The 55,856-nt window shown below is 47.9% G+C and carries 61 protein-coding genes and 1 tRNA gene (2 of these 62 cut by a window edge); 42 read left to right on the forward strand and 20 right to left on the reverse strand.

Annotation, left to right across the window (positions count from 1 at the left end):
* Positions 1 to 378, forward strand: partial view of a 2,3-bisphosphoglycerate-dependent phosphoglycerate mutase gene (locus tag IT527_RS01280; protein ID WP_292965408.1) — the 3' portion only. The gene continues 354 nt to the left of window position 1, outside the view; only the last 378 of its 732 coding nucleotides appear in the window; the start codon falls outside the window, past its left edge; its stop codon occupies positions 376 to 378.
* A gap of 44 nt (positions 379 to 422) precedes the next feature.
* Here the strand turns inward: IT527_RS01280 and IT527_RS01285 are convergent, their stop codons facing one another.
* The 6 genes from IT527_RS01285 to IT527_RS01310 all read right to left on the reverse strand — a co-directional run bounded on the left by IT527_RS01285 (position 423) and on the right by IT527_RS01310 (position 5,150).
* Positions 423 to 1,109, reverse strand: a complete 687-nt coding sequence (locus IT527_RS01285) for a DUF6781 family protein (protein WP_292965411.1) — start codon at positions 1,107 to 1,109, stop codon at positions 423 to 425.
* Positions 1,110 to 1,155: 46 nt separating this feature from the next.
* On the reverse strand, positions 1,156 to 2,469 hold the full coding sequence (serS, locus tag IT527_RS01290; RefSeq protein WP_292965414.1) for a serine--tRNA ligase: 1,314 nt from the start codon (positions 2,467 to 2,469) through the stop codon (positions 1,156 to 1,158).
* Positions 2,470 to 2,635: 166 nt separating this feature from the next.
* Positions 2,636 to 3,160, reverse strand: a complete 525-nt coding sequence (locus tag IT527_RS01295; RefSeq protein WP_292965417.1) for an adenine phosphoribosyltransferase — start codon at positions 3,158 to 3,160, stop codon at positions 2,636 to 2,638.
* 65 nt (positions 3,161 to 3,225) lie between these two features.
* The gene (locus IT527_RS01300) at positions 3,226 to 3,708 is read right to left on the reverse strand and encodes a YbhB/YbcL family Raf kinase inhibitor-like protein (RefSeq protein WP_292965419.1); all 483 of its coding nucleotides are present in this window, start codon (positions 3,706 to 3,708) and stop codon (positions 3,226 to 3,228) included.
* Positions 3,709 to 3,860: 152 nt separating this feature from the next.
* The gene (locus tag IT527_RS01305) at positions 3,861 to 4,472 is read right to left on the reverse strand and encodes a hypothetical protein (protein ID WP_292965422.1); all 612 of its coding nucleotides are present in this window, start codon (positions 4,470 to 4,472) and stop codon (positions 3,861 to 3,863) included.
* Between the two features lie 228 nt (positions 4,473 to 4,700).
* Positions 4,701 to 5,150 carry an NUDIX hydrolase gene (locus IT527_RS01310; RefSeq protein WP_292965425.1) on the reverse strand — a complete coding sequence of 150 codons (450 nt, stop codon included), beginning with the start codon at positions 5,148 to 5,150 and terminating at the stop codon, positions 4,701 to 4,703.
* A 147-nt stretch (positions 5,151 to 5,297) separates the two neighbouring features.
* Between IT527_RS01310 and IT527_RS01315 the strand changes: the two genes are divergently transcribed.
* Positions 5,298 to 6,023 (forward strand): glycosyltransferase, encoded by a 726-nt coding sequence (locus IT527_RS01315; RefSeq protein WP_292965428.1) that lies wholly within the window; start codon positions 5,298 to 5,300, stop codon positions 6,021 to 6,023.
* A gap of 31 nt (positions 6,024 to 6,054) precedes the next feature.
* On the opposite strand, the gene IT527_RS01320 is transcribed toward IT527_RS01315, so the two are convergent.
* Positions 6,055 to 6,327, reverse strand: a complete 273-nt coding sequence (locus IT527_RS01320) for a Rho-binding antiterminator (protein ID WP_292965431.1) — start codon at positions 6,325 to 6,327, stop codon at positions 6,055 to 6,057.
* Between the two features lie 444 nt (positions 6,328 to 6,771).
* On the opposite strand from IT527_RS01320, the gene IT527_RS01325 reads away from it, so the two are divergent.
* Entirely contained in the window at positions 6,772 to 7,686 is a 915-nt protein-coding gene (locus IT527_RS01325; RefSeq protein WP_292965434.1) for a nidogen-like domain-containing protein, read from the forward strand.
* Between the two features lie 537 nt (positions 7,687 to 8,223).
* On the opposite strand, the gene IT527_RS01330 is transcribed toward IT527_RS01325, so the two are convergent.
* Positions 8,224 to 8,958 (reverse strand): response regulator transcription factor, encoded by a 735-nt coding sequence (locus IT527_RS01330; RefSeq protein ID WP_292965437.1) that lies wholly within the window; start codon positions 8,956 to 8,958, stop codon positions 8,224 to 8,226.
* A 32-nt stretch (positions 8,959 to 8,990) separates the two neighbouring features.
* Positions 8,991 to 10,895: an ATP-binding protein gene (locus IT527_RS01335; RefSeq protein WP_292965440.1), complete on the reverse strand. Its 1,905-nt coding sequence runs from the start codon at positions 10,893 to 10,895 to the stop codon at positions 8,991 to 8,993.
* Positions 10,896 to 11,059: 164 nt separating this feature from the next.
* Here IT527_RS01335 and IT527_RS01340 point away from each other — a divergent pair, with 164 nt between their 5' ends.
* Entirely contained in the window at positions 11,060 to 13,903 is a 2,844-nt protein-coding gene (locus tag IT527_RS01340; RefSeq protein ID WP_292965443.1) for an autotransporter domain-containing protein, read from the forward strand.
* Positions 13,904 to 14,059: 156 nt separating this feature from the next.
* Here IT527_RS01340 and murU read toward each other — a convergent pair whose 3' ends face one another.
* Positions 14,060 to 14,785 carry an N-acetylmuramate alpha-1-phosphate uridylyltransferase MurU gene (gene murU, locus IT527_RS01345; RefSeq protein ID WP_292965446.1) on the reverse strand — a complete coding sequence of 242 codons (726 nt, stop codon included), beginning with the start codon at positions 14,783 to 14,785 and terminating at the stop codon, positions 14,060 to 14,062.
* A gap of 25 nt (positions 14,786 to 14,810) precedes the next feature.
* Positions 14,811 to 15,809 carry a phosphotransferase gene (locus tag IT527_RS01350; RefSeq protein WP_292965449.1) on the reverse strand — a complete coding sequence of 333 codons (999 nt, stop codon included), beginning with the start codon at positions 15,807 to 15,809 and terminating at the stop codon, positions 14,811 to 14,813.
* Positions 15,810 to 15,972: 163 nt separating this feature from the next.
* Here IT527_RS01350 and IT527_RS01355 point away from each other — a divergent pair, with 163 nt between their 5' ends.
* On the forward strand, positions 15,973 to 16,269 hold the full coding sequence (locus IT527_RS01355) for an accessory factor UbiK family protein (protein ID WP_292965452.1): 297 nt from the start codon (positions 15,973 to 15,975) through the stop codon (positions 16,267 to 16,269).
* 76 nt (positions 16,270 to 16,345) lie between these two features.
* Positions 16,346 to 17,848 carry a YifB family Mg chelatase-like AAA ATPase gene (locus IT527_RS01360; RefSeq protein WP_292965455.1) on the forward strand — a complete coding sequence of 501 codons (1,503 nt, stop codon included), beginning with the start codon at positions 16,346 to 16,348 and terminating at the stop codon, positions 17,846 to 17,848.
* 7 nt (positions 17,849 to 17,855) lie between these two features.
* Here the strand turns inward: IT527_RS01360 and dnaB are convergent, their stop codons facing one another.
* The 5 genes from dnaB to rpsF form a co-directional block, all read right to left on the reverse strand.
* A complete protein-coding gene (gene dnaB, locus IT527_RS01365) occupies positions 17,856 to 19,253 on the reverse strand; it encodes a replicative DNA helicase (RefSeq protein ID WP_292965458.1) in 1,398 nt (465 codons plus the stop codon).
* A 107-nt stretch (positions 19,254 to 19,360) separates the two neighbouring features.
* Positions 19,361 to 19,816: a 50S ribosomal protein L9 gene (gene rplI / locus IT527_RS01370; protein ID WP_292965461.1), complete on the reverse strand. Its 456-nt coding sequence runs from the start codon at positions 19,814 to 19,816 to the stop codon at positions 19,361 to 19,363.
* A gap of 18 nt (positions 19,817 to 19,834) precedes the next feature.
* Positions 19,835 to 20,077 carry a 30S ribosomal protein S18 gene (gene rpsR, locus IT527_RS01375; RefSeq protein ID WP_292965665.1) on the reverse strand — a complete coding sequence of 81 codons (243 nt, stop codon included), beginning with the start codon at positions 20,075 to 20,077 and terminating at the stop codon, positions 19,835 to 19,837.
* Between the two features lie 79 nt (positions 20,078 to 20,156).
* Positions 20,157 to 20,453: a primosomal replication protein N gene (priB, locus tag IT527_RS01380; RefSeq protein WP_292965464.1), complete on the reverse strand. Its 297-nt coding sequence runs from the start codon at positions 20,451 to 20,453 to the stop codon at positions 20,157 to 20,159.
* Positions 20,454 to 20,464: 11 nt separating this feature from the next.
* The gene (rpsF, locus tag IT527_RS01385; RefSeq protein WP_292965466.1) at positions 20,465 to 20,905 is read right to left on the reverse strand and encodes a 30S ribosomal protein S6; all 441 of its coding nucleotides are present in this window, start codon (positions 20,903 to 20,905) and stop codon (positions 20,465 to 20,467) included.
* Positions 20,906 to 21,278: 373 nt separating this feature from the next.
* On the opposite strand from rpsF, the gene IT527_RS01390 reads away from it, so the two are divergent.
* From IT527_RS01390 to queC, 24 genes are all read left to right on the forward strand, one after another.
* Positions 21,279 to 21,656 carry an ATP synthase subunit I gene (locus IT527_RS01390; RefSeq protein WP_292965468.1) on the forward strand — a complete coding sequence of 126 codons (378 nt, stop codon included), beginning with the start codon at positions 21,279 to 21,281 and terminating at the stop codon, positions 21,654 to 21,656.
* A 35-nt stretch (positions 21,657 to 21,691) separates the two neighbouring features.
* Complete coding sequence (atpB, locus tag IT527_RS01395; protein ID WP_292965470.1) at positions 21,692 to 22,501, forward strand: F0F1 ATP synthase subunit A; 810 nt, start codon at positions 21,692 to 21,694, stop codon at positions 22,499 to 22,501.
* 41 nt (positions 22,502 to 22,542) lie between these two features.
* Positions 22,543 to 22,815 carry a F0F1 ATP synthase subunit C gene (gene atpE, locus IT527_RS01400; protein WP_011110846.1) on the forward strand — a complete coding sequence of 91 codons (273 nt, stop codon included), beginning with the start codon at positions 22,543 to 22,545 and terminating at the stop codon, positions 22,813 to 22,815.
* Between the two features lie 42 nt (positions 22,816 to 22,857).
* The gene (locus tag IT527_RS01405; RefSeq protein WP_292965479.1) at positions 22,858 to 23,331 is read left to right on the forward strand and encodes a F0F1 ATP synthase subunit B; all 474 of its coding nucleotides are present in this window, start codon (positions 22,858 to 22,860) and stop codon (positions 23,329 to 23,331) included.
* The gene (locus IT527_RS01410; protein ID WP_292965482.1) at positions 23,332 to 23,868 is read left to right on the forward strand and encodes a F0F1 ATP synthase subunit delta; all 537 of its coding nucleotides are present in this window, start codon (positions 23,332 to 23,334) and stop codon (positions 23,866 to 23,868) included. It begins immediately after the preceding gene.
* A gap of 12 nt (positions 23,869 to 23,880) precedes the next feature.
* Complete coding sequence (atpA, locus tag IT527_RS01415) at positions 23,881 to 25,422, forward strand: F0F1 ATP synthase subunit alpha (protein WP_292965485.1); 1,542 nt, start codon at positions 23,881 to 23,883, stop codon at positions 25,420 to 25,422.
* A 3-nt stretch (positions 25,423 to 25,425) separates the two neighbouring features.
* Positions 25,426 to 26,313: a F0F1 ATP synthase subunit gamma gene (gene atpG / locus IT527_RS01420; RefSeq protein WP_292965488.1), complete on the forward strand. Its 888-nt coding sequence runs from the start codon at positions 25,426 to 25,428 to the stop codon at positions 26,311 to 26,313.
* 30 nt (positions 26,314 to 26,343) lie between these two features.
* Positions 26,344 to 27,726, forward strand: a complete 1,383-nt coding sequence (atpD, locus tag IT527_RS01425) for a F0F1 ATP synthase subunit beta (protein WP_292965491.1) — start codon at positions 26,344 to 26,346, stop codon at positions 27,724 to 27,726.
* A 28-nt stretch (positions 27,727 to 27,754) separates the two neighbouring features.
* Positions 27,755 to 28,177, forward strand: coding sequence for a F0F1 ATP synthase subunit epsilon (locus tag IT527_RS01430; RefSeq protein WP_292965494.1), 423 nt, complete (start codon positions 27,755 to 27,757; stop codon positions 28,175 to 28,177).
* 197 nt (positions 28,178 to 28,374) lie between these two features.
* Positions 28,375 to 29,751: a bifunctional UDP-N-acetylglucosamine diphosphorylase/glucosamine-1-phosphate N-acetyltransferase GlmU gene (gene glmU / locus IT527_RS01435; RefSeq protein WP_292965668.1), complete on the forward strand. Its 1,377-nt coding sequence runs from the start codon at positions 28,375 to 28,377 to the stop codon at positions 29,749 to 29,751.
* Between the two features lie 39 nt (positions 29,752 to 29,790).
* Entirely contained in the window at positions 29,791 to 31,638 is a 1,848-nt protein-coding gene (glmS, locus tag IT527_RS01440; RefSeq protein ID WP_292965497.1) for a glutamine--fructose-6-phosphate transaminase (isomerizing), read from the forward strand.
* 136 nt (positions 31,639 to 31,774) lie between these two features.
* A complete protein-coding gene (locus IT527_RS01445) occupies positions 31,775 to 32,500 on the forward strand; it encodes a YebC/PmpR family DNA-binding transcriptional regulator (protein WP_292965500.1) in 726 nt (241 codons plus the stop codon).
* A 2-nt stretch (positions 32,501 to 32,502) separates the two neighbouring features.
* Entirely contained in the window at positions 32,503 to 33,039 is a 537-nt protein-coding gene (gene ruvC / locus IT527_RS01450) for a crossover junction endodeoxyribonuclease RuvC (RefSeq protein ID WP_292965503.1), read from the forward strand.
* Positions 33,036 to 33,620 (forward strand): Holliday junction branch migration protein RuvA, encoded by a 585-nt coding sequence (gene ruvA / locus IT527_RS01455; RefSeq protein ID WP_292965506.1) that lies wholly within the window; start codon positions 33,036 to 33,038, stop codon positions 33,618 to 33,620. The genes ruvC and ruvA overlap by 4 nt, the downstream gene beginning before the upstream one ends.
* 21 nt (positions 33,621 to 33,641) lie before the next feature.
* Positions 33,642 to 34,682, forward strand: coding sequence for a Holliday junction branch migration DNA helicase RuvB (gene ruvB, locus IT527_RS01460; RefSeq protein WP_292965509.1), 1,041 nt, complete (start codon positions 33,642 to 33,644; stop codon positions 34,680 to 34,682).
* Between the two features lie 65 nt (positions 34,683 to 34,747).
* The gene (gene ybgC, locus IT527_RS01465; protein ID WP_292965511.1) at positions 34,748 to 35,158 is read left to right on the forward strand and encodes a tol-pal system-associated acyl-CoA thioesterase; all 411 of its coding nucleotides are present in this window, start codon (positions 34,748 to 34,750) and stop codon (positions 35,156 to 35,158) included.
* The gene (gene tolQ, locus IT527_RS01470) at positions 35,155 to 35,859 is read left to right on the forward strand and encodes a protein TolQ (RefSeq protein ID WP_292965513.1); all 705 of its coding nucleotides are present in this window, start codon (positions 35,155 to 35,157) and stop codon (positions 35,857 to 35,859) included. The genes ybgC and tolQ overlap by 4 nt, the downstream gene beginning before the upstream one ends.
* Entirely contained in the window at positions 35,856 to 36,272 is a 417-nt protein-coding gene (gene tolR, locus IT527_RS01475; protein WP_292965515.1) for a protein TolR, read from the forward strand. Before tolQ ends, tolR begins: the two co-directional genes overlap by 4 nt.
* Positions 36,273 to 36,293: 21 nt before the next feature.
* Positions 36,294 to 37,223 (forward strand): cell envelope integrity protein TolA, encoded by a 930-nt coding sequence (gene tolA / locus IT527_RS01480; RefSeq protein ID WP_292965517.1) that lies wholly within the window; start codon positions 36,294 to 36,296, stop codon positions 37,221 to 37,223.
* 41 nt (positions 37,224 to 37,264) lie between these two features.
* On the forward strand, positions 37,265 to 38,539 hold the full coding sequence (gene tolB / locus IT527_RS01485) for a Tol-Pal system beta propeller repeat protein TolB (protein WP_292965519.1): 1,275 nt from the start codon (positions 37,265 to 37,267) through the stop codon (positions 38,537 to 38,539).
* A 54-nt stretch (positions 38,540 to 38,593) separates the two neighbouring features.
* Positions 38,594 to 39,109, forward strand: a complete 516-nt coding sequence (gene pal, locus IT527_RS01490; RefSeq protein WP_292965520.1) for a peptidoglycan-associated lipoprotein Pal — start codon at positions 38,594 to 38,596, stop codon at positions 39,107 to 39,109.
* Positions 39,109 to 39,936: a tol-pal system protein YbgF gene (gene ybgF, locus IT527_RS01495; RefSeq protein ID WP_292965521.1), complete on the forward strand. Its 828-nt coding sequence runs from the start codon at positions 39,109 to 39,111 to the stop codon at positions 39,934 to 39,936. The genes pal and ybgF overlap by 1 nt, the downstream gene beginning before the upstream one ends.
* A 120-nt stretch (positions 39,937 to 40,056) precedes the next feature.
* Complete coding sequence (gene queE / locus IT527_RS01500; RefSeq protein WP_292965523.1) at positions 40,057 to 40,692, forward strand: 7-carboxy-7-deazaguanine synthase QueE; 636 nt, start codon at positions 40,057 to 40,059, stop codon at positions 40,690 to 40,692.
* A 21-nt stretch (positions 40,693 to 40,713) separates the two neighbouring features.
* Positions 40,714 to 41,400, forward strand: a complete 687-nt coding sequence (queC, locus tag IT527_RS01505; RefSeq protein WP_292965525.1) for a 7-cyano-7-deazaguanine synthase QueC — start codon at positions 40,714 to 40,716, stop codon at positions 41,398 to 41,400.
* An 18-nt stretch (positions 41,401 to 41,418) separates the two neighbouring features.
* On the opposite strand, the gene IT527_RS01510 is transcribed toward queC, so the two are convergent.
* Positions 41,419 to 41,772, reverse strand: coding sequence for a dihydroneopterin aldolase (locus IT527_RS01510; RefSeq protein ID WP_292965527.1), 354 nt, complete (start codon positions 41,770 to 41,772; stop codon positions 41,419 to 41,421).
* Between the two features lie 420 nt (positions 41,773 to 42,192).
* Entirely contained in the window at positions 42,193 to 42,972 is a 780-nt protein-coding gene (locus tag IT527_RS01515; RefSeq protein WP_292965530.1) for a hypothetical protein, read from the reverse strand.
* A 621-nt stretch (positions 42,973 to 43,593) separates the two neighbouring features.
* Between IT527_RS01515 and plsY the strand changes: the two genes are divergently transcribed.
* Positions 43,594 to 44,196: a glycerol-3-phosphate 1-O-acyltransferase PlsY gene (gene plsY, locus IT527_RS01520; protein WP_292965533.1), complete on the forward strand. Its 603-nt coding sequence runs from the start codon at positions 43,594 to 43,596 to the stop codon at positions 44,194 to 44,196.
* A gap of 6 nt (positions 44,197 to 44,202) precedes the next feature.
* On the opposite strand, the gene tsaD is transcribed toward plsY, so the two are convergent.
* Complete coding sequence (gene tsaD / locus IT527_RS01525) at positions 44,203 to 45,222, reverse strand: tRNA (adenosine(37)-N6)-threonylcarbamoyltransferase complex transferase subunit TsaD (RefSeq protein WP_292965536.1); 1,020 nt, start codon at positions 45,220 to 45,222, stop codon at positions 44,203 to 44,205.
* A gap of 250 nt (positions 45,223 to 45,472) precedes the next feature.
* Between tsaD and rpsU the strand changes: the two genes are divergently transcribed.
* The 6 genes from rpsU to IT527_RS01555 all read left to right on the forward strand — a co-directional run bounded on the left by rpsU (position 45,473) and on the right by IT527_RS01555 (position 51,115).
* On the forward strand, positions 45,473 to 45,685 hold the full coding sequence (gene rpsU, locus IT527_RS01530) for a 30S ribosomal protein S21 (protein ID WP_011110871.1): 213 nt from the start codon (positions 45,473 to 45,475) through the stop codon (positions 45,683 to 45,685).
* 38 nt (positions 45,686 to 45,723) lie between these two features.
* A complete protein-coding gene (locus IT527_RS01535; protein WP_292965550.1) occupies positions 45,724 to 46,170 on the forward strand; it encodes a GatB/YqeY domain-containing protein in 447 nt (148 codons plus the stop codon).
* 101 nt (positions 46,171 to 46,271) lie between these two features.
* Positions 46,272 to 48,077 (forward strand): DNA primase, encoded by a 1,806-nt coding sequence (dnaG, locus tag IT527_RS01540; protein ID WP_292965553.1) that lies wholly within the window; start codon positions 46,272 to 46,274, stop codon positions 48,075 to 48,077.
* Positions 48,078 to 48,257: 180 nt separating this feature from the next.
* Complete coding sequence (gene rpoD / locus IT527_RS01545; protein WP_292965556.1) at positions 48,258 to 50,507, forward strand: RNA polymerase sigma factor RpoD; 2,250 nt, start codon at positions 48,258 to 48,260, stop codon at positions 50,505 to 50,507.
* Positions 50,508 to 50,568: 61 nt separating this feature from the next.
* Positions 50,569 to 50,645, forward strand: a tRNA-Ile gene (locus IT527_RS01550).
* A gap of 266 nt (positions 50,646 to 50,911) precedes the next feature.
* Positions 50,912 to 51,115, forward strand: coding sequence for a heavy metal-associated domain-containing protein (locus tag IT527_RS01555; RefSeq protein ID WP_292965559.1), 204 nt, complete (start codon positions 50,912 to 50,914; stop codon positions 51,113 to 51,115).
* A gap of 256 nt (positions 51,116 to 51,371) precedes the next feature.
* On the opposite strand, the gene IT527_RS01560 is transcribed toward IT527_RS01555, so the two are convergent.
* Positions 51,372 to 52,007, reverse strand: coding sequence for a c-type cytochrome (locus IT527_RS01560; protein ID WP_292965562.1), 636 nt, complete (start codon positions 52,005 to 52,007; stop codon positions 51,372 to 51,374).
* Between the two features lie 119 nt (positions 52,008 to 52,126).
* Here IT527_RS01560 and IT527_RS01565 point away from each other — a divergent pair, with 119 nt between their 5' ends.
* The 5 genes from IT527_RS01565 to hemW all read left to right on the forward strand — a co-directional run.
* Positions 52,127 to 52,735: a hypothetical protein gene (locus IT527_RS01565; RefSeq protein ID WP_292965563.1), complete on the forward strand. Its 609-nt coding sequence runs from the start codon at positions 52,127 to 52,129 to the stop codon at positions 52,733 to 52,735.
* A gap of 86 nt (positions 52,736 to 52,821) precedes the next feature.
* Positions 52,822 to 53,622, forward strand: coding sequence for a type I methionyl aminopeptidase (gene map, locus IT527_RS01570; RefSeq protein ID WP_292965671.1), 801 nt, complete (start codon positions 52,822 to 52,824; stop codon positions 53,620 to 53,622).
* 69 nt (positions 53,623 to 53,691) lie between these two features.
* Entirely contained in the window at positions 53,692 to 54,432 is a 741-nt protein-coding gene (rph, locus tag IT527_RS01575; RefSeq protein ID WP_292965566.1) for a ribonuclease PH, read from the forward strand.
* Positions 54,422 to 55,054, forward strand: coding sequence for an RdgB/HAM1 family non-canonical purine NTP pyrophosphatase (gene rdgB / locus IT527_RS01580; RefSeq protein ID WP_292965569.1), 633 nt, complete (start codon positions 54,422 to 54,424; stop codon positions 55,052 to 55,054). The genes rph and rdgB overlap by 11 nt, the downstream gene beginning before the upstream one ends.
* 42 nt (positions 55,055 to 55,096) lie before the next feature.
* Positions 55,097 to 55,856: the 5' portion of a radical SAM family heme chaperone HemW gene (hemW, locus tag IT527_RS01585; RefSeq protein ID WP_292965571.1), read on the forward strand. The gene runs 464 nt beyond the window's last position; only the first 760 of its 1,224 coding nucleotides appear in the window; it begins with the start codon at positions 55,097 to 55,099; its stop codon lies off the right edge, out of view.

Consider the following 55,856-nt stretch of genomic DNA (forward strand, 5'->3'; position numbering starts at 1 on the left):
ACCCAGATAGGGTTCGATACCGTTCCTCCTTTGCTGACACTGGACGATCCACGGGCACCCGTGAACCAGCCGCGCTACAGAGCGGTTGATCGTGCGCAACTTCCGCTGGCGGAAAGCATGCAACAGGCACTGGAGCGGGTAAAGCCTTTCTGGGAGGAAACCGTTGTGCCGGAGATAATGCAGGGGAAACGTTTACTGATTGTTTCGCACCAGGGGCTTCTGAAACTGCTGGTTATGCAACTGGAAGGACTGACAGGCGCACAGGTGATGCGCCTGTCGATTGCAACTGCCCGCCCGCTCTGTTATGAGCTGGATAACGCACTCAAACCGGTAAAGCGTTACTATTTGTCGGAACAGAACGGCGCTCAAGATCTTTAACTCAGCCGATTCAGCTCAAACCGCGGCCCAAACCGGGAAGTAGGTTACTTGTTATCCCGGTTGGTTTGATGGGTAATGCCGGATAAAACCCCGGTAGAAATCTTGTACAGAAGATCTGCCGTTGTTTGTGTGAGCTTTATTCCCGCCTCAAATTGCGCACGTCCGGTCGATGCCATCTGATGCGCAAAAACAGCCAGCGTATCTTTAAGTTGCGTACCGACTGCGGTACCGTTGTGTTGCGCATGCACCAGTAAGTCCTTCAGCGTTTCTGCAATTAAACCCTGTGTGGCCGTGGCTGCATGTTTTAACGTATCCAGAAATACGCCTTCCAGGTCTTTGAGGTCTGCCTGAGTTTTGGTCAATTCACTGTCAGAAAACTGCTTTGCCTTGCTTGCCGCCTCTTCCAAAGCCAGTTTGGAGGCACCGGCCAGTTGCGCAAAAGCGGTATCCAGTCCGCTGACTGCCTGGCTGATTTGGGATTGTGCTGCCTGAGATTGCTCGCCGGCTTGAGTCATTTTCTGCTGAGCTCCTTCTTGTGCACCTTTCACAACTGCGGTGGCGATCTGTTTCAGGGATTCAATATCCAGACCGTTGGAATGTATTGCCTTGAGTGTGAGACTCCTGACAGCACTCTCAACATCACCGCCATGCGTGATTGCTTCCCTGACATCTGCAGTAAGCTGGGCGACATCTTTTTCCGGTTGGGGGGCACCCTGATTATTGTTTTGCATCAGAAATCTCCTTTACGAATGGTTAATACTGGCAAATACAGTGTGATTATAGGCTGATCCGTTCAATACCACCCATATAAGCCCGTAAAATTTCCGGGATGGTGACACTGCCATCTTCATTCTGATAGTTCTCCAGAACGGCTACCAGTGTTCGTCCAACAGCCAGCCCGGAGCCATTGAGCGTATGCAGCAGTTCCGGCTTATCCTGTCCCTTGCGGAAACGTGCCTGCATGCGCCGTGCCTGGAATGCTTCACAGTTGCTGCACGAAGAAATTTCCCGGTAGGTCTGCTGTGCGGGCAGCCATACTTCGATATCGTAAGTCCTGGCGGCTGAGAATCCCATATCACCGGTGCACAGCAGCATGACGCGATAGGGCAGTTCGAGCTTCCGGAGAATTTTCTCGGCATGACCTACCAGCGACTCCAGTGCTTCGTAAGATTTTTCCGGATGGGTGATCTGCACCAGCTCGACTTTATCGAACTGGTGCTGGCGGATCAATCCGCGCGTATCCCGGCCGTAACTTCCGGCTTCAGAGCGGAAACAGGGGGTGTGGGCGACAAACTGAAGCGGGAGGGTTTCAAGTGGAACAATCGTATTCCGGACAATATTAGTCAGCGGGACTTCAGCAGTCGGAATGAGATGCAGCGCTGCAGGGCTGGCTTTGTCCGGATTATCCGGTGATTCCTGAGCGCTGGTCTGGACAGCAAAAAGATCCTGTTCAAATTTTGGTAACTGCCCGGTTCCGCGCAAACTGTCGGCATTGACCAGATAAGGTACATAAACCTCGCTGTAGCCATTTTCCCGGGTATGCGTATCGAGCATGAATTGTGCAAGAGCGCGATGCAGCTGTGCCACCCCCCCTTTCAGCAGACTGAAGCGTGCACCACTCAGCTTTGCTGCTGTTTCAAAATCAATCAGTTTGAGGTGTTCCCCAATGCTGGCGTGATCTTTGACAGGAAAATCAAATATTTTGGGCGTTCCCCAGCGTCGTATTTCCTGGTTATCGTTTGCATCCCTGCCGGTGGGAACACCGTCATGCGGCAGATTGGGCACTTCCAGCAATAACTGCTGCAATCTGGTTTGAATGGTTTCGAGCTGGTTTTCTGCCTGCTTGAGCGCATCTCCCATGCTGGCCACTTCAGCCATGATGGTGCTGACATCTTCGCCCTGCTGTTTGGCGATACCAATTTGTTTTGAGGCAGAATTGCGTTTTGCCTGTAGTGTCTGAGTCAACGTTTGAACGGATTTTCGCTGGCTTTCCAGATGTTCAAAATCCGCCAGGGGAAATTCATAACCGCGCCGGGCAAGGCGGGTAATCGTGTTTTGCAGGTCACTACGTAACTGTTGGATATCTAGCATGAAAACGGGCTCCACGGCAGCCGGCAGGCCGGATTGATATATAAATACGCTGTTAAGAAAAACTGTTTCAGGAATGCCGCCAGCAGAGAGGGCGGTTAAAGCAGCGTTGCAGATATTAGCACTGCAGCGGTTTTTTATGACTGGAAATAGCGGTCAGCAGCGTTGCCTAATCTTCAAAACTGCAGAGCGAGAACAACTGATAGCCCTGCTGCCGCAGCCGCCTGCTTCCTCCTGCATTGGGCAGATCGATCACAACGCAACATTCAACCACGCTTCCCCCTGTTTCCCGGATCAGTCTGATGGCGGCTTCCATTGTTCCGCCGGTTGCCATCAGGTCATCAATGAGCAGTACACGATCCTCTTTGTCAATCGCATCCACGTGAATCTCGACCTTGTCGAAACCATATTCCAGCTGATAATCGCAACCGATGGTTTCGGCGGGTAATTTACCCTGTTTGCGGATAGGGACGAATCCGGCACCCAGCGCGTAGGCGACAGGTGCGCCAATAATGAAGCCGCGTGATTCAATTCCGGCAACCTTGCTGATTTTTTCTTTCTGGTAACGCTGGACAATTTCCTCAATTGTAGTGCGCAGCCCAACCGGATCCTTCAAAAGGGTGGTGATATCCCGGAACATAATGCCTTTGCGGGGGTAATGCGGGATGGTGCGGATACGTGATTTGATCGACATATATATGGAAAATGGCAGGCTAAACTGGGGCAGGAGTCATTTTAACCATGATTCCTGTTGCAGGTTCAGGCATTGTCAGGGCGGCGATACAAACCAATCAGCTCAGTCCGGGCAATAATATGTTCTTGCATGGCTTTTTCCAGAACAGCTTTGGTTGGCCTGTTTAAGTCGGGTAACAGGGTATCCAGGGCATACAGTTTGTGAAAATAACGATGTATCCCGATCGGTGGACAGGGTCCGCCGTAGCCGGTTCTGCCCCAGTCATTTATTCCTTCAAGTGTGCCTGCCGGTAATTCTCCGGTAATGACATTTTCAGGCAGCTTGCTGACATTTGGTGGGATGTTGTAAAGAATCCAGTGTACCCACGTCATTTTGGGTGCTTGCGGATCGGGCGCATCCGGATCATCAACAATCAGGACCAGGCTCTTTGTATTTTCGGGTAATCCGGTCCAGAAAAGTGCAGGTGACAAATCCTCATCGTCACAGGTGTGACGAATCGGAATCCAGCCCTGATGGGGAAAAGACGGGGATGTTAAATGCAGAGCCATTTTTTCTCTCTGGTTACACCTGCAGGATAGGGTTACCGGCATGTTTTACGTGTGCCGTGAATAACTGCTTTAGGGAATTTCAGGTGTGTGAAGCATGCGGCGTTGTTCAGAAAATATGGCCTGCATGCTTCAATGCAGCCGATCTGTTGGGATTAGGCGTTTGCCGCTTTTTTCGAGCGTACAAAAATGTAGCCGCCAACACCTGCCACAACAGCAAGCAGAATAATCTCTAACGTACCGAAACTGGATCCGTGATCGTGATCACCACCGCCACCAACATGAAGCGGTACTGTTACAGCAGTTTTAGCCTTGCCGGCACTGTCTTCGGTTTCAAGGTGAATGTTGTACTGACCAAGATGTTCGAGGTTGGCTGCAACAACAATAATGCCGGATGTGTACTTTTCAGCAGGCATATACAGCACTTCATGTGCACCATGCTCGCTGTTCTCATGACCATCCATCAACACTCTCACTGCAATGGGAACCTCACGCGTTTCTGCGTTTGAGAGCTCAATAGTCATATTGATCTTGCCGGCATTGGGGATATGGTTGCAGTATGAATGCATGGGAGGAATGTTGCCTTCAGGCACTTCATAAACGCTAACCTCTACAGGGAAATCCCCATTTTCAATTTTGCATCCCCCGGCGTCATGATGTCCTTCATGCGCAAGCATGAGCTGAGCCGATGCGGGAGCTGATCCTAAAAACATTGATAATGCGAGGCATAGCCCTGCAATGTTGCTATTTCGAAGCGCCTTGTTCATATTTTCTCCACGTTATAATTTCAAGCCTTAATTCTATTCAAATCAAATAATATTTAGCCAGTTGTTTGACTTTGACCTGATCCACTCAGGCCAACGGCCATATAGCGACCGTGCAAATTGCCGCTGGATTGTATAACAAAAAACAGGGCAGGCAGTATAACGATGTATTTTTGTGACAGGATTTGCTGCCCCTGTTTTCACCGGCCCTGCTGATCTGAAAACTGTTTTTTAACCGTAATACTGCAGGATCTCCAGCGGGTAGTTTTTTCCGGCAAGGTAATCTTCAATACATTGCATTACCAGATGTGTACGATGCATGGCCTGCCTTTCCCGGATTTCATCAATACTGAGCCAGCCTGCCCGCACGATACCGGTATCGAGTTTTCTTGCCGGATCAAAGCCGGTAATTTTCCCGGAGAAGGTGAAACGCAGGTAAGTGATACCATTCGAGGCGCAGGTCCAGTGGTAAATGCCGGTCAACACTTCAGGCCGGAAAGAGTGACCGGTTTCTTCCAGCACTTCACGGCTGCATGCCTGAAGAATAGATTCACCTGCTTCCAGATGGCCGGCCGGCTGGTTGAGTTTTATCTCGGTTCCTCTTGGAATTTCTTCTACCAGCAGATATTTGCCATCCTGTTCAATTACGGCGGCAACAGTAACATTCGGTTTCCAGGTCATACGCTCAGATATGTAAAAATAGCCAGTTTTAAAGTCGGCGGAGGCTGTGGAAATGTCCGCAAGCCGTCCGCTTTTGCTGATTTCGGGGTTTTATAGTGCGCCCGACAGAGTGGGGCGGTTCAGTATTTCATCATTAAAGTAAATTTTATGCATATATCTTTCATCATTCCGGCTTTTAATGAAGCGCAACTGATTGAGCCGTGTTTACGTTCGATTGCCGATGCAGTGGCAGTCAATCAATCATATGGTTACACCCATGAGGTCATCGTGGTCGATAACAACTCGACGGATAACACCGCGCAGCTTGCGGCGCAGTCAGGGGCAAGAGTTGTGTTTGAGCCGGTTAATCATATCGCGCGTGCCAGAACAGCAGGTGCAAATGCTGCCGAAGGGGAATGGCTGGTATTCATGGACGCGGATTGCCTGATGAATGCCGGGCTGGTCACTGATATTTTTGAGCTGATCAAACAGGGAAAACATATTGGTGCAGGCAGTACACTCCGCATGCCGGGTCAGCCCTGGTGGGCAGAGATACTGCTGCGAATATGGACGCTGCTGTCAGTGCTGCTTGGCTGGGCTGCCGGGGCGCTGATCGTCTGTAATACAACCGCATTCAGGGAAGTGGAGGGATTTGATCTGACCCTGTATGCTGCGGAAGAAATCGAATTGAGCCGGAAGCTCAAGCAATATGGCCGTAAACGTAAACTCAAATTTACCATTTTGAGCACCCATCCACTCGAAACTTCCTCCAGAAAAACCCGGCTTTACAGCGGATGGGAGATTTTTGGGCAGTTTGTTCGCCTGGCTTTGTCCCCTCTGGGTTCGTTGCGTAATAAAAAGAAACTGCCGATGTGGTACGACGGCAGGCGCTGATGGCGGCTATCCCGGGAATTTTCAGAATTTTCTAGGACTCGCAGGACCCGGAAAAATCCACTTCGCTAAAGCGTGCATTCGGAGTTAACACCAGCAGTTTATCCAGTGCAATCAGCTCAACCTGTTGCGGCCCGGAGCCGGTTTCCAGCAGCAGGAATTCACGCTTTTCAGGGTCCGTCAGGACATCCTTCGTTTTTCCTTCTATAACGGATTGATCTTTCAGAATTAACCTGACCTGGTAGCCATACATGCAGGCTACTTCAATGTAATCGTGTAAATCGCAGGGAATCAGGGAATGGGCCATATTTGATGTCCGCAAATAAAAAACATGCTCCATTTTAACTGCATCCGCCAATCTGGCGGAGAGGTTTGATCAGTGCAGGCAGTTTGTCGGAATTTCTTACATTCCCTGTTATTGATCTGTTCACCATTGAAACTGCAGACAATTTCTCCCGTTTTCTGGTTTTTTTATGAGAAAAACACGTAATTTCACCCGAAAAATCGCAAAAAATTGCTTAAAGCGCACCAGAAACTGTCGGCAATTTTGACATGACATAACAGGGTATTGTCAGGGTGTCATAAATTATAATTATTATTCAGTGTGTTGTTATTGATGGCATGGAAATTGCTTGGATAATATTGGGCGCTGAGCTGCTTTCTGTTGGTTGAGGTACTCAGTGTTGCCTCTTTTTGTCCTGCCAGAGTAAATTTGATTTCTAACTGGCACAGTAATCATAGGAATAATTACATGAAAGTAAGTCTTGGTTTAATTACAACTTCAATGCTGATCGGATTACCAATGCTGGCACAGGCAGAGGTATTTACAATTCCCAAGAGCTCTCTCATACCTTCCACTACACTGTGGACAGATGACATCGGCATTTCCATAGGTAATGCACTTGTAATGACGGATGGTGGTAATGCTGCAAATGTGGGTGGCTCCAGAAATGATGATGGTTTTAGCGGACCGATCAGTTTTGAATCAGATTTCAGCGGTTTGACACTTTTTGGCACGACATACCATCAATTTTATGCCAATAACAATGGAAACATCAGTTTTGGCAATGGTATATCTGCATATACTCCGACAGGTCTGCAGGGAGCAACACAACCGGTAATATCGGCATTTTTTGCTGACGTGGATACACGCCATCCCGCCAGTGGAGTGATGTCCTTCCAGACGCGCACTACGACTGCTGGCAGTGAAGTTATTATTACCTGGCCAGGTGTGGGCTACTATAATCAGCAGGCCAGTCCGTTAAATACATTCCAGCTTGTTATACGCGAAGATGATTACGTAGTGCCTGATGGAGAGGGTCAGATTGGGTTCTTCTGGACTGCTATGGGATGGGAAGTGGGTGGTGCCAGTGGTGGAAATGGAGGTGTATGTTCAGGTACTGGTGGTATTGAAACAGATTGTGTTCCGGCTGCCGTAGGTTTTGGTGATGGGCATAGTAATGGCTATGTACTTGAGGGTTCTACTCTGAACGGGATTGCCGGCGTATTAGAGAATCACCGTTTATGGGTAAATCTTAGTGATGGTGGTGTTCCGGTCATTGACCCGGGTACAGGTGCAGTTCCGGAGCCGGGTACTTTAGCACTCCTGAGTATTGGCCTTGCAGGCTTGGGTATTAAGCGCCGCTGCAAAGCAAAAATGGCCTGATTATTATTAGCATTCGACAGATCAGTTGTCCCGATATCCTGAACAATAATCGAGAACCGGTGACGGCTCAGGGTTTTGGGACAGGCTGAGTTTCAATCGTGCTGCAGTATCAAGTGAAATTTCAACTTGAATTTCACTTGATGAATCCGGTTCACATACCCTGATTTCATTTATACGGCGGATTCCGCAGTTCGATACCTTGAATCGCGCCCGGTGTCACGTTTCTTCAATCCTTCTTTTTCTGGAACGGTCAAGCATACCGGCTGCTTGTGGTGACTGTTCGTTGTCACTCTGCCTCTTTTCCGGTAGCGGGCTTTGACACTCCGCTTCTTGCATCAATAATCGTGCTCTACGGGGTATCCCGATACGTTGAACAGCCGCTTTATTCGCCGAGACCCACAGCTGTACCCGCTGGCCTGGGCAGTCCCTTTCACTGCCGCAAGCTCCGTGTGGGACGGCCAGGCCCTAAACGGAAGTCAGCGCTTTGAGAAAGCTGACGTTCAGAATGTACTCCCGCTGCAGGTAAAGTATGTTGAGTCACTGGAGGATTACAGAGTCACATAGCTTGTAGCCAACCTTGTGCAGTGCCTTGATATATGGGGAGGCAGCTCCCGCAGCTGCAAGTTTCTTGCGTAACCGGGCGATACGCATTTCAATGGTGGCTGATGACGGTGGTTCGCCACCTGTGCCAATGATCTCGGCCAATTGCCAGCGCTCCAGCGTCTGGCCCGGGGCGCGCGCAAAGGCAGACAATAACTGCGAGTCGGCCGCCGTTAATTCCGCACTTCCACCTGGCCCGTTGAGCTGAAGTCGTCCAACATTCAGCTGCAGGTCGTGATTATGGGAAATGGGGCTGTACTTTAACCGTTTGGCCAATGAGGTGATACCAGCCATTAGTTCGTTGGGGTGCACGGGTTTGGTCAGATAAAGGTCGGCACCGCTTTCATAGCCAAGTACCTTGTCACCTATTTGCGAACGAGCTGTGGTGATTACGATCCCCGCATCTGGATGTGTGTCACGCAGGCGGCGGGTGAGGCTTAAACCATCCTCATCCGGCAGGTTCAAATCAATCACATAGACATCGGGAACGAAACCGCCTGTCATGTCATTGATTTCCTCGGCCATCGGAACGCTCCTGACATAATGCCCTTTCTGTTGCAGAAAGGCTGAAGTGGCTTCCCGCAAGTCATCGTTATCTTCGACCAGCAGTATCTTGAAGGCGAAATCTTGCATGGGCGCGGCTTTGGAAAGGTAATGGGGTGAGATCGGCATCGTGTTCCTGCGACAGTTCAATATAACGAGAACTAACCAGCTTCAGGTTTCAGTGGAAGCCAGATAGTAAAAATTACCGCTTCTTCCTGTGGCGCATATTTAATCCTTCCTTGCATTAACTCCAGTAAGCCCCTGACCAGAAACAAGCCCAGGCCTGATCCCGGCAAGCGGCGGGCATGGGCGCTGCGGTAATACTTTTCGAATAACTGGTTTGCATCCGGCAGACCGGCTGTGCCAGCCATGTTGGTGACCCTCCAGCAAATTCCGGCAGCGCTGCTGGTTGCTGGCGATTGCAGTGACACGACGACCCGACTGTGCGGCGGGCTGTACTTGCAGGCGTTATCCAATAAATTGCTCAGAACAATGGTGAGCATCTGGGCATCGGTATGCAGCAGTGGCATATTTTCCGACGCTTCGATATCCACCTTGTTCGGCTCGCGGCACGCCTGTATACATGATTGTGTCAGTTCCAGGAGGTCGATCGGTTGCACGACAGGTTGCAGTCGCTGATCGCCAAGCTGACTTGTATGCACACAGCGCTCGATGACCTGGTTCATGTCGGTGATCGCTCGTTCCAGATTGTCTCGCTTGCGGGGCAGAAGACCAGCCTCCAGCCACATCCGCAGACTGGCGAGCGGGTTTTTTATTTCGTGCACCAGCATGGTGAACAACTTGCCCTGATCTTCCCGCTGGAGCCTTTCTATCTCTGCCTGCTTCCGGGTGAGCAGCAGTTCCATTGCGGTTTGCCGTTGCATGTGTTTTAAGGCGCTGGCTCGGAATTGCAGGATGATAAACATGATCCCCCCATCCATCACGATATGCGCCAACTGCCCCACCATGACAATTGCACTTCCTGGCAGCAGGTTAAAGTGGATAGCCGAAGGTAGCGCATTAAGTGAACAGTAAATGAGAAGGTAAACCAGCAGGAATTGCCAGGGTATTGCAGGATGTGCTTCGCTGTTAGCAGAGGAAATAATGCCCCCCAATAGCAGAATCGCGACAATGGGGATAAATAAGTTGGCAATGTGCAATGATTCTCGCGTCATTCCCGCCAATTGCATGAGAGGCAGCAGCCACAGAAAAACGGCAATCCCGGATAAACTCGTTAAGCACAGGCGATGCACCTGGTATTCCCGCAACAGGATGGACATAAACCACGCGGTGGCACCGATGGTCCATGGTACTGAACATGACGCGATTGCCGTCAGGAGTCCCGGCGGCAGCCAGGAGCCAATCATGCACCGGGCGAATCCCAAAATGAAGAATGCCCACAGGGCGGCCACAGCTTGCTTGAACACGAAAGCGCCTATCACGATTTCTCGTGTCTGCCACCATTGCGCCAATGCCCAAAGCGCAAAAATGATTGATAGTGCAAACAGGAAACCCAACGGCCATTCCTGCTGGTAGATGTGCTGCTGCGCCTGCCTGTAAGGCAGCACGGTAAGCTGTACCGTACGTGTGCTCGTTGTTTCCAGCTTCAGGTAAATTTCCCGCTCATAGGGAAGGGCTGGAATCTGGAAGGTGAACGCCAGGGAGACAAGCGCATCATCTGTCGGCGGGATCGCATCTCCTGAATGCAGCTCCAGGCCGGCAGCCGGGTCATAGAGCGTCAGACGGTCCAGATACGCGGGGCGCACCTGCACAATCCAGGGATTCGTGGCGCCAGCTTCTGCCGCTTTCAAACGCAGCCGGATCCAGATCGGCTCCGGGCCAAACCCAAAGCTTTTCCAGCCCGAGAAAAGTTGCCAGCTTTGTTGCTGCCGGACATCCTCGAAGCTGGCCCGGCCACTCCTGTCCATCCACGAGGCCTCTTCCAGGATCAGCCCCTCGTCCGCCGGCGAAGCGAGGAGGCTGCGTGCGCAACCCGGCGTCATCAATAGCGTTGCAATTATCAGTACCACCCAGTGACGACGCAGGAAGAAAAATGATATTTGCATGAAGAGGAGCGCCTTGTATCTTGTTCAACTTATATTACACCTGCTTTGCGGTGCTTCGTGTTGGAATTGGTTAGCTATGCAAATATGAAAAATTTATAGTCACGCATGTTGTGGCCGGCAATGCCATTTGCATTGCCCCTGTACTGGAAAAAAGGATAAAAGACATGAAGCGTACTTTCTCTTTAGTATGGTTTCCGGCGTGTGAGGGTTTTGTTGTTGCCTCCAAAAATGCGAAGGACAGGGGTAAAAAGGAAAAAACAGCCCGGACGCTATACATTTCAGCAAGCCTTGCGCTGAGCGCCACGCTAATGCCAGTGCTGGCTCTGGCGGATGTCTCGAACTGGGCAACTTGGACGTTGCCAAATACCTATCCTTATACCACCTCACGAGTCGGCTCTGATCCCAACTACCAGGATAGTGGCTATGCGGCTGGGGCTGTGGGTTCTGTAATCAACCCGCAGGGTGGCACTGTAAATCTGACACTGTCCGGTGAGGTAAATAGCAATTCTCAGAAAGCCTACAATGGCTATTATGGGTTTTCATATGTTGAAGGAGGGGTTTCAAGCTCGACGGCATTTATAACAGCCACTTCGCCTACCTCGCCAGTTGGTGCCGACTACCTGGTGCAGACCGGCTACACCACATCGCAATATAAAGCGCACACTCTGGCTTTTAGTCAAAGCGTTTCCAATGCCGTGATGGCGTTGAGTTCGCTGGGCAGTCCCCCAGTTGCAAGCACGCTAACCTTCAGTCAGCCTTTTGTCATATTAAGTGGTAACGGCAATGTAACCTCTGGCGGCCACTCACTTTTTTCCAGCGGGGGAGATGCCTCCAGTGGGTACACGCTCACCGGTTGGGAAGGTAGCGGCGTCATTCAGTTTCTGGGGACTTATTCAAGTATCAGTTGGAACGTTTCTGCACCTGAGTATTACAGTTTCTATAACTTCGCCTTAACTACTGCGTCCAATCTTTCGGCCAGCGATCCATCGATAACGCCTTACATTTTCCCCAGCGGCACGCTTCCGCCCATTTTCTCCACTACGCCGGACATTGTCAGTGGCAATAACGGTCAGACTGGCTACAACACGCTCACAACAGTAAACAGCGGGAATTACAACCTGCGCTTTGATGGCGGCACTCTGGTGGCCGATAGCGGTACCAGCACAAGCCCGACTGCCACGAATGCAAACTTCACGATTGTTTCCGGGGCTAACAAGGCCTTCATCGATCAAAGCGGCCACTATGCGGTATTTGCCGGCACGATCTCCGATGATGTAGCCAATAGTCCCGGCCGCCTGATCATCGAGAACGGTAATGGCTCGATGACAACGGGCAAGATCACGCTGACCAATATCAACAACAGCTATTCGGGCGGCACCGAAGTACGCGCGGGCGCGACCTTGAGCATTGCTGATCCGCGCGTGCTCGGCTCCGGTGGAATCGACCTGATCGGCTCGATCACAATGCCGTCGACGCTGGAAACCACTGCCACCATGACCCTCAGTGCGCCGATTACCGTGTCCGGTGACCCGGTATTCAATGTGGCGCCGGGGACTGTGCTTACGGTCAGCAGTCCGATTGCGGACGGTGCTTCGGCGGGCGATGTGGTGGTCGCTGACGGTGGTACGCTGAACCTGACCGCCGCTAACACCTACACGGGCGCGACCACGATCGATGCCGGTTCGACACTGATGCTAACCGGCAACAGCGCGTCGATTTCCACCTCATCTGCCGTGACGAACAGCGGTACGTTAGATCTGAGAAATGCCGATGCGACGACAGTGACCTTGGGGGGAACCTATACCCAAGGTGCTGCCGGTACGCTGCGGATGGTTGCATCGGCGCCAGGCTCGTTCCAGAAAATGATTGTTGCCGGTAGTGCAACGCTGGGAGGAACGCTGGAAATGACAGCAGCTAACGGTACCTATGCCGTCGGACGCTATACGCTGATTGATGCAGCGGGTGGTCGCTCAGGTACGTTCTCAAACTTCAGCAGCAACCTGGCCAGCGTGACGCCTCTGGGGTTCATGCTTGGCTACGATGTAAATCAGGTTTATCTCTATCTGACGCCGGGTGTCGACGATACGCTGCAACAGATCAATCAGAATGCCAGCGGGCTGCGTTCGCTGATTAATGCCCAAAGTGCTGTGTTGCAAGCGGGACTTACGTATGACTGTACAGTCTTCAACAAAAACAATATTTGCGTAAGTGCAGGCGGACGTTATACCTATTTGGGCGAGGATGCTGCTTCGAATTGGGGCGGTCTGCTGATCATAGGCTATCGTCCGACAAGCAATACCCGTATCGGCGTATTCGCCGATAAATCCATGGACATTAACGGGCCAGCGGGCATCAGGCAAAGCAAAAATATGCCCACCATGGGTCTCTTTGGTAACTGGGCACTCAATCAGGATGGTACTGGCGTGAATGTTCATGCTTCGGCAGTATTTTCATCGAGTGATCTGACAATCACCCGTACTGCGTCGATGACAACAGAGGAGGGGAAAGGAAAAAGTTCATTTGACGGTCAGGCTTACGAGTTACGAGCCAACTACGTTAAGCCGCTGACTAATACCCTGACCGCTATTCCCTATATCGGATTGCGCTATACCCGCCTTAATAACGATGCATATACAGAAACAGCCGGTTCTCAGGTAATTTGGCCGATCAGTTACAGCGAAATGGCTCAACGGACTTTCTCGGCAGTCGCCGGGGCTGATTTCCTGCTCGCTCTGGCTGACAAACTGACTGGCGTTGCGGGTCTTGGTATGCAGCAGAATCTAAGCTACAAAATGGATGCTTATTCCGGCTCATCCGGCATTCCGGGTTTGTCGAGCTTTAGTGTTTCCATGACCGGCAAAACCGCAACACGGGGAACTGCAAATGCGGGCTTGTTTTATAGCGTGAGCCCAACTGAACGTTTGGCTGTGAATGCACTATGGCAACAACTTCCTTCGTATCACAAGGGAGCAATCTCGGTGATGGCGACTTGGACGATGGGGTTCTAAGCCAGGCGAACAGCTAAAATCTCACCCGGATAGTATTTATACGACTTACCACCGTAGCGCCCGAGTCAGGCAATTCCGACTACGAGCAGATGACGCTGAATACCAGTGGCATTGATCGTTAAAATCCGATACAGGTTATACGGATAACATGAGGTGTTACGGCACAAGAGGATATCTGAGCTGATTGTCGAGCTGGTACAGACGTTCCGGGGTACCAATGTCCATCCATATTCCTGCGTAATGCGAGCCGGTGACTTTTCCGGCTGCAATCGCCTGGTGCAGCAGGGGGGCGAGTTTTACGGCTTGATTGGGGGGTACATTTTCAAAAAGTGCCGGGTGATAAACGCCGATACCGCTGAAAGTCAGTTTCCGGCAGCCGGTACTGGCTGATTGGGCTGATTCAGTGAGTTTGCCGGTATTACTGTTCAGGAAAAAATCACCATCCGGGTGATGTGGCGGGTTGTCCACCAGAATCAGGTGAGCCAGTGCTTGCCCGGGGTTCGATTGCATCTGCTGCAGAATGGGTTGCAAGGTGGATAAATCCATATTACAGAAAATGTCGGCATTGATAACGGCGAATGGTTGTGTTCGGCTGGAATCAGTAAGTAACGGCAGTGCGTTGGCAATGCCGCCTGCCGTTTCCAGTACGAGATGTTCTGGTGAGTAATGAATATGGATGCCGTAACGGCTGCCATTCTGCAGCGCAGCTTCAATCATGCCGCCAAGGTAGGCATGATTGATGGTGACATCAGTAAAGCCGGCAGGTGCCAGTTTTTGCAGGTGGTGTTCGATCAGCATCTTGCCACCAGCCTGCAGGAGTGGTTTGGGGCAGGTATCGGTGAGCGGTTTCATGCGTTCTCCTTTGCCGGCTGCCAGAATCATGACCTTGAACATCGTGTATTTTTAGTCAGAAGGTATAGCCGGTTGCAGGTGTTTTGTTTTCCAGCTGATCCAGTAACTGGCTGAGTGGATGCAGCTCATGGTAGCGCTCGCAGGTTTTGCGCAGGTAGTGCATGACGGCAGGCATATCTTGCAGATAAGCGGATTTGTGATCGCGATAGTAAAGCCGGGCAAAGATGCCCAGTACTTTGAGATGACGCTGTACGCCCATCCATTCAAAATCCCGGTAAAAAGCGGAGAAATCGGTTGTTACCGGCAGACCGGCGCGGCGCGCTTTTTCCCAGTAGCGAATCGTCCAGTCCAGCACCTGTGCTTCTTCCCATTGAATGTAGGCATCCTTGAGCAGGGAAACCAGATCATAGGTGATGGGGCCGAGGACAGCATCCTGAAAATCAATGATGCCCGGATTGGGTGACGTTACCATCAGGTTGCGGCTGTGGTAATCGCGATGCACGAATACCTGCGGTTGCGCGAGGTTGTTATCGAGAATCCGGTCAAAAACGGTTTTGAGTACGTTTTTTTGATCATTATCGGGCACAAGACATAAATGGTGCGTCATGTACCAGTCGGGAAAAAGTGCCAGCTCGCGGGACAGCAGTACCCGGTCGTATTCGGGGAATACATCCTTTTCGCTGGTGTACTGGATTTTGATCAGGACATCAATGGCATCCAGGTAAAGCTGACTGGCATTCTCCGATCCGGCAGTCAGTGCCTGCAGATAAGTGGTGGTTCCCAGATCAGACAGCAGCAAAAAACCCTGATTCAGATCTTGTGCAACGATGTCTGGTACATGAACAGATGCCTTTGCAAATACGCTGGCAGCGTGCAGAAAAGGCTGGCAATCTTCCTGCTGCGGGGGGGCATCCATCGCGATCAGCGTTCTCTCGGGGAGTACTACGCGAAAATAACGGCGAAAACTGGCATCGGCTGAAGCCGGTGACAAAGTGAAGGGTTGTTCAGGGTAAATAGTGTGTAGCCAGTGTTCCAGAAGTTGCAGACGATCCATTGAGACTGATTGGTTGAAGGTAAATTAAGGGATGGAAGTGCAGCTTTATACCGCCTGGCAGTTGAGGCGGAGGCTGCTGATTTGTGTTTGCCTGTTGGCTGAAAATGTGAGATTTTATCCCGGAAGCCAATAACAAAACTTTGAAATTTAATGGAGAGAAGAAATGCTGAATAAGAATGTGCTGGATGAAATCGGCAGCAAGGTGAATGAAATTCTGGCCAGCAGTCCGGCCAGAGATGTTGAAAAAAATATGCGTGCCATGTTGTCTGGCGCTTTATCCCGGCTGGATCTGGTGACGCGCGAGGAGTTCGACGTACAGCAGGAGGTGATCAAGCGTACACGTATCAAACTGGCCGAGCTGGAAGAGAAGGTACACAAACTGGAACAGCAGTTACAGCAGCCTGCAGAAATAATTTCATCAAATGAAGCTGGTGGCAGCGGTTGTGGATCACAACAGTAATGGAAATGGCCGGCACCGGTTGTATAAGGTACTGATGAATAATATCGGTATTTTGTTTGTGTGACCTATCCCCCCCATGTCACTGGCCATTTTGTACAGCCGTGCGTTATGTGGCATGGATGCGCCTCTGGTTACCGTTGAGGTTCATCTTTCCAACGGCTTGCCAAAATTTACCATTGTTGGTCTCCCTGAAACGGAAGTCCGGGAGAGTAAGGACAGGGTACATGCCGCTATCCTGAACGGGCGTTTCAAGTTTCCTGCGCGGCGGATTACTGTCAATCTTGCTCCGGCGGATTTGCCCAAGGAAAGCGGGCGTTTCGATTTGCCGATTGCTTTGGGCATACTGGCGGCCAGCGGGCAGATTCCTGCAGATAGGCTGAGCCAGTATGAATGGGCGGGAGAGTTGTCACTCGACGGCAAGCTGCGCCCGATTCGCGGTGCGCTGGCGATGACTTACAATGCTGCCCGTTCCGGCCGAAGTTTTGTTCTGCCTGAGCAGAATGCCGGTGAAGCTGCACTGGTGCAGGATGCCAGGATTTATCCAGCCACATCGCTACTGCAGTTGTGTGCCTGTCTGACGGGTCAGGAAGCATGGGTACCTTATCGCGCAGAACCGGTCACGAATGAGGTAAAAGAGCGTTATCCGGATATGGGAGAGGTCAAAGGCCAGATGCAGGCAAAGCGCGCACTGGAAATTGCAGCAGCAGGTGGTCACAGCGTGCTGCTGATCGGCCCGCCTGGTACCGGAAAATCCATGCTGGCGCGACGTTTGCCAGGAATTCTGCCGCCGATGACGGGTCAGGAAGCACTTGAATCGGCAGCCATTCAATCTTTGGGGAATGGAAAGTTCAATCTCGCTGACTGGAAGCGTCGCCCTTTTCGGGCACCCCATCATACGGCTTCTGCTGTGGCATTAGTTGGCGGGGGTGGTATTCCGCGCCCGGGTGAGATTTCACTGGCGATGCACGGTATTTTGTTTCTCGATGAACTTCCGGAATTTGATCGGCGAGTTCTGGAGGTGCTGCGTGAACCGCTCGAATCCGGCCATATTACTATTTCACGTGCCACACAACGTGCGGATTTTCCTGCCCGATTTCAGCTTGTTGCTGCAATGAATCCCTGCCCCTGCGGCTATCTTGGGCATTATGAGGGGAAATGTCGTTGTACACCGGATCAGGTGGCGCGTTATCGCGGTAAATTATCCGGCCCTCTGCTGGACCGTATCGATATTCAGATCGAAGTTCCTGCCTTGCCGAAAGAAGATTTGCTGCGCCCGGGGTCCGGGGAATCGAGCGCGGTTATCCGGGCAAGGACAGCGGCTGCCCGGCAGCTTCAGCTGAATCGTCAAGATGTTTCCAATGCAGAGCTGGGTGTGCCGGAGATGGAAAAATTTTGTGTGCTGGATATTGAAGGAAAGCGCATGCTGGAGCGAGCCATGACCCATCTCAATATTTCAGCACGGGCGTATCACAGGATACTGAGGCTGGCTCGAACGATTGCGGATTTGTCAGCAAGCGAGGCTGTTCTCGGGAAGCATGTGGCAGAGGCTATTCAGTATCGTCGTATGGGGATAAGTTGATTTTGAATTAATAATAATCACCAGTGCGGGCGCAGTTCTCGAATCGTGTAAATTCCCCCAGAAAAGTGAGATCGACCTTGCCGATCGGCCCGTTACGCTGTTTGCCTATGATAATTTCCGCGATCCCTTTATCCGGAGTATCCGGGTTGTAAACTTCATCACGATAAATAAACAGGATGACATCGGCGTCCTGTTCGATGGCACCAGATTCACGTAAATCGGACATAATCGGGCGTTTATTGGGGCGTTGTTCAAGACCGCGATTTAACTGTGATAAAGCGATAACGGGTACCTGCAATTCTTTTGCCAGCGCTTTCAGCGAGCGTGAGATTTCGGAAATTTCTGCTGCGCGGTTTTCACTATTGGGTGAAGTGGATGACATGAGCTGCAGGTAGTCGATAATAATGAGTCCCAGCCCATTATGCTGCCGGTACAGACGTCGGGCACGGGCACGCAGCTCCAGGGAATTTAATCCTGCGCTTTCATCAATAAAAATAGGGGCATCATTCAATTTTCCCAGCGCATGAGTGAGTCTTGGCCAGTCATCATCAGACAACTGGCCTGTACGCATTTTGTGCTGATCCAGTCGGCCGATAGATCCCAGCATACGCATGGCAAGCTGTGTGCCACCCATTTCCATGCTGAATACAGCCACTGGTTTGTTGGTTTCCAGTGCGACATGCTCTCCAATGTTGAGGGAAAAAGCAGTTTTCCCCATTGAAGGTCGTCCGGCAACGATGATCAGATCTCCAGGCTGGAAACCGGAGGTTTTTTGATCAAGATCACTGAAGCCCGAAGGAATGCCGGTAATATCACTGGGGTTGCTTCGGTTATAGAGCATTTCGATCCGTTCCACTACCTGTTTTAGTAGTGGCTGAATGTCGACAAACCCTTGTTTGCCATGCGCACTCTGTTCTGCGATTTCAAATATTTTGCTTTCTGCTTCATCCAGCAGATCACTTGCTGAGCGGCCTGCCGGGTTATAGGTCGAATCGGTTATTTGTGTGCTGATTTGTGCCAGCTTGCGCATGATTGAACGTTCTCGAACAATTTCCGCATAGCGGCGAATATTGGCCGCGGATGGCGTATTCTGTGCGATAGCACCGATATAGGTTAATCCTCCTGCGTGTGGCAGTTGAGCAGAATTTTCAAGAGATTCAGCAATGGTAATGACATCTGCCGGTTTATTCTGCTCGATAAGCCGGGAGATATGCTGGTAAATAAGCTGGTGATCCTGGCGATAAAAATCACGCTCGATGAGGATGTCTGCCACTTTATCCCATGCCTGGTTATCCAGCATCAGGCCGCCGAGGACGGATTGTTCGGCTTCGATGGAGTGAGGTGGCAACTTATAGATGCTATCTTCAGGAATGTTTTGGGTAAAGCCGGTGGTAGACTGGTTCATGGGAATTGATAAAAACTGAGAGCAGGACCGGGATAGTAACACTTTGATGCGGAAACAAAAAAAGGACCGGAAAACAGTCCTTTCTTTGTATGATTTTCGGGGGAAAATCAGGCGACGGTTTCACCCAGTACTGAAACGGTGATTTGTGCTGATACTTCGCTATGAAGCGCAACTGTCACGGTGTAATCGCCCACCTGCTTGATTTGCCCCTCCGGCATGCGAATCGCGGCTTTATCAACCGAAAAATCCTGCTTACGTAATTCTTCAGCAATATTTGCGTTGGTAACCGAGCCGAAAAGTTTACCGTCAACACCTGATTTTTGAGAAATCTGGATAAGTAAACCTTCCAGTTTGGTGGCCTGTGCACTTGCAGCTGCCAAAATTTCAGCCTGTTTTTTCTCCAGTTCTACACGCTGAGCTTCAAATTCAGCAATGACCCTCTCGGTTGCTCTTCTGGCTTTTCCTTGTGGGATCAGATAGTTACGGGCATAACCAGGTTTGACGTTTACAATGCTGCCGAGTGAACCCAGCTTGGCGATTTTTTCCAACAAAATTATTTGCATGTCGTTTCTCCCGGGTGCTTAGTGCTGATCGGTATAAGGTAATAGTGCGAGGAAGCGTGCCCGCTCGATAGCTACGTTTAATTGGCGCTGATAAAACGAGCGTGTGCCGGTTATCCGGGCTGGAATGATCCGGCCATTTTCGCTAATGAAATCCTTTAGTAAATCAACATCTTTGTAATCGATTTCTTTAATCCCTTCAGCAGTAAACCGGCAGAATTTTTTACGTTTGAAAAGAGGTCGGTTTGCTATCCGGTCTTTCATTCTTTTTTTATCGGCATCCTTGTTTCTTGAGAATCTCATATTGTTTCTCCATTAAAAACGCATGTTTGATATTTTATTTTCAGATGATCCTGACGTCGCACACATGTAAAACAAGCTGATTGCCCAGGCGATGCTTTTTAGCAATAAAACCCGTAATCTCAATGTTCCTGTCAAGACCCGCACATATAACTTTTTCTGCCATTTTGGCCATGGCAATTACTTCAATCGCTAGCTCAATACTGCGTTGAGCACCGGCTTCTTGCTGGTCTGACTGGTGATTCAGCTTGAATTCGACCACCATAATGCCGGCAGGCGTATAACGAGGCGAAATCAGGTCAGTGATGACCCCACCAACAGTTATCTGATTTCTGAACATAAACAGCTGAATCAGGGCTGAGTAGCGCCTGTTTCAGCTGTCTGATTGCCTTCGGCAGTAAAGTCTGCTGATTTTGCTCCGGGTGCGGTGTTTTCGCTATCGTCATCTGAACCGGAATAAGATGGTTTGGACTTGCCTTCCTGCATCATGGGAGAAGGGGTCGTTACCGGTGCATTCATGCGTATAACAAGGTGACGAAGGATGGCGTCATTAAATTTAAAGTTGTGTTCAAGTTCGCTCAGAGTTTCCTGATCACATTCAATATTCATGAGCACGTAGTGTGCCTTATGCAGTTTTTGTATGGGATAGGTTAACTGTCGGCGTCCCCAGTCTTCCAGTCTATGAATTTTTCCGGATTTTCCAGTGATTGTGTTGCTGTAACGTTCAGTCATTGCGGAGACCTGCTCGCTTTGATCCGGGTGGACAATGAATATAATTTCGTAATGCCTCATGGTTTCCTTATGGGTAAAGCCTTCTTGCCACGCCGATATGTGGCAAGTAAGACAAGGGTTAACTGAATATGTCGCCTGATGGCGGCTACAGATAAAACAATGACGGTTTATCAACTTTTTAAAACCGTTTGGCAATTTTACTGAATTGGTGGATAAACTACAAAAAATTAAATTGTTTAATTTTTTCTGGGGGGCTAAAAACAGCTTGTGGGATAAAGTAAAGATGTCAGTTCACTCAACGTCCCGATAACCCGGGCCGTAAAGCAGCAAGTCAAAGATGGTGTCGCCCGTTTGCGTTGACGAAGCCGGGTGATCAGGGTAGAATCGCGCCACTTTTTGTTGGGCGTGCATTATTTGTTACCCGTTAACGTTGATGTTATCGATTAAAAGCAGGCCGTTAAGGGTTGTCATTTTTTGGCAGCTAATGTTTTCATTGCTGGCTGCGATTGTGTGTGGTTTGCATTCGGGAGTGGATGCGGCTATCTCCGGGTTTCTTGGGGCGATCATCAGTGTAATTGCGGGGGGTGCGTACGCAATTTTAATATCAAGGCACAGTGGATATTCGGCGAGTGGGGTTTTACGTACCGCGTTGCGTGCGGAGGCCACAAAGATAGTTGTTATCGTGATGGCGCTTTGGGCTGTGTTTGTGATGTTTAAGGGCCTTCATCCTGTTATGTTTATTGGATCGTTTGTTGTGGCTGTATTGATATCAAGCATGGCGTTGTTCGTGCCTGAGAAAACAGATAAATAAAGCAATTATTCTGATCAAGTTTATAAGGTAAGTAAATGTCTTCAGAAGCTGAGTTAAATCCGACAACATATATACAGCACCATCTGACGAATCACACAATCAGTATTGGCGATGGTTCGTTCTGGGTGTTGCATACCGATACATTGATCACGTCATTGCTGCTTGGAGTGGTCAGTCTGGGTTTGATCTGGATGGTTGTCAGGAAGGCCACTTCCGGGGTCCCCAGCAAGACGCAGGCGTTTGTTGAGTTGTTAATCGAATTTATTGATGATCAGGTAAAGACAACATTTCATGGAGATCGCCACGCGTTTGTGGCGCCTGCAGCTTTAACCATATTTGTCTGGGTTTTCCTGTTAAATGCCATGGATTTTCTGCCTATCGACATTATGGCATGGGTTTATGAGCATGTTTTTGGGCTCCATAACTGGAGGAGTGTACCAACCGCTGATGTCAACACAACCTTTGCGTTGGCATTAGCTATCTGGATACTGACCATCTATTTTGCTATCAAGGTTAAAGGATTTGGGGGATGGGTTACAGAGCTGGTGTGTACTCCATTTGGTAAAAATCCATTGTTATGGCCTTTTAATCTGTTGCTTAATCTGATTGAGTATATTTCGAAGCCGTTATCGCATTCATTGCGGTTGTTTGGAAACATGTATGCGGGTGAAATTATTTTTATGCTGCTGGGGATGTGGGCGGCAACGGGTGTAACCGGTACAATTTTTGGTGCGATACTTGGCGCAGGTTGGGCGATATTTCACATACTGATTGTAATTCTGCAGGCATTTATTTTTATGATGTTGGCAGTGGTTTATCTTTCAATGGCTCACGAGTCGCATTGATCAATAAGATTTTGTTATTAACTTGAACTAGAGGAAAAAATATGGAAAACGCTCAATTTCTTGCAATGATTCAGGCGTATACGGGAATCGGTATCGGACTGATGATTGGTCTGGGTGCTGCGGGCGCTTGTATCGGTGTGGGAGTGATGTGTGGCAGGTTTCTGGAAGGCGCTGCACGTCAGCCTGAAATGATCCCGACTCTGCAGGGCAAGGTATTTTTGCTTCTGGGATTGACCGATGCTTCATTCATTATTGCCGTGGGTTTGGCGATGTTGTTCGCGTTTGGTAATCCACTCTTGGCTGTTATTCAGTAAGTAGTCCGTCAAATTTGTTACCGAGGTGAATAAAGGGCTGTTATGAATATAAATTTCACGTTGGTCTCGCAAGCAATAGCCTTTTCCCTGTTTATATGGTTTACCGCCAGGTTTGTATGGCCGTATCTGCTGCGTGCGATTGAGGAGCGCCAGCAGAAAATAGCAGATGGCTTGGCGGCAGGTGAGCGTGGTAAAAAAGAATTGGAGCTTGCCAGTCAGCGTTCATCGGAAGTGCTGAAAGAAGCTAAGCAACGTGCGAGTGAGATCATTATTCAGGCGGAGAAAAGAGCTTCAGATATTATAGAAGAAGCCAAGCAGAATGCCCGGATTGAAGGAGAAAAGATTATAGCAGGAGCCAAGGCGGAAATTCAGCATGAAACCTTCAGTGCACGTGAGTCTTTACGTCAGCAGGTGGCGGGACTGGCAGTGCAGGGTGCGTCAAAGATTCTCCGTCGGGAAGTAAATGCCAAGGTTCATGCAGATTTGCTGGCATCAATAGAGGCTGAGTTAAAATAAATGGCTGAAGCGATAACAATTGCGCGACCATACGCAGAAGCAGTTTTCAAGCTTGCCAGGGAAAGTGGGTCTCTGTTTTCCTGGTCGGAGACGCTTGATACTGTTAATTCGATCGTTCAGGAACCTCAGATAAAAGGGCTGATTAATAACCCGCAGATTTCAGCAGCTAAGTTATGTGAGATTATTTTGAGCGTGGGTAGCAAAAAGATAAGTGATGATGGCAAACGGTTGGTATCGTTACTAATCGACAATCGGCGGTTGCTCGTGTTGCCACAAATTTGTGATCTGTTTGAGCAATTTAAAGCGCAGCATGAGGGGGTGTTAGAGGCTGAAATAGAATCGGCATTTCCTCTTGACTCTGATCAGGTGGCAAAACTTGTTTCAATTCTTGAGGCAAAATTTCAGCGTAAGGTAAAAGCTGATATCAGCGTTAAGAGTGAACTCATCGGTGGTATCAGAGTAAAAATTGGCGATCAGATAATCGATAGTTCTGTACACGGAAAGCTGGAAGCCATGGCGACGGCACTCAAAAGCTAGGAGTTATAAAAAATGCAGTTAAATCCATCAGAAATCAGTGAATTAATCAAAAACAAGATTGAGGGGCTTTCCGTAACTTCGGAATTTAAAACGCAGGGGACGGTTGTGTCGCTGACAGATGGTATTGTTCGCGTGCATGGTCTTTCTGATGTAATGCAGGGGGAGATGCTCGAGTTTCCAGGTGGTACATTTGGCTTGGCGCTTAACTTGGAGCGTGACTCGGTGGGTGCAGTTATCCTGGGGGCATATGAGCATTTGAAGGAAGGCGATATTGTCAAGTGTACCGGTAGGATTCTGGAGGTTCCGGTAGGTGAGGCGTTATTAGGCCGCGTTGTTAACGCTTTAGGGCAGCCTATAGATGGAAAAGGTCCGATAGCGGCACAGGGAAGAGAGCCTATTGAAAAAATTGCTCCTGGTGTGGTGTGGCGTAAATCTGTAGATCAGCCTATGCAAACCGGTTTGAAGTCAGTTGACTCTATGGTGCCAGTTGGAAGAGGTCAGCGGGAGCTGATAATCGGTGACCGTCAAACAGGTAAAACGGCTGTGGCGATTGATGCAATCATCAATCAGAAGGGTGAGGATGTAATTTGTATTTATGTGGCGATAGGGCAGAAGGCATCATCAATCGCAAACGTTGTAAGAAAATTGGAAGAAGTAGGCGCAATGGCTTACACAATCGTGGTGGTGGCTTCTGCTTCAGAGTCAGCTGCAATGCAATATATTGCACCTTACTCTGGTTGTACCATGGGGGAGTATTTCCGTGATAAAGGTCAGGATGCTTTGATTGTTTATGATGATTTAACCAAGCAGGCGTGGGCGTATCGCCAAATTTCTTTGTTATTACGTCGTCCACCTGGTCGCGAAGCCTATCCAGGAGATGTTTTTTATCTGCATTCGCGTTTATTGGAAAGAGCGGCAAGGGTTAATGCTGATTATGTTGAGAAAGCGACTGGTGGAAAAGTAAAAGGTAAAACAGGTTCTCTTACCGCATTGCCCATTATTGAGACTCAAGCTGGTGACGTGACGGCATTTGTCCCAACCAATGTGATTTCAATTACAGATGGCCAGATATTTCTTGAGTCTGATTTGTTTAATGCGGGGATACGTCCGGCTATCAATGCTGGTATCTCTGTCTCAAGGGTAGGCGGTGCAGCTCAAACTAAAGTAATCAAGAAACTAGGTGGCGGTATTCGTTTGGCTTTAGCCCAATACCGTGAGCTTGCAGCTTTTGCTCAGTTTGCTTCGGATCTTGATGAGGCGACACGTAAACAGCTGGAACGTGGAAAAATGGCAACTGAGTTAATGAAGCAATCTCAGTATGCTACGTTGAAAATTGCTGAGATGGCATTAACGCTGTTTGCCTTGAACAAGGGCTATTTTGATGATGTGGATATAAAGCGTGCTCTGGCTTTTGAAGCAGCGTTAAAGAGCCATGTGCGTAGCCATCATGGCGCAATACTGGAAAAGATTGAAGCAAGTAAAGAGCTTGATGCTGAAACAGAAAAAGTATTAGAAGCAGCTATCCAGGAATTTAAGCAAAACGGGACCTATTAATCCATGGCAAGCGGCAGAGAGATACGTAACAAAATCAAAAGTGTAAAAAATACACAAAAGATTACACGTGCTATGGAGATGGTTGCTGCTTCTAAAATGAGGAAGGCACAGGACCGTATGAAAAAGGCGCGTCCTTATGGAGAGAAGATACGCAATGTTGCAGCGCACATGAGTAATGCAAGTGTTGAGTATCGCCATCCTTTTCTGATAAGCCGTGATTCTGTTAATAAGATAGGTATTATCGTTATTACCTCAGATAAAGGTTTGTGTGGCGGGCTCAATACGAATGTATTACGTAAGGCACTTAATGAAATTCGATCTTGGGAATCTAAAGATCAACAAGTAGAGGCTTGTTGCATAGGAAACAAAGGCCTTGGTTTCATGAGTCGCTTGAGTGGTGTGCAGGTTATTTCTCAAGTTACAGGGTTGGGTGATTCACCCAATATGGAAAGACTGATCGGTGCAGTCAAAATAGTTTTAGACGCGTATACAGAAGGTCAATTAGATAAGGTATATATTTTTTATAACCAGTTTGTTAATACTATGAAACAAACACCGGTTATGGAGCAGCTGCTGCCTTTGACTGACGAGCGTATTAATAGTAAAGAGAATGAAGCTAAATCTGCTCGTGCGCCTTGGGATTATATTTATGAACCGGAAGCAAGGCCTGTTATTGATGACATTATGGTTCGATATATAGAGGCCTTGGTGTATCAGGCGGTTACTGAAAATATGGCATCGGAGCAGTCTGCAAGAATGGTTGCAATGAAAGCGGCATCGGATAATGCAGGCAACTTGATTGATGAGTTGACGCTTATTTATAACAAATCACGTCAGGCAGCGATTACCAAGGAACTGTCGGAAATTGTGGGTGGTGCTGCTGCTGTTTAAGTATTATAAATTCGTATTTAGGGAAAAGTGATGAGCCATCAAGGAAAGATCGTTCAGTGCATTGGTGCTGTAATTGACGTTGAGTTTGCGCCAGAGGAAATACCAAAGGTATATGACGCTTTGGTAATGGAAGGATCAGAATTAACACTTGAAGTACAGCAGCAGCTTGGGGACGGAGTCGTCAGGACTATTGCTCTGGGGTCATCAGATGGTCTGCGGCGCGGGGTGATGGTTACCAATACGCAAAAACAAATCTCGGTTCCGGTTGGTACCAAAACACTTGGACGAATCATGGATGTTCTGGGCAGGCCCATTGATGAAATGGGAGAGATTGGAGCTGATACTTTAATGCCTATCCATAGAGCAGCACCGGCTTTTGATGAGTTATCAGCGTCAACAGAGTTACTGGAAACCGGGATTAAGGTTATTGACTTGATTTGCCCCTTTGCAAAAGGTGGAAAAATCGGTCTTTTCGGTGGTGCGGGTGTCGGTAAAACAGTAAATATGATGGAACTTATCCGTAACATTGCAATTGAGCATAGCGGATATTCAGTATTTGCAGGTGTGGGTGAAAGAACACGTGAAGGTAATGATTTTTATCATGAAATGAAGGATTCTAACGTGTTGGATAAGGTGGCTCTGGTTTATGGTCAGATGAATGAGCCACCGGGCAACCGTTTACGTGTTGCGCTTACCGGGTTGACGATGGCTGAATCTTTTCGTGATGAAGGTAGGGATGTCCTTTTCTTTGTAGATAATATTTATCGTTATACTTTGGCAGGTACCGAGGTTTCTGCATTGCTGGGGCGTATGCCATCGGCGGTGGGGTATCAGCCAACGCTTGCAGAAGAAATGGGTCGACTGCAGGAAAGAATTACTTCTTCCAAGGCAGGGTCGATTACATCGATTCAGGCCGTTTACGTTCCTGCGGATGATTTGACTGATCCATCTCCTGCAACAACTTTTGGTCACTTGGATGCTACTGTTGTACTTTCAAGAGATATTGCTTCACTGGGAATTTATCCGGCTGTTGATCCGCTTGATTCAACTTCGCGGCAATTGGATCCATTGATTGTTGGCGAGGATCATTACAATACTGCACGTGAGGTTCAGCAAACATTGCAGCGATACAAAGAATTACGTGACATTATTGCGATTCTGGGGATGGATGAACTTTCACCGGAAGATAAGTTATCGGTTAGTCGTGCACGTAAGATACAAAGATTTCTTTCTCAACCATTTTTTGTTGCTGAAGTATTTACCGGGTCACCGGGTAAGTATGTTTCACTGAAAGAAACAATCAAGGGGTTCAAAGGGATTGTTAATGGCGAGTATGATGATATTCCCGAGCAGGCTTTCTATATGGTAGGTGGTATTGAGGAAGTACTTGAGAAAGCTAAATCATTACAGTAAAAACAGCCAGCTAACTGATAGGTAGTCAATGGGTACAATATTTCACTTGGATATAGTGAGTGCGGAGGAATCTATTTATTCCGGACCTGCTGAGTTTATAGTTGCGCCAGCGATGATGGGGGAGGTGGGTATTTTCCCCCAGCACACTCCCATGCTGACGCGAATAAAATCAGGTGTTGTTAAAGTTAAGGCTCCACTACAGGATGATGAAGAAATTTATGTTTCGGGTGGCATGCTTGAGGTGCAACCTGACGTTGTGACAATTCTGGCGGATACGGCTGTTCGTGGTAAGGATTTGGATGAAGCCAAAGCCCTGGAGGTTAAGAAGCAGGCTGAGGAAATTATGAAGAATAAAATTTCTGAAGTTGAGTATGCACGTGCCCAAGCTGAGTTAATTGAGGCAGTGGCACAGCTGGCAGCTATTCAGAAATTGAGAAAAAGAGGTCATTAAAGCTCCGGTTGATGTGATTGCATATAGTTAAAAAGGGCGATTCTAATCGCCCTTTTTTTATAATAAGGGTATTTTCCTACTTTGCTCCCCTGCTTTCGTCAATTACTTTTTTGTACACTAACGCTATATTTTCTATCGCACGATATGGTGTTTGTATTTCCGGTGGTAAGGTAAATTTTGTAGAGGATGAATGGCGCGTGTTACACGTTGATGTTGTGATACTGGCAGCTGGAATGGGTAAACGGATGAATTCGTCTTTACCCAAGGTGTTGCATCCTTTGGCGGGAAAGCCAATTTTGTTGCATGTTCTTGATGCGACTTATGCGCTGTCTCCTGAAAAGATATGTGTTATTTTTGGGTATGGTGGTGAACTGGTTCATCAAACTGTCGGCGATCGGCCAGATTTGATCTGGGTGAAGCAAGAGCAGCAACTTGGAACGGGTCATGCTGTAAAACAGGCACTACCTCATCTCGCTGACAAAGGTGTCACACTGGTTTTGTTTGGTGATGTGCCACTGGTGAGAAGCGATACACTTAAAACTCTGATAGAGAAGGTGCGTGAAGATAGTCTCGCATTGCTGACCGTTGAATTAGACGATCCGACCGGCTATGGTCGAATTGTGCGTGATCCTGTATCGAACTGCGTTCGGGCAATTGTAGAGGAAAAGGATGCTTCGCCGTCGCAGAAAAAAATTCGTGAAATTAACACGGGCATTATGGTTCTTCCGAACCGCTATCTAAGTGACTGGCTTGATAAGTTGGGTAATACCAATACACAAGGTGAGTATTATTTAACTGATGTTATCGCTATGGCCGTAGAGGCTGGAATTCAGATTGAAACTGCTAACCCGGCTTCTGAATGGGAGGTGGTCGGGGTAAACGACAAGGCCCAGCTCGCAGTCCTGGAACGTGCTTTTCAGCAGAATATCGCACGTAAACTGATGGAGCAAGGAGTAATGTTTGCGGATCCGTCACGTTTTGATGTACGTGGTCAGCTCATATGCGGGAATGATGTTGAAATTGACGTTAATTGCATCTTTGAAGGTGACGTACGCTTGGGAGATGGTGTGAAAATTCATGCCAATTGTGTGCTCCGAAATGTAACTGTCTCAGATGGGTCAGTGATCCACCCTTTTAGCCTGATTGAAGATGCTGCACTGGGGAAAAATTGTCGAATCGGCCCGTTTGCCCGTATTCGCCCGGGCACACAGCTTGATGATGCCGTACATGTGGGAAATTTTGTGGAAATTAAAAATAGTTATATCGCTTCTGAAAGCAAGGTTAATCATCTGAGCTATATTGGCGATACTGAAATGGGCAGGCAGGTTAATATCGGTGCAGGTACGATTACCTGTAATTATGATGGAGCCTTTAAGCACAGGACTATTATTGAAGATGATGTGTTTATTGGTTCTGATACACAGTTGATTGCACCAGTAACAATAACTAAAGGATCGACGGTTGGTGCCGGCTCCACAATTACACGCGATACACCGGAGGGGCAGCTCACATTATCTCGAACTAAACAAATGAGTATTGCCAACTGGAAGCGGCCGGAAAAAACCAGGGGCTGAAGCTGTTTGAATAATTGGACTTAAGTAGAGGTTAGCGCTATGTGCGGCATTGTCGGGGCAATTGCAAAAAATAATGTAGTGCCTTTTTTGCTGGAGGGTTTATCCAAGCTTGAGTATCGTGGCTATGATTCTGCCGGAATCGTAGTTGCAGATGGTACGTTGCAAAGACTGAGGACAACAGGACGTGTTTCAGAACTGAGCAAGCTGGTCGATGCTGGAAAAACATCGGGGCTGACTGGTATCGCACACACACGATGGGCTACGCATGGTGCTCCTTCAGAACGTAATGCTCATCCCCATTTTTCTGGTGACCATAGAAAAATCGCAGTTGTTCATAATGGCATTATCGAAAACCATGAAGTTCTTCGCCAACGCTTACAGCAGGAAGGATTTAAATTTCTGTCGGATACGGATACCGAAGTAATTGCACATTTGATTTCGTTTCACCTTTGCACGACTGATGATCTGCTTGAAGCTGTCTGCCGTTCCATAGATGAGCTCCATGGGGCTTATGCAATAGCGGTCATGGAGGAATCGCGCCAGGATCGTATTATTGTTGCCAGAAATGGTGCACCACTCTTGCTGGGGGTAGATACTGACGGGATTTATGCTGCTTCTGATGCGTCAGCCTTGGTGCAGGTTACGCAGCAAATCATATATTTGGAAGAAGGGGATGTGGCGGAACTGTCCTGTGGTGGATACCGGATTCTGAATTGTCTGGATTCTGTCAGCGGACATGAGGTCGCCCGTAAAGTGACTGAAACAAGCCTGACGCGTGATGCGGTGGAACTGGGGCCGTACTCACATTTCATGCAGAAAGAAATCTTTGAGCAGCCGGTTGCTGTGGCAAATACGCTGGAAATGGTATTGAATGCGCAATCAATATCGGCTCAATTGTTTGGTAGTGAGGCACAAACGATTCTCGCGCAAACCAGGGGCGTACTGATACTTGCCTGTGGAACGAGCTATCATGCCGGCCTGGTTGCCAAATACTGGCTGGAAACAATTGCAAGAATTCCCTGTAATATCGAGATTGCCAGTGAGTATCGTTATCGTAATCCCATCGCTGATCCGGCTACGCTGGTTATCGGTATTTCCCAGTCCGGTGAAACTGCTGATACCCTGGCTGCACTCGGTTATGCAAAATCATTAGGTCACCGCTACGGTCTGGCAATATGTAACGTTCCCGAAAGTGCGCTGGTCAGACAAACAGATCTGCGTTTTCTGACACGTGCCGGCCCTGAAATCGGAGTGGCTTCCACCAAGGCATTTACGACACAATTGGCAGTTTTACTATTGTTTACTGCTGTGCTTGCAAAGATGTATGACAGGCTGTCGGTTGAAGCAGAGCAGAATATAATTGCTTCTTTACGGCATTTACCGGTTGCTATTCAGCACGCTCTTCAATGTGAATCGGAAATCAAAAAATGGGCCGGGGATTTTTCTCAGAAACACCATGCTTTGTTCCTGGGGCGGGGTGTGCATTATCCAATTGCACTGGAAGGCGCATTGAAGCTTAAGGAAATTTCATACATCCATGCTGAAGCCTATGCAGCAGGTGAGCTTAAGCACGGCCCTCTTGCGCTGGTGGATAGCGGAATGCCAGTGATTGCTATTGCCCCGAATGATGCTCTGCTGGAAAAACTGAAATCCAATTTGCATGAGGTGCGTGCACGAGGCGGGGAACTGTACGTTTTTGCCGATGCAGATTCGCGTATCGAGGAAAGTGAGGGAGTTCACATCATCAGACTGGCTGAGCATAGCGGCGTGCTCAGTCCAATCCTGCATACCATACCATTACAGTTACTGGCTTATCATGTGGCTTTGCAGAAAGGCACTGATGTTGATAAACCCAGAAATCTTGCAAAATCTGTTACGGTTGAATAGCCAGCCTGGCTGAGCGTTGCAATAAGGTATGAACGAGTCGTGGATAATCAGGATCTGAAGCCCCGGCTGCTCCGGTACTTTATACAATATTACAGGAGTGGTAGCATTCCCTCCTTTCAACGGTTGAAGGAAGTCAATGGCTGGTCATAGTAAATGGGCTAACATTAAGCATAAAAAAGCCGCACAGGATGCCAAACGAGGGAAAATCTTTACTCGTCTGATTAAGGAAATTACGGTGGCTGCCCGGTTGGGTGGTGGAGATCCAAACAGTAACCCCCGGCTGCGGCTGGCGATGGATAAGGCCTTCGGCCACAATATGCCGAAAGATAACGTCGAGCGTGCGATTAAACGAGGTTGTGGCGAGCTTGATGGTGTCAGCTATGAAGAAATTCGCTATGAGGGATATGGAATATCCGGTGCGGCGGTTATCGTTGATTGTATGACGGATAACCGCACGCGAACGGTTGCTGATGTTCGCCATGCATTTACCAAATATGGCGGTAACCTGGGGACAGATGGTTCGGTCGCGTATTTATTTAAACATTGCGGCCAGCTGCTGTTTGCGCCAGAGGTAGGTGAAGCACCGCTTCTGGAAGCTGCACTCGAAGCAGGTGCGGAAGATGTTATCAGTAATGAAGATGGCAGTCTGGAGGTGATTACTGATCCGGATACCTTCGTATCAGTCAAAGGTGCGTTGGAAAAGGCTGGTTTTAAGGCCGAGCTGGCAGAGGTAACCTGGAAACCCGAAAATGAAGTCTTGCTGCAGGGAGAGGATGCGGTCAGGATGCAAAAATTGCTGGATGCTCTGGAAGATCTTGATGATGTGCAGGATGTTTATACCTCGGCAATCCTAGATACCTGATCTTGTTATCTTCTGCTAAGGGTATTCGCATACTGGGGATTGATCCTGGTTTGCGTATCACAGGCTTTGGCATTATTGAGAAGGTCAGAAATCATCTGACCTATATTGGCAGTGGCTGTGTCGTGACCGGAGAAGCCAGTCTGCCGGATCGATTGAAAACCATCCTGGGCGGGCTCAGCGAAATCATTCAGCAGCATAACCCTGAGCAGGTTGCCGTAGAGCAGGTTTTTGTCAATATCAACCCCAAATCAACTTTGCTGCTCGGTCAGGCACGTGGTGCTGCCATTAGCGCTGCGGTTCTTCATGAGCTTTCCGTGTATGAATATACTGCCTTACAGGTCAAGCAGGCTGTAGTGGGGAATGGTCACGCTCACAAGGAACAGGTACAGGAAATGGTGATGCGATTGCTGGGTTTGGGTGAACGGCCGAGACCGGATGCAGCCGACGCGCTGGCGTGTGCTATTTGCCATGCCCATACAGGATCTGGTTTGTTGGCTCTGGGTACCCGCAGCCGCTCCAGACGGGGCAGACGTTTGTGATCGGAAGACTTACCGGCTTGTTGCTGGAAAAACATCCGCCCCTGGTGCTTATGGATGTGAATGGCGTCGGTTATGAAGTTGACGTACCGATGAGCACCTTCTGCAAATTGCCTGGTATTGGTGAGAAAGTCACACTCCATACCTACTTCTGGGTGCGTGAGGATGTGCATTCGTTGTACGGTTTTATGACGGAGCCGGAGCGCGTGTTGTTTCGCCAGCTTACAAAAATTTCCGGTATTGGCGCAAGGACAGCTTTATCAATCCTGTCCGGGTTGAGTGTCAGTGATTTACATCAGATTGTGGCGGCGCAAGATGGCGTTCGTCTGACCAGAATTCCCGGTATTGGAAAAAAGACTGCGGAGCGTCTGTTGCTGGAGTTGCGCGATAAAATCAGTTTGCCGCCGGTGCTGCCGGAGGCGGGGATAGTGGCTCAGGATACTGATAAAGATATATTCAATGCATTATCAGCACTGGGCTACAGTGACCGCGAAGCCAATTGGGCTCTCGCACAGCTGGCAGACGGTGTAACAGTGTCAGATGGCATCATGCAGTCACTCAGGCTTTTATCAAAAGTAAAATAATATTTTAGCTGGTTCTCAATCATGATTGAATCAGATCGTATTGTTACTGCCGCTCCATCTTCTCCCCAGGAAGAGGCTATGGAACGGGCACTTCGTCCCGTTCAGCTGGATGACTATGTCGGCCAGGAAAAAATCCGCGAGCAGTTAAAGATTTTTATTGAAGCAGCCAAATTAAGGCAGGACGCGCTGGATCACGTGCTGCTGTTTGGTCCGCCAGGGTTAGGTAAAACCACACTTGCCCATATTATCGCCCGTGAAATGGGGGTGAATTTACGCCAGACTTCCGGTCCGGTGCTGGAACGTGCGGGTGATCTGGCTGCCCTGCTGACTAATTTGGAGGCCAACGATATCCTGTTTATCGATGAAATTCATCGGCTTTCACCCGTTGTTGAGGAAATTCTGTATCCGGCAATGGAAGATTATCAGCTCGATATTATGATTGGTGAAGGAGCGGCGGCAAGGTCAGTCAAAATCGATTTGCCCAGTTTTACCCTGGTGGGGGCTACTACGCGCGCAGGTATGTTGACCAATCCGCTGCGAGATCGTTTTGGAATTATTTCCCGCCTGGAGTTTTACACCACTGGCGAGCTGAGTAAAATTGTTAACCGTTCCGCCGGCCTGCTCAATGTGGATATGACCGCTGATGGTGCCGGAGAAATTGCGTGCCGATCCCGGGGTACGCCGCGCATTGCTAATCGTTTACTGCGCCGGGTGCGTGACTTTGCTGAGGTGCGGGCAAATGGGCGTGTTGATCGCCAGGTGGCCGATGCGGCTTTGAAGATGCTGGACGTGGATGCTACAGGTCTGGATATACTGGACAGAAAACTGTTACTGGCTGTTCTGGAAAAATTTGGCGGCGGTCCTGTGGGGGTGGATAATCTTGCCGCGGCTATTAATGAGGAACGTGACACCATTGAGGAAGTGCTGGAGCCTTATCTCATTCAGCAGGGTTTTTTACAGCGTACACCTCGCGGCCGGATAGCAACAGCCATGACCTATCAGCATTTCGATATCGTTCCACCACGTCGGGCTGCAGCCCCGGTCCTGTTTGAGCCGGATTAAGGGCTGACAGTAATTTGCTGTAACCCATACCAGGATTGAATACCTTTGAGAGTGTTTTTATAAAGATGGAAGCAGTTTTTGTTCATCCCGTTCGCGTTTATTATCAGGATACGGATACGGGGGGCGTTGTATACCATGCGTCCTACCTTAATTTCATGGAGCGTGCTCGCTACGAATGGTTGCGTGAGCTGGGATTCACGGTGGATACCATGATTCGGTCGCACAAAATGATTTTTCTGATTCGTTCGCTTAGCATCGAATATTTCAGACCGGCGGTATTGGATGATCTGCTGGATATCACCGTTAAAACGGTTGAAATTGGCAGAAGCCGGATCACGCTGCAGCAGCAGATTATGCGGGAACAAGGTACACTTGCCAGCGCTACTGTTCATGCAGTGTGTGTTGGAGCAGACACACTGAAACCAATCAGTATCCCGGCGCCACTTCGTCAAAAAATTGAGAAACAGCCATCATGAGTAAAGCAATTACCCAGGATTTGTCATTTTTTCATCTTGTTGGTAGCGCAAGCCTGCCTGTTCAACTGGTTATGCTGCTGTTGCTGCTGGCTTCGTTTGTTTCCTGGTGGTTTATTTTCAGGAAACTGTTTACCCTCCGTCAGGAGATTAAGCAGACTGATGAGTTTGAAGGCATATTCTGGCGGGGGTCAGATTTGAATGCGCTTTATCAGCGGGCTGCCAATGCGCGTCATGCAGTGGGCAGTATGGAACGGATTTTTGAGGCCGGATTCCGTGAGTTTACCAAATACCAGTCAGGAGTTGATATCGGACCCATCATGGACAGCACACGTGGTGCAATGCGGGCTGTATACCAGAGAGAAATGGACAGACTTGAATCACACCTGTCATTTCTGGCAACTGTGGGATCGGTAAGTCCATATGTTGGACTGTTTGGAACAGTGTGGGGAATTATGAATGCATTTCGTGAATTATCCAATGTTGGACAGGCCACCATCGCACATGTCGCTCCAGGCATCGCTGAGGCGTTGATTGCAACAGCAATGGGACTTTTTGCCGCGATTCCGGCAGTCATTGCCTATAACCGTTACGCCAGTGATACAGCACAGCTGGCAACCCGATATGAAAGTTTTATAGAGGAAGTATCCAACGTTTTGCAGCGTCGTGTGGCTAAACCTAGGGATACGGCGAATTTTTCATGACTCAGCGGCGCAGTAAACGTCGGTTGATGAATGAGATCAATGTTGTGCCATACATTGATGTCATGCTGGTGCTGCTTATTATTTTTATGATTACAGCTCCCCTTATCCAGCCGAGTCAGGTGGAATTGCCGGAAATCGGAAAATCATCAGCCCCGCCCGCGGAGCCTTTGGAAGTTTCAATTGCCGCAAACGGAAATATTACGCTGCGTGATCGTGCCGGTGCGAATAAGGAACAGCAGGTCAGCCGCAACCAGCTGGCAGGGCTGATCAAAGCCAGGCAGGCACAAAATACCGACCAGCCTGTCGTGATTGCAGCAGATAAAAATGTCCGTTATGACGAGGTAATTCAGGTAATGGATCTGCTGCAACAGCAACAGATCCGAAAAATCGGGTTATTGACCAAATCAAAATAAATTTTAGGGTGTAATGGCGTGATGATCCGGTTACCCGGAGATAATAGTGAGCCGGGAAAAGTACGCTCGGCGTTATTGGCCCTGCTGGTACATGCTGTATTTCTCGCTTTGCTGGTGTTTGGTCTGAACTGGAAAAATGAAGCGTCGGAGGCGATGTCTGTTGATTTGTGGGCTGATTTACCCCGGCATTCTGGCAAAACTTTACCTCCTGTTGAAAGAGCAGCTCCTAAACCTGAACCCGTTAAACCACAGCCACAATCGCAGCCGCGATCACAACAAAAACCACAGTCTCAGCCTCAGCCGGTAATCAAGGTTGCGCCTCCACCTGCACGTAAGCCTGACATTGCGCTCAAGGATAAAGCAGAAAAACCCCAGCCTGAAGAAGAAGTAAAAAAACCGGAACCGGTAAAAAAAGAAGTGCCGAAAGAGAAAGAGAAACCCGTCAGGAAGCCGGCAGAAAAACCGGTACTCAGGGAAGAGGCCAGGAAACCCGAACCAAAAGTTGAACCAAAGCCGGAACCAGTTAAGAAAGAAGCGCCTAAAACCGAGCCGGTTAAAAAAGTCGAACAGAAAATAGAGAACAAGGATGACGCTCGGCAAAAGGCTGATGCACAAAAACAGGCACAGCAACAGGCAAGTGAGGCAGCGGCAGCACAGGCTAAGGCTAATGGTGAAATCGATAAATATAAAGCTATGATTCAGGCCAAGATACGCAGCCGGATCATCATGCCGCCTGATTTGCCGGGTGATCCATTTGTTGAATTCTCAGTAACTTTATTACCAGGTGGGGATGTCCTGGCGGTGACTTTGCGTAAATCGAGCGGTTACACTGTTTTTGATGAAGCGGTGGAGAGAGCAATTTATCTGGCAAAACCTTTACCATTACCGCCGGATTCGGGGTTATTCAATGCATTCAGGAACCTGGATCTTAAGGTTTACTACCGTGAATAGTTTTAACCTGCATTTATAAACACGTTGTGGTGAGAGTTGATATGCGTAATTTTTTATTTTGCACGAGTGTGCTTGTGTTGTTATGGGTCAGTACACCGTTACAGGCTGCGCTTAATATTGAAATTTTTGGAGGAGGCGGTAATAAAATCCCGATTGCTGTTGCGCCTTTTAATGGAGAAAGAGGGCTGTCGCAGAATATTTCAGCAATTGTGTCAGCTGATCTGGAGCGTACCGGGTTATTCAAACTGATTGATGCGACTGGCCTGATTTCGCAAGAGCCCGATCAGATCAGGTACCTTGACTGGCAAAGCCGTGGTGCAAGCGCACTGGTTGTCGGTAGTGTTTCCATGCTGCCGGATGGGCGGGCGGATATTCGTTTCCGTTTGCTGGATATTGTCAAACAGGTGCAGCTGACAGGATTTAGCGGTGCTGTTACTTCAGAACAGCTGCGTGCTTTTGCACATCGGGTTGCAGATATCGTGTATGAAACGCTAACGGGTGAGCCAGGTGTATTCAGTACCCGGATCGCCTTTATCAAAAAACAGGGAAACCGGTATGCGTTGCAGGTATCGGATTATGATGGGTTCAATGCGCGTTCACTGATTGAATATACCGAGCCGATTATTTCTCCGGCATGGTCACCTGATGGCGGCAGAATTGCTTACACTTCCTTTGAAAAGAAAAAACCGGTGGTGTATGTACAGGTGCTGGCAACCCGAGAGCGTAAAGCAGTGGCTAATTTTAAGGGAAGCAACAGTGCGCCAGTGTGGTCACCTGACGGCAGCAAGCTGGCTGTTGTTCTGACATTACACGGCGGATCGCAGATTTATCTGATCAATGCGGATGGCAGTGGGTTGCAGCGGATTTCGCAGAGCCCGGGGATTGATACCGAGCCGAGTTTCTCCCCGGATGGCAGGTGGCTGATGTTTACTTCTGACAGAGGAGGGAGTCCGCAAATATACCGTATGCCGGTATCTGGAGGGACGGCAGAGAGGCTGACTTTTGAGGGTGATTACAACGTCAGTCCGCGTTACAGTACGGATGGGAAGCGGTTTGTTTATATTCACAGGAATGCCGGCCGGTTCAGTGTTGCCGTACAGGATTTATCGACTCGTCAGATGCAGTTGCTAACGGACTCTAACTTTGATGAATCTCCCAGCTTCTCCCCCAATAACCGTATGATTCTGTACACAACTGAAATAGGTGGACGTGGTATATTGTCCATCGTCTCAAGTGATGGCCAGGTGAAAAGCCGCCTCTCCCGGGAAACGGGAAATATCCGGGGAGCGGTGTGGGGGCCGTTGCTGAAACAGTAATAATGTGAGGGAAAATCCCGGAAGGTATGCGTTAATTAATTTTTATGGTGAGAAATGAAAAAAATCTTTGCAGTACTGGTTATTTGCCTGTTGTCAGCGTGTGCTAGCGATAATACTCAGCAATCTTCCGATGTCGAGGATCATTCCTATGGCAGAGAAGGTGAAGGTACGAAAGGTGATGCAGGTTCGGGTGGATTTGGTATGAACCCTCTTCAGGATCCCAACAACATACTGTCTCATCGCAGTGTTTACTTTGATTTTGACAGCTATACGGTGAAGGGTGAGTACCGTGACCTGATTCTGGCGCATGCAGCTTACCTGCGTGATAACACCAATGCGCAGGTACTGCTGCAAGGTAATACTGACGAGCGTGGAAGTCGGGAATATAACCTCGCTCTCGGGCAGCGTCGTGCAAACAGTGTAAGGGATGTTCTGCTGTTATCCGGTGCTCGTGATCAGCAGGTTGAAGCAGTCAGCCTGGGTGAAGAAAAGCCGCGTGCGCTGGGAAATGATGAATCGGCCTGGGCTGAAAACCGTCGCACTGATATTCTCTATCAGGGAGAGTATTAATGTTTTTGCGCGCTTTCCTGCTATTACTTTTGTTTAGCTGTGGTGTTGCGCAGGCGGCGCTGTTCAGTGATTCTGAAACGCGCGAACAGCTGGAAGCATTGCGTACAAAAGTACAGGAGATGGAAGCGCGCATGCAGCGCACTGAAGAGGTGCTCATGGGGCAGGCTTTAATTGAGCTGCATACCCAGGCAGAGAACCTGAAAATGGAAATGGGGAAGCTGCGGGGGCAAATAGAGGTTTTGGAGGATGAAAATCGGACATTGCGTAAACAGCAAAAGGATTTTTATCTGGATCTCGATAACCGGTTGCGTCAGGTTGAGCCCGGTTCTACAGGAATTCCGGCATCAGAAGCCGGAATTCCTGCTTCACCATTAGAATCACCGGTTGCTGATACCAGAGACGGCAAAGGGGCCGTTGCCAAAAAATCTGTGGTTATTCTGCAATTACCGGATACAGTACAGCGCGGTCGCTACGATGCAGCTTATGCATCAGTTAAAAACGGTGATTATTCCGGTGCGATTACCGGTTTTGAAAATTTTTTAGCACAATATCCTCAGTCTGCACTTGCTCCCTCTGCCGCCTATTGGATTGGAAATGCATATTACGCACTGAGGGATTTTGATAAGGCGATTGCTGCCCAGCAACGATTAATCAGCACTTACCCGGATAGCCCTAAAATTCCAGATGGGCTTCTTAATATGGCAAGCAGCCAAATTGAAATTGGGCAGAAAGCTGCTGCCAGGAAAACACTGGAAAATCTGATTACAACCTATCCAGGTACTGAGGCGGCAATGAAAGCCAAACAGCGCCTGGGATCTCTGAAATAAATCTCGAAGTAAATTTTGGGACTGAGCTGGCTGTAATTACCAAAATTTAGCCTGGTTTATGTCATATCATTAAGTTTTCTTCTATAACAGAGGGAAATTCCCGTTCCGTTAAAATCACGGATGTTACGAATTACAGAAATTTTCTATTCGCTTCAGGGGGAGACCAGTCGGATGGGTCTGCCTACCGTATTTGTACGCCTGACCGGGTGCCCGTTGCGTTGCGGATACTGCGATACTGCTTACGCTTTTTCTGGTGGAAAAAATATGAGCGTCAGCGAAATTATGGAAGCGGTGGTTTCATATTCTCCTCATTATGTCACTGTAACTGGTGGTGAACCGCTGGCACAGGTAAACAGTCTGGCTTTACTGACAGCATTGTGTGATCAGGGATATTCTGTATCCCTTGAAACCAGTGGAGCACTGGATATATCTCGGGTTGACACACGTGTATCGAGAATAGTGGATATCAAAACACCAGGTTCAGGTGAAATGGAAAAAAACCATTGGGAGAATCTTACCCGCCTGACCGCTCATGACGAGATCAAGTTTGTGCTGTGTGATAAAGCAGATTACGATTGGGCAAGACAAAAACTCCTGGAATTGGAGCTGGATACAATTTGTCCGGTCTTGTTTTCTCCGGCCTACAACCAGCTTGGGCCGGCAGATCTTGCTGCCTGGATTTTGCATGATCGGTTGCCGGTTCGTTTACAGCTTCAGTTACACAAGTTGCTCTGGGGAGAATGTGTTGGCAGGTGAAATTGCGGACAAGCTGGATTCATGAAGAAAGCGGTTGTATTGTTATCGGGGGGCATGGATTCTGCTACAACGCTTGCTATTGCCCGACAGAACGGGTTTGCCTGTTATGCCCTCAGTGTCGATTACGGCCAGCGCCATGCTGCTGAACTGGTTGCGGCGGCTCGAATCGGTCAATCCCTGCAGGTCAGTGATCACCAGTTTCTCAAACTGGATCTGACTGTCCTGGCCAGTTCCGCATTAACCGATCTTTCTGCTACTGTACCAGTGCATGGCGCCAGTATCGGCATACCGGTAACCTATGTGCCTGCCCGGAACACCATTATGCTGTCATTGGCTTTAGCCTGGGCTGAAGTATTAGACAGCCAGGATATTTTTATTGGTGTAACAGCTGTTGATTATTCCGGCTATCCTGATTGTCGACCGGATTATGTCGACGCATTTGAAAAAATGGCAAATTTGGCCACGAAAACCGGAAGAGAAGGGAAAAGATTGACGATACACGCGCCTTTGGTTGATTTATCCAAATGTGAAATTATCCGGCGTGGTGTAGAACTGGGAATAGATTACGGGTTGACAGTCTCCTGCTACCAGGCAGATGAAGCCGGGCTTGCTTGCGGCCAGTGTGATGCATGCTATATCCGGCGAGCAGGTTTTGAGGCGGCGAACATTCCTGACCCTACGCTTTATCAGGATAAACAGATGGTGTGAGGCGGAAAAGGGGGCACGTTACTGCCGGCTGCGCTCAATACAGATACCAAGCTGTTTCACCCCGGGGATGACACCCAGCTTTGCCGCACTGACTTTTACCCAGGGTGAATTGAATTCATCCAGGATTAACCGGGCAATTTTTTCTGTCAGCATTTCAAGTAAAGAAAAATGTTGCTGATTGAGCATGGTGCTGATTCGATAGACAACTTGAGCATAATCCAGTGCATCTTCAATACGATCACTCTTGCCGGCCTGTTGAGAAGGCAGGGCAATCTCGATATTCAATTCAATGGTTTGCGGAATTTTCCTTTCCCAGGGGTAAATGCCGATCAATGTTTTAATTCTGAATTCTTTAAGAAAGATGATATCCATGAAAAGATTCCGGGTTGGCCTGGCATCACGGGCAATACCCGGCCTGTATAATTTTAATTGGGCTCAGGAGAAGTATTTTAGAACAGGCAATACCTGTTTTCGCTAGTTATCTCAGTAAGTTGCCATACCTTGACCGGCATTCTGCTACCTAAGATCTGAAAAGGGTTATTGCTGTTATTCGTTAAGAAAATCTAGCGGCTACTGGAATATGAACAAGAACCTGTTAAGTAGTCCTAAAAGAGTAGTTTTGCTGTTGTCCAGTATTTTATTGCTGATATATGTACTTCTTTTTTATAAAGAAGATCAGCTGAAAGAGTTATTTAAGCTAACTAAACCCGATCGTATTTCAGTACTCTACTTAAATCTTTTGTTAAATGCTAATCCAGATAATGATGGTTTGCGGCTGGAGCTTGCCAGGCATTATATAAATTTGCGTGAGGATAATATTGCGCGAATCGAACTAAATAAAATTGTGGAAAAACCTAATTTTAATGCTTCTTTTATAACGGGATCATCCGGACTTGCAATAAGAGAATCTCCACCAATGTACGCAACAGGTTGAGGTATAAGTTTCTTTTCGGGGTCAGTCATATAAAGTGATGCAGCCTGTACATTGGCGTAATCAGAAAAAATCCTGAGTATGTTGAGCCCAATATCAGGAAGTGACTCCTCTTTATTTGCTGTTAAAGAGAAGATCTTTCTTTCCAGATCAGACAGAGTCAAACGTAAGCTTTTTGTCTGACTGGCGAGGTGTTGCTCTAAATAGTAATGTGAGCTTTTGATTAAATTATATGAACGTGAAAAATTCTCCATTCTTGTTTTAATATAATTAAACTCATACTTTATTGCGGTTATTTTTCGGTTCCAGAATTCATAAAATTCAGATGAAATAAATGCAATGATCACCAGGCCAAGAACAGTTTCTTTTGGAAAATCAAATGGCTGCGGCCATTTCAGGTATAGGGCAAAAGTAATAGAACTAATTATTAGTGAAGTTGTAACCAGGCCATATAAAAATCCATACCGTAGACAAATCAGTACTGGAGCAACAATGAGCCATGGAAAATGATTCTGTAAAAATAAAGGGTCTAACGGATCAATTAAATAACCGATAGCAATAAAAGAAAACGGCAAAACAATAGATTCGCTCCATTTTATTGCACTGGTCCTTGCAGATGAATCAAGGGGGAATATCTTCATTTTTTTGTTCAGTAAAGTTATCTGGAGTCTTGGGAAGCTAAAGCGACTGAATTCGTAAAAATTTGAGTAACTGAAGATATGAGTTATCGCAACGATAATTAAATCGAAATTCAGTTTCTTTCTTCAGATGCGGTCAAGCATGTGTTTGGCGATGCCGTCAGGCAACGTTGTATAGCTTCAGAAAGATTCAGTATCATTGATATACTGCTTACCGTTAATAACCTTATTTCTCCCATAATATGCGGAAGTGCCCTTATCAAAACCGGTGTCAATCGGCTCATTCATGTTTGCCCTGTATACGATGCGGGCCAGGGCACAACTCATCTGCTTCTGCCAGACCTTGCAGGGGCGATCCTAATTCGTAAGACTCAGCAATCTGTCGGCAAATTTTCAGAAAAACAGATACAGATCACGCCGAGATATTTGCCAATTCAGCAGTACTTGTCACTGTAAAATCAAGGAGAAAAACAGCACGCGGAGTTTTGCCTCCTGATTTTAGAACATTTACATATTTACAGTACCTGTTTTTTACTAACTACCTCGGGAAACCATCACGCTTTAATCAATGGTTTTCTTTTCTTAAGACCTTTTTATTTTATTTGTTGTAATATCAATACGTTAATGATTGCAGGAGTTCTGTTTCTTTTCGCCTATCTGCTGGGTTCAATTTCTTTTGCTGTGGTGGCAAGCTGGCTGTTCAAACTCCCGGATCCGCGCAGTTACGGCTCACGGAATCCCGGGGCAACGAATGTCCTGCGTTCCGGAAAGAAAGTGGCTGCGGTAGTTACTTTACTGGGGGATGCAGGCAAGGGCTGGGCGGCAGTTGAAGTGGCAAAATACATGGAAAATGTTTACGGTTTAGGTGCGGATGCTGTTGCAGGTGCTGCGCTTGCTGTTTTTCTGGGGCATTTATTTCCTGTTTTTCTGGCATTTAAAGGAGGAAAGGGAGTTGCTACGTCAGCTGGCATACTGTTGGGGTTAAATTTTTGGTTGGGTATATTTACTATCTTAACCTGGATAATTGTCGCTCTGGTTTCACGTATTTCCTCGTTATCGGCTTTGTTATCAGCGTTACTTGCACCGTTATATGCCTGTTTTCTGCTGGATAAAGGGGTACTGACAATAACCGTATCCACTATATCAGTGCTTCTGATAATCAGGCATCGATCAAATATTACTAATCTGATTACCGGTACAGAGGCGAAGATAGGCAAGGGCAGTTAGCCTTTGTTATTGTGGTAAATCTTCCAGATTCCAGCGGGCTTTAACAGTAAAACTGCCATTTGTCCCGGGTAACTTGTTGAGCTGCTGTAAACGCAATGCGCCTGCTAATGCGATCATTGCACCATTATCCGTACAGAATTCCAGTTCCGGGAAGAAAACAGTAACACTAATTTTTGTCAGGTGGTGCAGCAGCTTTTGACGTAACCGGCTATTTGCGCCGACGCCACCTGCTACAACCAGCTGTTTTAACCCGGTGGCACTCAGGGCGGTCAGGGATTTTCTGACCAGGACATCGGTAATCGCATCTTCAAAAGCGAAGGCGATATCGGCGCGTATCTGGTTATTTGCTTCATGTCTGTTAATTAGTAAGGCTGCCGCTGTTTTTAATCCGCTGAAGCTGAAATTCAGATCATGACTGTTAAGCATGGGGCGCGGGAGCCTGAACCGGCCTGCCTGACCTTGAGCTGCCAGTTCTGCAAGCAATTTCCCGCCGGGGTAATTAAGCCCGAGTAATTTTGCTGTTTTGTCGAAAGCCTCTCCGGCAGCATCATCTACGGTTTCGCCTAATAACCGATATTGTCCAATACCATTGACCTGCATCAGCTGGGTGTGTCCTCCGGATACTAATAACGCGATAAACGGGAAATCAGGGGCGGGGTCAGATAAAAATGGTGAGAGGAGATGGCCTTCCAGATGATGGATGTTCAGTACGGGCAGATTGTGCCCAAAAGCCAGGGCACTGCTAAAACCTGCTCCAGTCAGCAGAGCACCGGCAAGCCCGGGGCCCTGTGTATAGGCGATAGCGTCAACAGCTTCCAGGGAAACATTGGATTCTCTGAACAGTTGTCTGGTGAGCGGCAATACGCGGCGGATGTGATCACGTGAAGCAAGTTCCGGTACTACACCACCGTATTCACGATGCATATTGACCTGGGAGTGCAGGGTGTGGCCAAGCAGTCCCCTTTGCGTATCATAGAGAGCCGCACCGGTTTCATCACATGAAGTTTCAATACCTAATACAAGCATTTTGTAATTTTTTTGAGAAGAGATTGGTTTGTAATAATCAAACTTTCTTTTGAAAAAAAATGATTGATGCTAAACTAACCGGATTTTTCGAGACCGGGGGAGGACAGCCGGTTTCTGGGGAAAATGGCTGACTATGCTGTTTAAAAAATTAGTGGCCTGTTTATAAATTAGTTTTAGCTGCAGGGCAATTAATTATGAGTGCACTGTGATCAGAAAACAATCAGAGGAGACCGAAAGGAATTATCACTTTATGACTACTGTTAAAGTCAAGGAAAACGAGCCATTTGAAATCGCGATGCGACGTTTTAAGCGTTCTATTGAGAAAACGGGTTTGCTGACTGAATTACGAGCCAGGGAATTTTACGAAAAACCCACAGCTGTCCGTAAGCGCAAGCATGCCGCGGCAGTAAAGCGCACCTATAAACGACTTCGCAGCCAGATGTTGCCACCCAAGTTGTATTAATTCCTTAAGTTTCTCTTGAGTATTTACCTCATCACGCCATGAATTTAAGGCAAAAAGTAACCGAAGATATGAAATCGGCTATGCGTGCAGGAGACGTAAAGCGTCGTGACGCACTACGTTTGCTGCAGGCTGCGTTAAAACAAAAAGAGGTTGATGAGCGAGTTGAGCTGGATGATGCCGCCGTGGTTGCTGTGATAGAGAAGATGCTTAAACAGCGTCGGGATTCCATTGCACAATATGAGGCGGCAGGGCGTCAGGATCTGGCTGATATTGAGAAATTTGAAGTGGAGATTCTTCAGGTTTACATGCCTGATGCGCTAAGTGATGCAGAGCTTAATACAATAATTGATGAAGTGATTACTTCAATCGGAGGAGACGGATCTCCAAAAATTGGAGAAGTTATGGCGCTGATTAAGCCCAAAGTTGCAGGCCGGGCAGACATGGGAAAAGTTTCTCAGCTGATTAAAATAAAAATTACTGGTTAGTGGGTAGAACTGCCGGCTTTGTTTTTCTCGTGGATCACTCCGGGAGTGAGTGATTTCAGGTGATGTTAAATTGGAGCAATTCTTTCTAATCTGGCTGATAAATGATTGAACAATCGTTTATCCAGGAGTTGCTGGATCGTGTCGATATTGTTGATGTCATTGGGCGACATCTTCAGCTTAAAAAAGCGGGTGCAAATTTTACGGCCTGCTGTCCTTTTCATAACGAAAAAACCCCTTCCTTTACCGTAAATTCATCCAGGCAGTTTTATCATTGCTTTGGTTGTGGCAAACACGGAAATGTCATTAGCTTTCTGATAGAACACAATGGGTTTAGTTTTGTCGAAGCAGTTGAAAATCTTTCGGCGCTGGCGGGTATGCAGATGCCTTCCAGGGAAAATGTGCATCTAAACTCATCCGGATCTGATAAAGCTTTGTCAGGCAAGGCCAGGGGGGGGGGTACACAGTCTGAAGCCAGCTTTTCCTCATCTGGTTTATACGAACGAATGGAACAGGCAGCTAAATTTTATCGGGCACAACTCAAGCAGTCTGAACCAGCGATTACTTACCTGAAGAGTCGGGGTGTATCAGGACAAACCGCTTTGCGCTTCGGGGTCGGATATGCGCCGCCCGGTTGGCAAAATCTCTCAGAGGTTTTTACCGATTATCCTGCTGATGATCCTGACCACCCGCTGGTGCAGACAGGGCTGGTTGTGGCGCATGATGGCAAGAAAAATTATGATCGCTTTCGTCATCGGATCATGTTCCCTATTCTGAATCGTAAAAAGAAAATAGTGGGGTTCGGGGGAAGGGCGCTGGACGGGGGCGAACCCAAATATCTGAATTCACCGGAAACGCCATTATTTATCAAAGGTCGGGAGCTCTATAATCTGGCATCTGCCGGCCCGGCAATCCGAAAATCCGGCCGGCTGGTCGTGGTTGAGGGCTATATGGATGTGGTGATGCTGGTGCAAAACGGTATCGAGTATGTGGTGGCTACGCTGGGTACCGCAACAACGGCGATGCATATACAGCAGTTTTTGCGCCATACCGATGAGGTAATTTTTTGTTTTGACGGCGATGCGGCGGGAATTAAAGCTGCTTGGCGAGCTCTGGAAACCAGTCTGTCGCAACTGAAGGATGGAAAAGATATCAGATTTTTATTTCTGCCGGATAAAGAAGATCCGGATAGTTACATTCGTAAACATGGTCAAATTGCATTTGAAAAATTATTAGAGAAGGCTCAGCCGTTATCAGTGCTTTTTTGTAATGAGTTAAGCAGTCGGGTAAATCTCGGTACAAGTGAGGGCCGTGCTCGATTGATTCAGCAGGCAGGGCCTTTGCTGGCACAGATTAATGCGCCTGTATTGAGGTTTATGTTGATGAAGCGTATTTCCGAGCTGGCTGGTGTGGATCAGGGCCAGTTGGCGATATTCCTTAAGACAGGCGGGAAAAATCAGTCTTCTGTATCTCGCCCTGAAGTATCCAGACCATTATCTGTTACCCCTTATCGCAGACTGATCCAGATTTTGCTGCATGCCCCGGATTATGTAAACAGACTGGATATGACTGTTCTTGCAACGAATAATGAGAAAAATACCGAAAAAGAACTGCTGATCACCCTGGTGAATTTTTTAAAAAATTTATCCCGTTCTTCTGAGGAGGAATTGAATGCGGTGGCGATTATGTTGCATTTTGATCAGACCCCTCATCGGGCTTTGTTGGAAGAAATAGCCCGAGATGCGTATGTAAAAGATGAAAACTGGAATATTGATGCTGAATTTGTCGGAGGAGTGGAACGATTGCGGGAGGTACAGCGAAAATCAAGAATGGGCGAATTGCATAGTAAACCGCTCGCTTCCCTAACCCCGGAAGAAAAAAATGAGTTACGTCAGCTGATGCTTTCATAATTTCCTGGAATTATATTTTATGAGGCAGAAGATTATTTCTGTTTCTGGTAAATATTAAAGCAGGAAAATGAAGAGTGGTTGATTGTAGCTACACCTGCTTATGTTAAAAATAAGCTGAAAAATTCGGTATAATTAAAAGCTTTCTGTTTGATTTGTCTCTAGTCTTAATGGGTGCTCTGTATGGCAAAAGCGAAAGTGTCGGGATCGGCAAAAAAAAGTATTACTACATCTACAGAAGCGACTGAAATAAAAAGCAGTAAATCGCGAACATCTGCTGCAGATACAGGGAGGAAGGTGGCTAATAAAAACACCAGAAATACGCTTAAAGCTGAGACAGGGAGTGTTTCTGTCAAGAAAGAGGCGGTTGCTGCTTCCAGGAAGAAATCTGTTAAAACAGCCAAGCCGGATAGTGATTCCGTGACTCCAGTGGAGCAGGATATGTTGCCCGCTATGGAGGTTCCGGAAGATATTGGGGCGACTGATGAAATCCCGGAGAAAATAAAATTAAGCAAAAAAAGTAAAAATACCCTGTCAGAAAAACAAATTGTTAATTTGAGTGAAGGGGCATCAGTGTCGTCTGGTGACGATATTGAATTGCGCAGGATGCGTTTAAAGAAATTGATCATGCAGGGCAAGGAGCGTGGCTACCTGACTTACTCGGAGATCAATGATCATTTGCCGGATGACATGCTGGATGCCGATCAGATTGAAGGCATTATTAGCATGATCAACGATATGGGTATTTCCGTCCATGACGAGGCGCCTGATGCGGAAGCATTGCTGATGTCAGATTCCGCAACAGCGGTAACGGATGAAGATGTCGTGGAAGAAGCAGAAGCAGCGCTTTCCAGTGTGGATTCAGAATTTGGCCGCACGACTGATCCGGTACGGATGTATATGCGTGAAATGGGTTCAGTGGAGTTACTGACACGAGAAAGCGAAATAGAAATTGCTAAACGTATTGAGGATGGTTTACGGCACATGATTCAGGCTATTTCAGCCTGTCCGACGATCATAGAAAATATTCTTGGATTGGCTGCAGATGTGGAGGAAGGTCGGTTACGTGCAGATGAACTGGTCGATGGTTTCCTGGATGATGAAGCAGAGGAAATTATGGGTAAGGAGCTGTCTGAAGAACCACTGGATCAGGATTTTGATTCAGATGATACGGAAGACGAGCGACTGGCGGCGGCTAGTGCTGATATGCTGAGAATGAAAGCCGAGGTGCTGGAGCGTTTTGCTGCTATTCGTCAAACCTACGAGAGCATGCGAAAGATCATCGATAAAAAAGAGGGCCGTCAGGATAAAAAATATAAACAGCTGCAGGAAAAAATTTCTACTGAGCTGATGGCGATGCGTTTCTCTGCCAAGATGGTCGAGAAGTTATGTGATACACAGCGTGATATTGTCAACGATATTCGTAGTTGCGAGCGAAAAATTGCTGAATTGTGTGTCACACGAGCAGGGATGCCGCGGAATTACTTTATCAAGGTGTTTCCGGGTAATGAAACCAATATTGATTGGGTCAATTCAGAAATCGAGTCTGGTCAATCGTACAGTCAGTCACTTGAGCATTTTCGTCCCGCCATAATGGAGCAGCAGCAAAAAATGCTCGAACTGCAGAAGCAGGCCAGTCTTCCGATAAAGGAACTCAAGGAAATTAATCGTCGTATGACGACTGGTGAAGCCAAGGCACGTCGGGCAAAACGTGAAATGACGGAAGCTAATTTACGTTTGGTTATATCAATTGCCAAGAAGTATACTAACCGCGGGTTGCAGTTTCTTGATTTGATTCAGGAAGGTAACATCGGGTTGATGAAGGCTGTTGATAAATTTGAGTATCGGCGCGGATATAAATTCTCAACCTATGCAACGTGGTGGATTCGTCAGGCAATTACACGTTCCATTGCTGATCAGGCTCGTACTATCCGTATCCCGGTGCACATGATTGAGACGATTAATAAAATGAATCGTATCTCCCGTCAGATTCTGCAGGAAACCGGGCAAGAGCCGGAACCGGCAGTACTGGCTGAAAAAATGGAAATGCCAGAAGAAAAAATTAGGAAGATTCTTAAAATATCGAAAGAACCAATTTCGATGGAAACTCCAATTGGGGATGACGAAGATTCCCATTTGGGAGATTTTATTGAGGATGCCTCAACTATGGAGCCGGCAGATGCCGCCGTGTATGCGGGCTTGCGTTCTGTGACAAAAGATATACTGGACTCTTTGACGCCTCGTGAAGCTAAAGTTTTGCGTATGCGTTTCGGCATTGAAATGAATACCGATCATACTTTGGAAGAAGTTGGAAGGCAGTTTGATGTAACACGTGAACGTATTCGTCAGATTGAAGCAAAAGCATTGCGTAAATTGAGGCACCCGGCCAGATCAGATCGGCTGCGCAGCTTTCTGGATAATGGGAATTCCTGAGGCAATCTGCCTGTTTCCTGATCTGGCTGATTTGATGATTATATAAAAGCTTATGTCGTTAGGGTCTGTAGCTCAGTTGGTTAGAGCAGGGGACTCATAATCCCTTGGTCGTAGGTTCAAGTCCTACCAGACCCACCAAATAAAATACCCACTTATTTATCTTCTGTCTGTCTATAAATAAGTGGGTTTTCTTTTTGACCGTAATATCCTACCATTTAAATAAAACCGGTTCGTGCGTCTTGTTGTAAACAGGGGCAGGCTTGCTGTTATCAGGCCGGGTAAGTCAAACTCTGACAGTTGATTACATCAGGTCGGGTGTCGTGAAAGTGTCGTACTGTACATCCATACCTCCGGTTTTGTTACCGGTATATGTGTGCTTATCTCAAATAAACTCAGGAATTTTTATGCCAACAACAATTATTCAAATCAAAGGAATGTCTTGCCAGGGGTGTGTCAGCAGCGTTAAAAATGTGCTGGAAAAAATACCTGGTGTCAGTCATGTTGAGGTGTCGCTTGATAAGGGGCAGGCAGTCGTTCAGCACGATGCCTCTCTAAGAAATGAAATTTTCAGTCAGACAATAAAAGGTGCTGGATTTGAGGTTATGTAGCTGCCTCATTTTTTCCGGTTCCAAATATTTTCTCTGAAGGTGTTTTTAGCCACCATGGCTGTGAACAGATTGGTACGTATTGGGTGCGCTAAGGCCTGTATTCTGTTGTGGCTAAAAAATCAAAGACTGTCGTCTGTGGTCAGTGTAGCCATCCCTGTTGCTTTATCAATTTTAGTGGAAATTATTGAAAGGCTCCAAACAGAAAGGGCCAATTCTTGTGAATTAGCCCTTTGACTGGTTTACCGACTGGCCGAAACTATCTGAGTGTGGCGATATATTCAGATACAGCTTTCATTTCCTGCTCACTCATGCGTGATACAACCGTTTGCATGGTGCTGTTCGTGTCGTTCTTGCGTACTCCCTGGCGAAATGCCTGTAACTGAGACAGGGTGTAAGCAGGATATTGCCCGTCGATTCGCGGGTAATGCGGGGGGATGCCTTGTCCATTAGGAGAATGACAGCTGGAGCAGGCCGGGATAGAATTTTCCAGATTGCCACCCTGATACAGTTTTTTTCCGGCTTCAACCAGAGATTCATCACTTACAGTACCGGATTGTGGCTTTTGCTGTGAATAAAACGCAGCAACGTTTGTTATATCTTCTTCACTCAAATTTGCTGCCATGGGTGCCATGATCTGATTGTCACGCTTGGCTGCTTCACCCTCTGCTGCCTTGAAATCATGTAATTGCTTGGCAATATACCCGGGGTACTGTCCGGCAAGGATTGGGTACAAGGGAATGGTGCTGTTGCCATCAACATTGTGGCAGCCGGCACAGATTCCAGCCGCAATTTCCTTGCCTTTTTCAACATCACCGGCAGCCGGAGTCTCGGCAGACACAAAGCCGGAAAATGTAAACGCGATTGCTGCTACAGTAGTTCCAATGAATTTCATGATCGTTATAGGGTTGTAAAATTGGTTTTTGATAAAAAACAGTAAATATCTGTGTATTCTAGCAAGATTTGTCAACTGCTGCAGTAAACGCTGCAGTCATCCGCCAGGAAATACGAGTGATGAAAAAGTTTTTTGTTTTCTTATTGCTGGCTAATATGTTTACCGCTTTCTATTTTTATAGCAGATCGGATGAGGGTGCTTCAGCACAAATATTATTGATCCATCCGGAAAAGATTAAGCTGTTGCCTGCCAGGGTTGCTTGCCTCAAATGGGGAAAACTGGCTGATCTGGTTGCGCAGTACGTTCAGACAGAGATTTCAAAATGGGAATCCGGGCAGAATCGTGTGACTGAAATAGCTGGTGACGAAATCAGTATGCATTGGGTGCATATTCCGCCATTGCGCAACGCACGAGAAATGACGAAACAGATTGAACAACTGGATAAACTGGGCATTTCATATTGGTATGTTCAGGAAAATGTAAATCACCCGTGGCATAATGCAATTTCTTTGGCTGTTTTGCCAGGCGGCGCTGATGCGGCAGCACTGATTGAGGAGCTGAAAAATAAGGGTTTGGAGCGAGTGACTGAAAGTGAACGAATCATGAAACAGTTTGAGTTTGAGTTTGAGATTCGTGACCCGACAGACCAAATCACTGAGCATATCCGGCAACTGGCGAACCGGTTTCCAGAGACAAAACTGGAAGCGGCCGAATGTGACCGCTTATAAAAAGTGTATGATAATTTTTTCTTCCTCGGATTTTTGCGGATTTTCCCGAGTTATTTTCATGATTGTTGAAACAGATTGGAGTGGGCGTGGCGGTTCATATTAAAACAGCACAGGAAATTGAGGTTATGCGTATTGCCGGAAGGCTGGCATCTGAAGTGCTGGATTATATTGAACCTTACGTGGTGCCTGGTGTAACGACCGGCGAGCTGGATGAACTGTGTCACCGCTATATGGTGGATGTGCAGAAAACGATACCAGCCCCGCTTAACTATGCTCCCCCTGGCCATAGTCCTTATCCAAAATCAATTTGTACTTCCGTTAATCATCAGGTTTGTCATGGCGTGCCAGGAGATAAAAAGCTCAAGGAAGGCGATATTGTCAATCTTGATATTACGGTGATTTATAACAGTTACCATGGTGATACCAGCCGGATGTTTTATGTCGGTGAACCATCCATTCAGGCTAAACGACTGTGTGAATTAACCTATGAGGCGATGTGGCGGGGAATTGATGAAATTCGCCCGGGTAAACGTCTGGGAGATATTGGTCACGTCATTCAGCGTCTGGCAGAGGAGGCCGGCTGCAGCGTCGTCAGGGAATTTTGCGGGCATGGTATTGGCTCAAAATTTCATGAGGATCCCCAGGTATTGCACTATGGTCGCGCCGGTACAGGGATTGAGCTTAAACCGGGCATGATCTTTACAGTCGAGCCGATGATCAATGCCGGAAAGGCAGCCATTAAGCAGCTGCCGGATGGCTGGACGGTAATCACCAAGGATCGCAGCCTGTCGGCCCAGTGGGAGCACACTATTCTGGTGACAGAAGAGGGCCATGAAGTATTGACTGTTTCATCAGGATCACCCGCCAGGCCTGTCTATCGTTTTTAAGCCGGATGACTATTTGTCGTCAGCAGGCTGAGAAAACCTGCTTCCTTATTCATACCATAAATAGCTGATATGTCACGATCCAATAATCGTACACCTGCACAAATGCGCCCGGTCAGGGTAACCCGCCATTATGTCCGGCATGCTGAGGGCTCAGTTTTGATTGAATATGGCGAGACTAAAGTGATTTGTACCGCCAGCATTGTTGAAAAAGTTCCCCCTTTTCTTAAAGGGGCCGGGCAGGGCTGGCTAACAGCCGAATATGGCATGTTGCCACGCTCCACCGGTGAGAGAATGCAGCGTGAAGCAGCCAAAGGTAAACAATCGGGGCGAACCATGGAAATCCAGCGTCTGATTGGCCGGGCGTTGCGCTCCGTGCTGGATCTGAAAAAACTGGGTGAGCGCACAATTCAGATTGATTGTGACGTAATCCAGGCAGATGGAGGTACGCGTACTGCCAGTATTACCGGAGCATTTGTTGCCTTGTGTGATGCAGCTGAATATCTGCAGACAGAGAAAATGATTTTACAAAATCCGATCAGGGATCATGTGGCGGCTGTTTCAGTTGGTATTCTGAAAGGTCAGCCCCTGCTGGATCTGGATTATTTGGAAGATTCCAGTTGCGACACGGATTTAAATGTCGTAATGACAGGCAGCCTGGGGCTGGTGGAAGTTCAAGGTACCGCAGAAAAGGCTGCTTTTAGCCGCCGGGAGCTGGATGATATGCTGAATATGGCGCAGCAGGGGTTGCTGGAATTGTTTGACTTGCAGCGCAAAGCACTGGAAACAGCTATTCTCGTCAATGAAACGTGAGCACATGATGCAGCTGTCACTGAACAGAGTTGTTATCGCCAGCAGCAATACCGGTAAGCTGGCTGAAATTGACAGGCTGCTGGCTCCGCTGGGTATCAGGGTAGTGACTCAGGCGTCGCTTGGGGTAACGGAAGCGGATGAGCCGCACATGACATTTGTGGAGAACGCACTGGCTAAGGCACGGCATGCGAGCCTTGCAACCGGCCTGCCTGCCCTGGCGGATGATTCCGGAATATGCGTCAGTGCCCTGCAGGGGGCGCCTGGTGTATTTTCTGCCCGTTTCGCGGGCGAGCCCCGTTCGGATGAGCGCAATAACCTCAAGCTGATTGAGGCGTTACAGGGTCAGTCTGACCGCCGTGCCTATTATTGCTGTGTGATTGTCCTGCTGCGCCATGCTCAGGACTCCCGGCCCGTCATCATTGAGGATACCTGGCATGGAGAAATCATTGCCAGGCCGGCGGGACAGGGTGGGTTTGGCTATGATCCTTATTTTTTTCTGCCGGAATTGGGTAAAACTGCAGCTGAGCTTTCCGTGGAAGAGAAAAACAGAATCAGCCACCGAGGTAAGGCACTTGCCAGACTGGTAAAGCTGTTGGTGGAGAATGAGAAAGCGCTGGCTTAAATGCCGTGACGTATGTACGGCAATCGGACCGGTTTGAAAAAGATGCCGGTTTTATCTGTACCAGATTCGAAATCTCCTCGTCTGACTGAATTACCCCCGTTAGGGCTGTATATCCATCTGCCCTGGTGCATCAGAAAATGTCCTTATTGTGATTTCAACTCACATGCAATCCATGCCGGTGGTGATTTCCCGGAATCCGAGTATGTCGCAGCACTTAAACAGGATCTGGAGCTTTCGTTACCGCTGATCTGGGGGCGGCCTGTCACCAGTATATTTTTTGGTGGTGGAACACCAAGCCTGTTTAGCGCTGCTGCAATTGATGCGATTCTTTCTCATGTGCGAATGCTGCTGCCTCTGGCACTTGGTGCTGAAGTGACGCTGGAAGCCAATCCGGGCACCTGGGAAACAAAAAAATTTATCGATTTCCACTCGGCTGGTATTAACCGGTTATCTGTTGGCGTTCAAAGTTTTAACTCCCGACATTTACAAGCGCTGGGTCGCATTCATGATAGTACTGAAGCATCGCGTGCGATTGAATTGGCACTGCAGCATTTTGATAATATCAATCTGGATTTGATGTACGCACTGCCGGATCAGACAGAAGATGAGGCATTGCAGGATATTGAAACGGCCTGTAGCTGGGAGGTATCGCATATTTCTGCCTACCACCTGACTATCGAACCCAATACACCGTTCCATCGCTACCCGCCAAAGCTGCCGGGTGAAGATGTATCAGCCGATATGCAAATCATGATTGAGCAGGTTCTGGCAGCGAGGGGCTACCGGCATTATGAGACTTCTG

Source organism: Nitrosomonas sp. (genome assembly GCF_020852615.1).
Taxonomy (GTDB): Bacteria; Pseudomonadota; Gammaproteobacteria; order Burkholderiales; family Nitrosomonadaceae; genus Nitrosomonas.

What these genes read in the sequence shown, in the direction of transcription:
- IT527_RS01285 (WP_292965411.1), bottom strand. Translation starts at nt 1,109, where the DNA reads ATGCAAAACAATAATCAGGGTGCCCCCCAACCGGAAAAAGATGTCGCC.
- serS (WP_292965414.1), bottom strand. Translation starts at nt 2,469, where the DNA reads ATGCTAGATATCCAACAGTTACGTAGTGACCTGCAAAACACGATTACC.
- IT527_RS01295 (WP_292965417.1), bottom strand. Translation starts at nt 3,160, where the DNA reads ATGTCGATCAAATCACGTATCCGCACCATCCCGCATTACCCCCGCAAA.
- IT527_RS01300 (WP_292965419.1), bottom strand. Translation starts at nt 3,708, where the DNA reads ATGGCTCTGCATTTAACATCCCCGTCTTTTCCCCATCAGGGCTGGATT.
- IT527_RS01305 (WP_292965422.1), bottom strand. Translation starts at nt 4,472, where the DNA reads ATGAACAAGGCGCTTCGAAATAGCAACATTGCAGGGCTATGCCTCGCA.
- IT527_RS01310 (WP_292965425.1), bottom strand. Translation starts at nt 5,150, where the DNA reads ATGACCTGGAAACCGAATGTTACTGTTGCCGCCGTAATTGAACAGGAT.
- IT527_RS01315 (WP_292965428.1), top strand. Translation starts at nt 5,298, where the DNA reads ATGCATATATCTTTCATCATTCCGGCTTTTAATGAAGCGCAACTGATT.
- IT527_RS01320 (WP_292965431.1), bottom strand. Translation starts at nt 6,327, where the DNA reads ATGGCCCATTCCCTGATTCCCTGCGATTTACACGATTACATTGAAGTA.
- IT527_RS01325 (WP_292965434.1), top strand. Translation starts at nt 6,772, where the DNA reads ATGAAAGTAAGTCTTGGTTTAATTACAACTTCAATGCTGATCGGATTA.
- IT527_RS01330 (WP_292965437.1), bottom strand. Translation starts at nt 8,958, where the DNA reads ATGCCGATCTCACCCCATTACCTTTCCAAAGCCGCGCCCATGCAAGAT.
- IT527_RS01335 (WP_292965440.1), bottom strand. Translation starts at nt 10,895, where the DNA reads ATGCAAATATCATTTTTCTTCCTGCGTCGTCACTGGGTGGTACTGATA.
- IT527_RS01340 (WP_292965443.1), top strand. Translation starts at nt 11,060, where the DNA reads ATGAAGCGTACTTTCTCTTTAGTATGGTTTCCGGCGTGTGAGGGTTTT.
- murU (WP_292965446.1), bottom strand. Translation starts at nt 14,785, where the DNA reads ATGATTCTGGCAGCCGGCAAAGGAGAACGCATGAAACCGCTCACCGAT.
- IT527_RS01350 (WP_292965449.1), bottom strand. Translation starts at nt 15,809, where the DNA reads ATGGATCGTCTGCAACTTCTGGAACACTGGCTACACACTATTTACCCT.
- IT527_RS01355 (WP_292965452.1), top strand. Translation starts at nt 15,973, where the DNA reads ATGCTGAATAAGAATGTGCTGGATGAAATCGGCAGCAAGGTGAATGAA.
- IT527_RS01360 (WP_292965455.1), top strand. Translation starts at nt 16,346, where the DNA reads ATGTCACTGGCCATTTTGTACAGCCGTGCGTTATGTGGCATGGATGCG.
- dnaB (WP_292965458.1), bottom strand. Translation starts at nt 19,253, where the DNA reads ATGAACCAGTCTACCACCGGCTTTACCCAAAACATTCCTGAAGATAGC.
- rplI (WP_292965461.1), bottom strand. Translation starts at nt 19,816, where the DNA reads ATGCAAATAATTTTGTTGGAAAAAATCGCCAAGCTGGGTTCACTCGGC.
- rpsR (WP_292965665.1), bottom strand. Translation starts at nt 20,077, where the DNA reads ATGAAAGACCGGATAGCAAACCGACCTCTTTTCAAACGTAAAAAATTC.
- priB (WP_292965464.1), bottom strand. Translation starts at nt 20,453, where the DNA reads ATGTTCAGAAATCAGATAACTGTTGGTGGGGTCATCACTGACCTGATT.
- rpsF (WP_292965466.1), bottom strand. Translation starts at nt 20,905, where the DNA reads ATGAGGCATTACGAAATTATATTCATTGTCCACCCGGATCAAAGCGAG.
- IT527_RS01390 (WP_292965468.1), top strand. Translation starts at nt 21,279, where the DNA reads ATGTTATCGATTAAAAGCAGGCCGTTAAGGGTTGTCATTTTTTGGCAG.
- atpB (WP_292965470.1), top strand. Translation starts at nt 21,692, where the DNA reads ATGTCTTCAGAAGCTGAGTTAAATCCGACAACATATATACAGCACCAT.
- atpE (WP_011110846.1), top strand. Translation starts at nt 22,543, where the DNA reads ATGGAAAACGCTCAATTTCTTGCAATGATTCAGGCGTATACGGGAATC.
- IT527_RS01405 (WP_292965479.1), top strand. Translation starts at nt 22,858, where the DNA reads ATGAATATAAATTTCACGTTGGTCTCGCAAGCAATAGCCTTTTCCCTG.
- IT527_RS01410 (WP_292965482.1), top strand. Translation starts at nt 23,332, where the DNA reads ATGGCTGAAGCGATAACAATTGCGCGACCATACGCAGAAGCAGTTTTC.
- atpA (WP_292965485.1), top strand. Translation starts at nt 23,881, where the DNA reads ATGCAGTTAAATCCATCAGAAATCAGTGAATTAATCAAAAACAAGATT.
- atpG (WP_292965488.1), top strand. Translation starts at nt 25,426, where the DNA reads ATGGCAAGCGGCAGAGAGATACGTAACAAAATCAAAAGTGTAAAAAAT.
- atpD (WP_292965491.1), top strand. Translation starts at nt 26,344, where the DNA reads ATGAGCCATCAAGGAAAGATCGTTCAGTGCATTGGTGCTGTAATTGAC.
- IT527_RS01430 (WP_292965494.1), top strand. Translation starts at nt 27,755, where the DNA reads ATGGGTACAATATTTCACTTGGATATAGTGAGTGCGGAGGAATCTATT.
- glmS (WP_292965497.1), top strand. Translation starts at nt 29,791, where the DNA reads ATGTGCGGCATTGTCGGGGCAATTGCAAAAAATAATGTAGTGCCTTTT.
- IT527_RS01445 (WP_292965500.1), top strand. Translation starts at nt 31,775, where the DNA reads ATGGCTGGTCATAGTAAATGGGCTAACATTAAGCATAAAAAAGCCGCA.
- ruvB (WP_292965509.1), top strand. Translation starts at nt 33,642, where the DNA reads ATGATTGAATCAGATCGTATTGTTACTGCCGCTCCATCTTCTCCCCAG.
- ybgC (WP_292965511.1), top strand. Translation starts at nt 34,748, where the DNA reads ATGGAAGCAGTTTTTGTTCATCCCGTTCGCGTTTATTATCAGGATACG.
- tolQ (WP_292965513.1), top strand. Translation starts at nt 35,155, where the DNA reads ATGAGTAAAGCAATTACCCAGGATTTGTCATTTTTTCATCTTGTTGGT.
- tolR (WP_292965515.1), top strand. Translation starts at nt 35,856, where the DNA reads ATGACTCAGCGGCGCAGTAAACGTCGGTTGATGAATGAGATCAATGTT.
- tolA (WP_292965517.1), top strand. Translation starts at nt 36,294, where the DNA reads ATGATCCGGTTACCCGGAGATAATAGTGAGCCGGGAAAAGTACGCTCG.
- tolB (WP_292965519.1), top strand. Translation starts at nt 37,265, where the DNA reads ATGCGTAATTTTTTATTTTGCACGAGTGTGCTTGTGTTGTTATGGGTC.
- pal (WP_292965520.1), top strand. Translation starts at nt 38,594, where the DNA reads ATGAAAAAAATCTTTGCAGTACTGGTTATTTGCCTGTTGTCAGCGTGT.
- ybgF (WP_292965521.1), top strand. Translation starts at nt 39,109, where the DNA reads ATGTTTTTGCGCGCTTTCCTGCTATTACTTTTGTTTAGCTGTGGTGTT.
- queE (WP_292965523.1), top strand. Translation starts at nt 40,057, where the DNA reads ATGTTACGAATTACAGAAATTTTCTATTCGCTTCAGGGGGAGACCAGT.
- queC (WP_292965525.1), top strand. Translation starts at nt 40,714, where the DNA reads ATGAAGAAAGCGGTTGTATTGTTATCGGGGGGCATGGATTCTGCTACA.
- IT527_RS01510 (WP_292965527.1), bottom strand. Translation starts at nt 41,772, where the DNA reads ATGGATATCATCTTTCTTAAAGAATTCAGAATTAAAACATTGATCGGC.
- IT527_RS01515 (WP_292965530.1), bottom strand. Translation starts at nt 42,972, where the DNA reads ATGAAGATATTCCCCCTTGATTCATCTGCAAGGACCAGTGCAATAAAA.
- plsY (WP_292965533.1), top strand. Translation starts at nt 43,594, where the DNA reads ATGATTGCAGGAGTTCTGTTTCTTTTCGCCTATCTGCTGGGTTCAATT.
- tsaD (WP_292965536.1), bottom strand. Translation starts at nt 45,222, where the DNA reads ATGCTTGTATTAGGTATTGAAACTTCATGTGATGAAACCGGTGCGGCT.
- rpsU (WP_011110871.1), top strand. Translation starts at nt 45,473, where the DNA reads ATGACTACTGTTAAAGTCAAGGAAAACGAGCCATTTGAAATCGCGATG.
- IT527_RS01535 (WP_292965550.1), top strand. Translation starts at nt 45,724, where the DNA reads ATGAATTTAAGGCAAAAAGTAACCGAAGATATGAAATCGGCTATGCGT.
- dnaG (WP_292965553.1), top strand. Translation starts at nt 46,272, where the DNA reads ATGATTGAACAATCGTTTATCCAGGAGTTGCTGGATCGTGTCGATATT.
- rpoD (WP_292965556.1), top strand. Translation starts at nt 48,258, where the DNA reads ATGGCAAAAGCGAAAGTGTCGGGATCGGCAAAAAAAAGTATTACTACA.
- IT527_RS01555 (WP_292965559.1), top strand. Translation starts at nt 50,912, where the DNA reads ATGCCAACAACAATTATTCAAATCAAAGGAATGTCTTGCCAGGGGTGT.
- IT527_RS01560 (WP_292965562.1), bottom strand. Translation starts at nt 52,007, where the DNA reads ATGAAATTCATTGGAACTACTGTAGCAGCAATCGCGTTTACATTTTCC.
- IT527_RS01565 (WP_292965563.1), top strand. Translation starts at nt 52,127, where the DNA reads ATGAAAAAGTTTTTTGTTTTCTTATTGCTGGCTAATATGTTTACCGCT.
- rph (WP_292965566.1), top strand. Translation starts at nt 53,692, where the DNA reads ATGTCACGATCCAATAATCGTACACCTGCACAAATGCGCCCGGTCAGG.
- rdgB (WP_292965569.1), top strand. Translation starts at nt 54,422, where the DNA reads ATGAAACGTGAGCACATGATGCAGCTGTCACTGAACAGAGTTGTTATC.